The 57340-nt window shown below is 72.6% G+C and carries 49 protein-coding genes and 2 pseudogenes (1 of these 51 only partly in view); 31 read left to right on the forward strand and 20 right to left on the reverse strand.

All coding sequences use genetic code 11. The features are described 5' to 3' along the window. Both ACZ6TV_RS08455 and ACZ6TV_RS08460 read left to right on the forward strand, forming a co-directional pair. Positions 1-346: pseudogene (locus ACZ6TV_RS08455) on the forward strand (OmpL47-type beta-barrel domain-containing protein); the annotation flags it as partial. Between the two features lie 284 nt (positions 347-630). Beyond that, positions 631-1602 carry a hypothetical protein gene (locus ACZ6TV_RS08460; protein WP_465296514.1) on the forward strand — a complete coding sequence of 324 codons (972 nt, stop codon included), beginning with the start codon at positions 631-633 and terminating at the stop codon, positions 1600-1602. A gap of 46 nt (positions 1603-1648) precedes the next feature. Here ACZ6TV_RS08460 and ACZ6TV_RS08465 read toward each other — a convergent pair whose 3' ends face one another. Together ACZ6TV_RS08465 and ACZ6TV_RS08470 are read right to left on the reverse strand one after the other, a co-directional pair. Next, positions 1649-2182 carry an RICIN domain-containing protein gene (locus ACZ6TV_RS08465; RefSeq protein WP_465296515.1) on the reverse strand — a complete coding sequence of 178 codons (534 nt, stop codon included), beginning with the start codon at positions 2180-2182 and terminating at the stop codon, positions 1649-1651. A 77-nt stretch (positions 2183-2259) separates the two neighbouring features. After that, complete coding sequence (locus tag ACZ6TV_RS08470) at positions 2260-4536, reverse strand: glycoside hydrolase family 3 C-terminal domain-containing protein (RefSeq protein ID WP_465296516.1); 2277 nt, start codon at positions 4534-4536, stop codon at positions 2260-2262. 270 nt (positions 4537-4806) lie between these two features. Between ACZ6TV_RS08470 and ACZ6TV_RS08475 the strand changes: the two genes are divergently transcribed. From ACZ6TV_RS08475 to ACZ6TV_RS08500, 6 genes are all read left to right on the forward strand, one after another. Further along, positions 4807-6498, forward strand: a complete 1692-nt coding sequence (locus ACZ6TV_RS08475; protein WP_465296517.1) for a type 2 periplasmic-binding domain-containing protein — start codon at positions 4807-4809, stop codon at positions 6496-6498. After that, on the forward strand, positions 6495-7463 hold the full coding sequence (locus ACZ6TV_RS08480; protein WP_465296518.1) for an ABC transporter permease: 969 nt from the start codon (positions 6495-6497) through the stop codon (positions 7461-7463). The genes ACZ6TV_RS08475 and ACZ6TV_RS08480 overlap by 4 nt, the downstream gene beginning before the upstream one ends. Beyond that, the gene (locus tag ACZ6TV_RS08485) at positions 7460-8359 is read left to right on the forward strand and encodes a carbohydrate ABC transporter permease (protein ID WP_465296519.1); all 900 of its coding nucleotides are present in this window, start codon (positions 7460-7462) and stop codon (positions 8357-8359) included. Before ACZ6TV_RS08480 ends, ACZ6TV_RS08485 begins: the two co-directional genes overlap by 4 nt. Positions 8360-8381: 22 nt before the next feature. Further along, entirely contained in the window at positions 8382-10262 is a 1881-nt protein-coding gene (locus ACZ6TV_RS08490) for a beta-galactosidase (protein WP_465296520.1), read from the forward strand. Further along, positions 10259-12499, forward strand: coding sequence for a glycoside hydrolase family 95 protein (locus ACZ6TV_RS08495; protein ID WP_465296521.1), 2241 nt, complete (start codon positions 10259-10261; stop codon positions 12497-12499). Before ACZ6TV_RS08490 ends, ACZ6TV_RS08495 begins: the two co-directional genes overlap by 4 nt. A gap of 82 nt (positions 12500-12581) precedes the next feature. Continuing rightward, a complete protein-coding gene (locus ACZ6TV_RS08500) occupies positions 12582-13328 on the forward strand; it encodes an ArsR/SmtB family transcription factor (protein WP_465296522.1) in 747 nt (248 codons plus the stop codon). Here the strand turns inward: ACZ6TV_RS08500 and ACZ6TV_RS08505 are convergent. After that, positions 13267-13737, reverse strand: coding sequence for a MerR family transcriptional regulator (locus tag ACZ6TV_RS08505; protein WP_465296523.1), 471 nt, complete (start codon positions 13735-13737; stop codon positions 13267-13269). The two genes, ACZ6TV_RS08500 and ACZ6TV_RS08505, sit on opposite strands and share 62 nt — an antisense overlap. Before the next feature lie 248 nt (positions 13738-13985). Here ACZ6TV_RS08505 and ACZ6TV_RS08510 point away from each other — a divergent pair, with 248 nt between their 5' ends. The 9 genes and pseudogenes from ACZ6TV_RS08510 (at position 13986) to ACZ6TV_RS08550 (ending at position 23965) form a co-directional block, all read left to right on the forward strand. Beyond that, positions 13986-15047 (forward strand): hypothetical protein, encoded by a 1062-nt coding sequence (locus ACZ6TV_RS08510; RefSeq protein ID WP_465296524.1) that lies wholly within the window; start codon positions 13986-13988, stop codon positions 15045-15047. Between the two features lie 211 nt (positions 15048-15258). After that, positions 15259-16131 carry an alpha/beta fold hydrolase gene (locus ACZ6TV_RS08515; RefSeq protein ID WP_465296525.1) on the forward strand — a complete coding sequence of 291 codons (873 nt, stop codon included), beginning with the start codon at positions 15259-15261 and terminating at the stop codon, positions 16129-16131. 117 nt (positions 16132-16248) lie between these two features. Beyond that, positions 16249-16443: a hypothetical protein gene (locus tag ACZ6TV_RS08520; RefSeq protein WP_465296526.1), complete on the forward strand. Its 195-nt coding sequence runs from the start codon at positions 16249-16251 to the stop codon at positions 16441-16443. 17 nt (positions 16444-16460) lie between these two features. Continuing rightward, positions 16461-18785 (forward strand): FxsB family cyclophane-forming radical SAM/SPASM peptide maturase, encoded by a 2325-nt coding sequence (locus ACZ6TV_RS08525; RefSeq protein WP_465296527.1) that lies wholly within the window; start codon positions 16461-16463, stop codon positions 18783-18785. A 125-nt stretch (positions 18786-18910) separates the two neighbouring features. Beyond that, positions 18911-19657, forward strand: a complete 747-nt coding sequence (locus tag ACZ6TV_RS08530; protein WP_465296528.1) for a TIR-like protein FxsC — start codon at positions 18911-18913, stop codon at positions 19655-19657. 9 nt (positions 19658-19666) lie between these two features. Next, positions 19667-20863, forward strand: a complete 1197-nt coding sequence (locus tag ACZ6TV_RS08535; protein WP_465296529.1) for a TIR-like protein FxsC — start codon at positions 19667-19669, stop codon at positions 20861-20863. Between the two features lie 10 nt (positions 20864-20873). Beyond that, positions 20874-23600: an FxSxx-COOH system tetratricopeptide repeat protein gene (fxsT, locus tag ACZ6TV_RS08540; RefSeq protein WP_465296530.1), complete on the forward strand. Its 2727-nt coding sequence runs from the start codon at positions 20874-20876 to the stop codon at positions 23598-23600. Next, positions 23554-23679 (forward strand): annotated as a pseudogene (locus ACZ6TV_RS08545) (hypothetical protein); the annotation flags it as partial. The gene fxsT and the pseudogene ACZ6TV_RS08545, both read left to right, overlap by 47 nt. Before the next feature lie 34 nt (positions 23680-23713). After that, the gene (locus tag ACZ6TV_RS08550) at positions 23714-23965 is read left to right on the forward strand and encodes a hypothetical protein (protein WP_465296596.1); all 252 of its coding nucleotides are present in this window, start codon (positions 23714-23716) and stop codon (positions 23963-23965) included. 54 nt (positions 23966-24019) lie between these two features. Here ACZ6TV_RS08550 and ACZ6TV_RS08555 read toward each other — a convergent pair whose 3' ends face one another. The 3 genes from ACZ6TV_RS08555 to ACZ6TV_RS08565 form a co-directional block, all read right to left on the reverse strand. Then, positions 24020-25036 carry a GGDEF domain-containing protein gene (locus ACZ6TV_RS08555; protein WP_465296531.1) on the reverse strand — a complete coding sequence of 339 codons (1017 nt, stop codon included), beginning with the start codon at positions 25034-25036 and terminating at the stop codon, positions 24020-24022. A 4-nt stretch (positions 25037-25040) separates the two neighbouring features. Next, positions 25041-26156: a methyl-accepting chemotaxis protein gene (locus ACZ6TV_RS08560; RefSeq protein ID WP_465296532.1), complete on the reverse strand. Its 1116-nt coding sequence runs from the start codon at positions 26154-26156 to the stop codon at positions 25041-25043. Positions 26157-26218: 62 nt separating this feature from the next. Further along, a complete protein-coding gene (locus ACZ6TV_RS08565; RefSeq protein WP_465296533.1) occupies positions 26219-27505 on the reverse strand; it encodes a DUF1479 domain-containing protein in 1287 nt (428 codons plus the stop codon). A gap of 90 nt (positions 27506-27595) precedes the next feature. Between ACZ6TV_RS08565 and ACZ6TV_RS08570 the strand changes: the two genes are divergently transcribed. From ACZ6TV_RS08570 to ACZ6TV_RS08595, 6 genes are all read left to right on the forward strand, one after another. Beyond that, positions 27596-28702, forward strand: coding sequence for an ROK family transcriptional regulator (locus ACZ6TV_RS08570; protein WP_465296534.1), 1107 nt, complete (start codon positions 27596-27598; stop codon positions 28700-28702). Positions 28703-28747: 45 nt separating this feature from the next. Beyond that, positions 28748-29164, forward strand: a complete 417-nt coding sequence (locus ACZ6TV_RS08575; RefSeq protein WP_465296535.1) for a DNA-binding protein — start codon at positions 28748-28750, stop codon at positions 29162-29164. A 105-nt stretch (positions 29165-29269) separates the two neighbouring features. Further along, the gene (locus ACZ6TV_RS08580; RefSeq protein WP_465296536.1) at positions 29270-30211 is read left to right on the forward strand and encodes a hypothetical protein; all 942 of its coding nucleotides are present in this window, start codon (positions 29270-29272) and stop codon (positions 30209-30211) included. Beyond that, the gene (locus tag ACZ6TV_RS08585; protein WP_465296537.1) at positions 30148-30375 is read left to right on the forward strand and encodes a hypothetical protein; all 228 of its coding nucleotides are present in this window, start codon (positions 30148-30150) and stop codon (positions 30373-30375) included. Before ACZ6TV_RS08580 ends, ACZ6TV_RS08585 begins: the two co-directional genes overlap by 64 nt. A 69-nt stretch (positions 30376-30444) precedes the next feature. Continuing rightward, complete coding sequence (locus ACZ6TV_RS08590) at positions 30445-30954, forward strand: SigE family RNA polymerase sigma factor (RefSeq protein ID WP_465296538.1); 510 nt, start codon at positions 30445-30447, stop codon at positions 30952-30954. Further along, a complete protein-coding gene (locus ACZ6TV_RS08595; RefSeq protein ID WP_465296539.1) occupies positions 30951-32036 on the forward strand; it encodes a hypothetical protein in 1086 nt (361 codons plus the stop codon). Before ACZ6TV_RS08590 ends, ACZ6TV_RS08595 begins: the two co-directional genes overlap by 4 nt. Positions 32037-32062: 26 nt before the next feature. On the opposite strand, the gene ACZ6TV_RS08600 is transcribed toward ACZ6TV_RS08595, so the two are convergent. The 6 genes from ACZ6TV_RS08600 to ACZ6TV_RS08625 form a co-directional block, all read right to left on the reverse strand. After that, positions 32063-32707: a response regulator gene (locus ACZ6TV_RS08600; protein ID WP_465296540.1), complete on the reverse strand. Its 645-nt coding sequence runs from the start codon at positions 32705-32707 to the stop codon at positions 32063-32065. Beyond that, entirely contained in the window at positions 32704-33888 is a 1185-nt protein-coding gene (locus ACZ6TV_RS08605) for a sensor histidine kinase (protein WP_465296541.1), read from the reverse strand. Before ACZ6TV_RS08605 ends, ACZ6TV_RS08600 begins: the two co-directional genes overlap by 4 nt. A 9-nt stretch (positions 33889-33897) precedes the next feature. Next, a complete protein-coding gene (locus ACZ6TV_RS08610; protein WP_465296542.1) occupies positions 33898-34611 on the reverse strand; it encodes an ABC transporter permease in 714 nt (237 codons plus the stop codon). Then, positions 34605-35522 carry an ABC transporter ATP-binding protein gene (locus ACZ6TV_RS08615; protein ID WP_465296543.1) on the reverse strand — a complete coding sequence of 306 codons (918 nt, stop codon included), beginning with the start codon at positions 35520-35522 and terminating at the stop codon, positions 34605-34607. Before ACZ6TV_RS08615 ends, ACZ6TV_RS08610 begins: the two co-directional genes overlap by 7 nt. A 119-nt stretch (positions 35523-35641) precedes the next feature. Next, entirely contained in the window at positions 35642-35947 is a 306-nt protein-coding gene (locus ACZ6TV_RS08620) for a transcriptional regulator (RefSeq protein ID WP_465296544.1), read from the reverse strand. After that, positions 35944-36390, reverse strand: coding sequence for a hypothetical protein (locus tag ACZ6TV_RS08625; RefSeq protein WP_465296545.1), 447 nt, complete (start codon positions 36388-36390; stop codon positions 35944-35946). The genes ACZ6TV_RS08620 and ACZ6TV_RS08625 overlap by 4 nt, the downstream gene beginning before the upstream one ends. A 126-nt stretch (positions 36391-36516) precedes the next feature. On the opposite strand from ACZ6TV_RS08625, the gene ACZ6TV_RS08630 reads away from it, so the two are divergent. Beyond that, on the forward strand, positions 36517-37521 hold the full coding sequence (locus tag ACZ6TV_RS08630; protein ID WP_465296546.1) for a hypothetical protein: 1005 nt from the start codon (positions 36517-36519) through the stop codon (positions 37519-37521). A 110-nt stretch (positions 37522-37631) separates the two neighbouring features. Here ACZ6TV_RS08630 and ACZ6TV_RS08635 read toward each other — a convergent pair whose 3' ends face one another. Continuing rightward, positions 37632-38849 (reverse strand): hypothetical protein, encoded by a 1218-nt coding sequence (locus ACZ6TV_RS08635; RefSeq protein WP_465296547.1) that lies wholly within the window; start codon positions 38847-38849, stop codon positions 37632-37634. A 169-nt stretch (positions 38850-39018) separates the two neighbouring features. Here ACZ6TV_RS08635 and ACZ6TV_RS08640 point away from each other — a divergent pair, with 169 nt between their 5' ends. Both ACZ6TV_RS08640 and ACZ6TV_RS08645 read left to right on the forward strand, forming a co-directional pair. After that, entirely contained in the window at positions 39019-40023 is a 1005-nt protein-coding gene (locus ACZ6TV_RS08640; protein ID WP_465296548.1) for a LacI family DNA-binding transcriptional regulator, read from the forward strand. Positions 40024-40150: 127 nt separating this feature from the next. Further along, positions 40151-41371, forward strand: a complete 1221-nt coding sequence (locus ACZ6TV_RS08645) for an MFS transporter (RefSeq protein WP_465296549.1) — start codon at positions 40151-40153, stop codon at positions 41369-41371. A 161-nt stretch (positions 41372-41532) separates the two neighbouring features. Here ACZ6TV_RS08645 and ACZ6TV_RS08650 read toward each other — a convergent pair whose 3' ends face one another. Beyond that, on the reverse strand, positions 41533-44079 hold the full coding sequence (locus tag ACZ6TV_RS08650; protein ID WP_465296550.1) for a cellulase family glycosylhydrolase: 2547 nt from the start codon (positions 44077-44079) through the stop codon (positions 41533-41535). A 185-nt stretch (positions 44080-44264) separates the two neighbouring features. On the opposite strand from ACZ6TV_RS08650, the gene ACZ6TV_RS08655 reads away from it, so the two are divergent. Continuing rightward, entirely contained in the window at positions 44265-45683 is a 1419-nt protein-coding gene (locus ACZ6TV_RS08655) for an alpha-amylase (RefSeq protein WP_465296551.1), read from the forward strand. Between the two features lie 49 nt (positions 45684-45732). On the opposite strand, the gene ACZ6TV_RS08660 is transcribed toward ACZ6TV_RS08655, so the two are convergent. Continuing rightward, on the reverse strand, positions 45733-46689 hold the full coding sequence (locus ACZ6TV_RS08660) for a Bug family tripartite tricarboxylate transporter substrate binding protein (RefSeq protein WP_465296552.1): 957 nt from the start codon (positions 46687-46689) through the stop codon (positions 45733-45735). Positions 46690-46728: 39 nt separating this feature from the next. On the opposite strand from ACZ6TV_RS08660, the gene ACZ6TV_RS08665 reads away from it, so the two are divergent. Beyond that, the gene (locus ACZ6TV_RS08665; protein ID WP_465296553.1) at positions 46729-48291 is read left to right on the forward strand and encodes a sensor histidine kinase; all 1563 of its coding nucleotides are present in this window, start codon (positions 46729-46731) and stop codon (positions 48289-48291) included. Then, positions 48288-48983 carry a response regulator gene (locus ACZ6TV_RS08670; protein ID WP_465296554.1) on the forward strand — a complete coding sequence of 232 codons (696 nt, stop codon included), beginning with the start codon at positions 48288-48290 and terminating at the stop codon, positions 48981-48983. Before ACZ6TV_RS08665 ends, ACZ6TV_RS08670 begins: the two co-directional genes overlap by 4 nt. Here ACZ6TV_RS08670 and ACZ6TV_RS08675 read toward each other — a convergent pair. The 5 genes from ACZ6TV_RS08675 to ACZ6TV_RS08695 form a co-directional block, all read right to left on the reverse strand. Further along, the gene (locus tag ACZ6TV_RS08675) at positions 48953-50497 is read right to left on the reverse strand and encodes a tripartite tricarboxylate transporter permease (RefSeq protein ID WP_465296555.1); all 1545 of its coding nucleotides are present in this window, start codon (positions 50495-50497) and stop codon (positions 48953-48955) included. The two genes, ACZ6TV_RS08670 and ACZ6TV_RS08675, sit on opposite strands and share 31 nt — an antisense overlap. Next, positions 50494-51090, reverse strand: a complete 597-nt coding sequence (locus tag ACZ6TV_RS08680; RefSeq protein ID WP_465296556.1) for a tripartite tricarboxylate transporter TctB family protein — start codon at positions 51088-51090, stop codon at positions 50494-50496. The genes ACZ6TV_RS08675 and ACZ6TV_RS08680 overlap by 4 nt, the downstream gene beginning before the upstream one ends. Positions 51091-51096: 6 nt before the next feature. After that, positions 51097-52122: a Bug family tripartite tricarboxylate transporter substrate binding protein gene (locus ACZ6TV_RS08685; RefSeq protein WP_465296557.1), complete on the reverse strand. Its 1026-nt coding sequence runs from the start codon at positions 52120-52122 to the stop codon at positions 51097-51099. A 490-nt stretch (positions 52123-52612) separates the two neighbouring features. Further along, positions 52613-54094: a PepSY-associated TM helix domain-containing protein gene (locus tag ACZ6TV_RS08690; protein WP_465296558.1), complete on the reverse strand. Its 1482-nt coding sequence runs from the start codon at positions 54092-54094 to the stop codon at positions 52613-52615. A gap of 180 nt (positions 54095-54274) precedes the next feature. Next, entirely contained in the window at positions 54275-54520 is a 246-nt protein-coding gene (locus tag ACZ6TV_RS08695) for a hypothetical protein (RefSeq protein ID WP_465296559.1), read from the reverse strand. 155 nt (positions 54521-54675) lie between these two features. Between ACZ6TV_RS08695 and ACZ6TV_RS08700 the strand changes: the two genes are divergently transcribed. Both ACZ6TV_RS08700 and ACZ6TV_RS08705 read left to right on the forward strand, forming a co-directional pair. Next, entirely contained in the window at positions 54676-55497 is an 822-nt protein-coding gene (locus tag ACZ6TV_RS08700; protein ID WP_465296560.1) for a transposase family protein, read from the forward strand. A gap of 1602 nt (positions 55498-57099) precedes the next feature. Beyond that, positions 57100-57340, forward strand: the 5' portion of a protein-coding gene (locus tag ACZ6TV_RS08705; RefSeq protein WP_465296561.1) for a hypothetical protein. 326 nt of this gene lie beyond the right edge of the window; only the first 241 of its 567 coding nucleotides appear in the window; it begins with the start codon at positions 57100-57102; its stop codon lies off the right edge, out of view.

Consider the following 57340-nt stretch of genomic DNA (forward strand, 5'->3'; position numbering starts at 1 on the left):
CTACCGGGCCACCGACGTCGCCGGGAACACCTCCGCCGAGGGCATGGCCTCGTTCACCGTGGTCGCGCCGCCGGTGCAGGACACCACCCCGCCGACCGTCACCGCCGCCGTGACCGGGAACCAGGACGGTAGCGGCCGGTACGTCGGCGCGGCGACCGTGACGGTCACCGCGACCGACAGCCAGTCCGGGGTGCGGTCGATCGAGTACACAGTGGACGGTGGTGCCTGGACCGTCTACACCGCACCGGTCGTCGTCCGCGCGCCGGGCGTGCACGCGGTCAGCTACCGCGCCACCGACCGGGCGTCGAACGTCGCCGCCGCGCAGTCCGTGGCGTTCACCGTCGTCGCGGACGGGACCGACGCCTGCCCCGGCTCCGACGACCGCCCGCACGTCGTCATCGGCGGCGTCGACTCCGGCGTGGCGAACGTCGACACGGGCAACGGGTGCACCATCAACGACCTGATCGCCGAGCACGCCTCCTACCCCGACCACGCTGCCTTCGTCCGGCACGTCGACGCCGTCACCACGCCGCTGGTGACCAGCGGCGTGCTCACCCGCCGGGACCAGGGCGCGATCCTGCGCGCCGCGTCCCGCTCCGCCATCCCCTTCGCTCTCCGAGGAGTGTCCTGATGCGCCGTTCTCTAGTGACGGGTGCCGCACTTTCGCTGGCCGCCACCGCCGTGCTGGTCGGGTCGGCCGCCCAGCAGGCGAACGCCGGGCTGGTGACCTACTGCGTCGGCACCGGCGGCGCGGTGACCGTGCCGAACGACCTGTACGTCCCGGCGGGGGAGTCCTGCTCCCTGGACGGGACCACGATCACCGGTAACGTGCAGGTCGCCGCGGGCGCCGACCTGGTCGTGAACAACGGCACCATCAGCGGCGAGGTCCGCATCGCCGCCGACGGCTACCTGGACGCGACCGGCACCAGCATCGGCGGCCAGGTCGTCCTCGCCGCCGGGGGGTTCGGCGTGTACCTGCGCGACGGCAGCAGCGGCACGGTCACGCTGCGGCCGAAGGGCACCGCCACGATGGAGGGCTTCCTCTTCGTGGAGGGCACCACGGTCACCGGCAACGTCTCCGTCAGCGTCGGCGAGGCCCGCCTCGACCAGCTGACCCAGGTCACCGGCAACGTCAGCAGCAGCGGCGCCTACTACACCGACGTGCACGACTCGTTCATCGACGGCACCCTGTCGGTGCTCAACGCCGCGACCGGCAGCGTCGTGTGCGGCAGTGCCGTGAAGGGCAAGGCCACCTTCGCCGGCAACCTCGGCGGCGTCCAGCTCGGCCCGAACGGCACCCTCGACGGCTGCGCCTCCGGCGGCTACTTCGGCCGCGACGTCAGCATCACCAACACCACCGGCGACGTCTCCCTCGAGGACAACGTCATCAACGGCCAGCTCCAGCTCGGCGGCAACACCCCGGCCGCCCGGGTCGGCGCCGACAACCGCATCCGTGGCGGCGTCACCGGCGAGCAGTCGCTGGCCGCCGCCCGGGCCGCGGCGGCCGCCGCCGACCGGGACTCGGCCGGTGAGCAGCACGCGACCGACCGCCGCGCCGGCGCCGTCGGCGAAGCGGTCGCGGCGGGACCCGCCCGCCTGTAGAAGGTCGTGAGGGGCCGCGGACGCACCGTCCGCGGCCCCGCTCGGCTCACCAGATCTGGAACATCTGCCTGGTGAGGTTGGGAAGGGGGTTGGCCTGGACGAAGCCGGCGCCGCCCCCGGGGTTCCCGGCCTCGACGGCGAGGGCCAGGCCGGAGAAGGCGTTGTTGATGTGCCAGACCGGCAGCACCGCGTCCTGGGTCCGGGTCCACTGCTGGCTCGCCGTGCCGTCGCAGGGCCGCTGCACGACCGGCGTCCCGGCCGTGAGGGAGTTGCCGTTCTCCGTGTCGAGGCACTGCCGGCTGAACCGGTTCTCGACGGTGTACGTGCTGCCGTTGACCAGCTGCCACGTCCACTGCCCGTTCCAGGCCATCTGCGAGTAGGTGGCGGTCACCACCTGCAGGTCGTTGGACGTGTACGGCGACGGCACCGCGGCCACCAGCCCGTTGTAGTAGGCGCTGAGGCGCTCCGGGCTGCCGGGGATCGCGTGCGCCGGTGCCGCGGCCGCCAGCATGCCACCGGCGGCGACCGAGGTGGCGAGCGCCAGCCGCGCGAACCGGCTGACCAGTTTCGAGTGTCGCATTGCAGGACCTCCGTGTCCGTGACGAGTCATGCCGACCACTGTCGGCGGCCGACCTTCGACGAACCTTCGGAGAACCTTCAGCGCGGGCCGACGTGGAAGCTGTGCTCGCCGGGCGGGCTGACGAAGCCGTCCGACCAGTAGGCGAGCGCTTCCGGTGGGATCTCGAAGCGGACCTCGCGGGACTCGCCGGGCCGCAGCGGCACGCGTTCGAAGCCGATCAGGCGGCGCAGCGGCGCGGGGACGGACCAGCCGCGGGGCGTGACGTAGAGCTGCACGACCTCGTCGCCGGCCCGGTCGCCGGTGTTGGTGACCGTGACGGCCGCGGTGGAGCCGTCGACCGTGACCTCGCCGTATTCGAAGGTGGTGTACGACAGGCCGTGGCCGAACGGGTACAGGGGCGCGCCGCGGAAGTACTGGTACGTCCAGCCGGAGCCGATGATGTCGTGGTCGGTCGGGTCGGGCAGGACGGTGTCCGCGCGGTACCAGGTCTGCGGCAGCCGGCCGGCGGGGTTGGTCACGCCGAGCAGGGCGCCGGCGACGGCGGTGCCGAGCTCCTGGCCGGCGTGGGAGGTCCACAGGATCGCCGGGACGTGGTCCTGGGCCCAGTCGATCGCGTACGGGTAGCTGGACACCAGGACGAGGACCGTGTCGGGGCGCGCCGAGGCGACCGCGCGCAGCAGCGCCTCCTGCTCCGGCGGGAGCAGGAGGGTCGAGCGGTCGACGGTCTCGCGGCCGTTGATGTGCGGGTCGTTGCCGAGCACCACGACGACCCGGTCGGCGGCGCGGGCGGCGGCGACGGCCTCGTCGACGCCGGACGTCACCAGTTCCCGGACGAGCCGCACCGCGCCGTCCGCCGTGCCGGCGACCAGGCTCCCGCCGGGTCCTTCGCTGACGTACCGGCGCAGCGCGTTGGACCACAGCAGGAACTCGCCCGGCCCGGCCGGGTGCAGCTCCCACAGCTCCCGGACCACCCAGCCGTCCGGGGTGACGGCGCCGGCGGTGAGCAGCCCGTCGTCGTCGACGGTCACGTACCGCCCGGAGGCCGTGTCCCGCAGCGTGTGCACGGGCACCGGGCACTGCACGCTGACGCCCCAGTCCTGATGGGCGAAGACCGCGCCGGCCCCGTCGGCCAGCCGCAGCGGCCCGCCGGCGTGCACCGCCCGACCGTCCGGTGTGGACAGCCGGACGCGGTCCGCGCCGTCCACGGTGGACGCGGCGCCCAGCGCGTCCGCGACGGTGACCGCGTAGGGGAGGGTGCCGCTGTACCAGTCGGTGAGCACCCGGTCGCCGAGGTGCCCGATGACCGCCACCCGGCCCGGTGACGTCCACGGCAGCGTGCCGGGGGAGTTCTTGAGCAGCACGACCCCCTCGTGCGCGGCGCGGGCGGCGAGCCGGGCGTGCTCGTCGCAGGCGATCACGTCACCGCCGATGCTCCGGTACGGGTCGCGGGAGGGGTCGAACTCGCCGGTGGCGGCGCGCATCCGCAGCAGCCGGCCGACGGCGGCGTCGATGTCCGCCTCCGTGATCAGCCCCTGCTCCAGCGCCGAGGTGAACCGGGCGATCGTCGGCGCCGGGTCGGGCCCGTTGTCGGTGTAGCTGTCCACCCCGGCGCGCAGCGCGGCGGCGTGCGCCGCGGCGTGGTCCTCGAAATGGTGCTCGGTGTCCACGAGGTTCGACGGCGCCTGCGCGTCGGAGCACACCACCAGGTCGGGGGCGACGGCCCGCAGCACCGCGGCCAGCAGCGGGTGGACGTGGTTCGGGATGCCGTTGACCAGGTTGTAGGCGGGCATCACCCCGGCCGCCACGCCGGCGCGCAGCGGGGCGAGGAACCCCGGCAGCTCATACTCGTGCAGCACGCGGGGCGGCACCGCGATGTCGGCGACGTCCCGGTCGGTCTCCACGTTGTACGCGAGGAAGTGCTTGAGGACCGGGGCCGTGCGCCACACGTCGGGGTCGTCGCCGCGCAGCCCGGTGCAGAACGCGACGGCCAGCTCGGCGGTGGCGAACGGGTCCTCGCTGTAGCCCTCCTCGTTGCGGCCCCAGCGCGGGTCGCGCAGCGGGTTGACCACCGGCGCCCACACGTTGAGCGACGCGCGCCCGTCCCGGTGCAACGCGCGGACCTCCGTCGAGGCCGCCTCGCCGACGGCGCGCAGCAGCGCCCGGTCCCAGCTCGCGCCGAGCCCGACGGCCTGCGGGAAGACGGTGGCCCGGCCGAGCCAGGCGACGCCGTGCAGCACCTCGCAGCCGGTATGGAACTCGGCCAGCCCCAGTCGCGGGACGGCCGGCTGCCGCTGGTGCAGCAGCGCGATCTTCTCGGCGATCGTGAGCCGTCGCAGCAGGTCCGGCACGGTCATCTAGGCCCCCACTCCGCGGAAACACCGATGCTGTCGAAGCGCTTCGATGATCGGTGGCACCCGGGCCGCTGTCAAACCTCACGAAACTTTCACACCCGGCGGCACGGTTCACACGGCAATACGACGGTCGCCGTCGATGTCCTTGTCGGGTGTGCGTCGATGCCCTACGGTCTGGCAGTCGAGCGCTGTCGAAGCGCTTCGACAGTTCCCGACGCTTCCGAACACCCCGACACTCCGGAAAGCCTCGATCACCCGAAGGGTGGACCCACCATGCAAAGCGGAGCGACCCCGGGGATGAGCCGGCGCGGCCTGCTCACCTCCATCGCCGTCATCGCCGCCGTGCCGCTCCTGGACGGCTGCGGCAGCCCGAAGGAGAAGACCTCGGGCACCACCGGCGAGGGCGACCTGGCCAAGGCGCTGCCCGCCTACCAGGCCGGCGACCTGGTCAAACCCGACTTCCCGGTCGTCGCCGGTGCCAACGGCGCGTCCACCGACCCGGCGTTCCTGGCCTACCCGGCCAACCCGCCGAAGACCGTCACCGGCCAGGTCGGCAACGGCGGCACGTACGTGACGATGACCCCGCTCTGGGGCGCGATCCCACCCTCCAGCGGCAACGCCTACTACGACACGGTCAACGCCGCGCTCGGCGCGACCCTGAAGCTGCAGCCCGCCGACGGCAACACCTACGCCGACCTGCTGCCGCCGCTCTTCGCCGCCGACAAGCTCCCCGACTGGATCAACGTCCCGAGCTGGACCACCACCAAGCTCAACTTCGGCGAGGCGGTCCGCACGAAGTTCGCCGACCTCACCCCGTACCTCGCCGGGGACAAGATCAAGCAGTACCCGAACCTCGCCGCCCTGTCCACGAACGCGTGGGTCGCCGGGGTGTGGAACGGCAAGCTGTACGGCCTGCCGATCTACTCCTCCAACGCCGTCGTCGCCGGCGCGTACTACTACCGCAAGGACCTCTTCGACAAGGCCGGCGTCTCCGCCGACATCAAGAGCGTCGCCGACCTCGAGGCGGCCGGGAAGGCGCTGACCGACGCGAGCGCCGGGCACTGGGCGTTCGACGACCTGTTCGGCAACGACGCCGCCTACATCTGCCAGCTGTTCGGCTTCCCCGCCACCGGCTACCCGTGGACGGCCGACGCCGGCGGCAAGCTGCGGCACCGGTACGAGACCGAGGGCATCGTCGAGGCGCTCAACTGGCACGCCAAGATGGTAAAGGCCGGCTACCTGCACCCCGACGCCGTCGCCAACAACAGCCAGAACGCCAAGCAGCGCTTCTGGAGCGGGAAGGTCGCCGTCTGCGCCGACGGCACCGGCGCGTGGAACGGCGACGACGCCAAGTCCGGCGCGGCGGCGGACCCGAGCTACAACCGGCAGGCGTTCAAGCTGTTCAGCGCCAAGGGCGACAAGCCCACCATCCCGCTCGGCAACGGCGCGGGCATGTACAGCTACCTGAACAAGAAGCTCAACGACGGCCAGATCAAGGAACTGCTGTCGATCGCCAACTACCTCGCCGCGCCCTATGGCTCGGCGGAGTGGCTGACCGTCAACTTCGGCAGCCCGGCGAAGCACTACACGATGACGGCCGGCAACCCGCTGCTGACCGAGCAGGGCAGCAAGGAGATCGCCACCACCTTCCAGTTCCTGTCCTGCCCCGCGTCGGCGAGTACGGTGCAGTCCGGTGCGGTCCAGGTGACGAAGGACGCCGCCGCGTGGCAGGCCGACATGGTCAAGTACGCGGTGAAGCCGCTGTTCTACGGCATGAACGTCAGCGAACCGGCCCAGTTCGCCGCGCTCGGCCAGCCGATGATCGACACCATCACCGACGTGAAGCTCGGCCGCAAACCGATCTCGGCGTGGACCGACGCGGTCGAGACCTGGCGCAAGCAGGGCGGCGACGACCTGCGCAAGTTCTACGACGGCATCCGCGAGAAGTACGGCACCGGCAAGTGACGACGGGAACACGGCGGGCGGCCGGCGTGGCGGCGCCGCCCGAGCCGCAGGCCAGGCCCCGGCGGTGGCGGATCAAGCTGCGCCGGGACCGGTCCCTGCTGATCATGACGCTGCCCGCGGTCGTGCTGCTCGCCGTGTTCGCCTACGTGCCGATGTTCGGGCTCATCACCGCGTTCCAGAGCTACGACATCTACTCCGGGTTCTGGTACAGCCCGCTCGTCGGGTGGGACAACTTCGAGCGGCTCCTGCAGGACCCGATCTTCTGGCACGCCCTGTCCAACACGCTCGTCATCAGCGCCGTGCAGCTCGTCCTGTACTTCCCGGTGCCGATCGCCCTCGCGCTGGTGTTCAACGAGATCGTCAACGCTCGCGTCCGCTCGTTCGTGCAGTCCGTGGTCTACCTGCCGCACTTCTTCTCCTGGGTCCTCGTCGTCACCGTCTTCCAGGAGATGCTCGGCGGCGCCGGCGCGCTCAACACCATGCTGCGCCGGCACGGCTGGGACACCTGGACCGTCATGACCGACCCCGACGCCTTCAAGTACCTGGTCACCGCGCAGGCGGTGTGGAAGGAGGCCGGCTGGGGCGTCATCGTGTTCCTCGCCGCGCTCGCCGCCATCGACCAGAGCCTCTACGAGGCGGCCGCCGCCGACGGTGCCGGCCGGTGGCGCCGGCTGTGGCACATCACGCTGCCCGGCATGCGCGGCGTCATCGTCCTCATGCTGGTCCTGCGCCTCGGCAACGCGCTCACCGTCGGCTTCGAGCAGATGCTGATCCAGCGCCAGGCCGTCGGCCGCGACGCCTCCGAGGTCCTCGACACGTTCGCCTACTACTACGGCGTCGTCAACAACAACTTCAGCTACGGCGCCGCCGCCGGGCTCTTCAAGGGCGTCCTGTCCCTGATCCTGGTGCTCGCCGCCAACAAGCTCGCACACGCCTTCGGCGAGGACGGACTCTATCGGAAATGACAACCCCCGTCTGGGAAGAGCCGCTCGGTCCGGTGGGCAAGGCCGGCAAGGGGATCACACTGCTGGCCGTGGTGGCCGTGATCCTGGTGCCGCTGTACTCGATCGTGCTCACCAGCTTCTCCACGCAAGCGGCGATCAACCGGGCAGGCGGGCTGGTCACGGTGCCGGGGGAGCTGACCGTGGAGGCGTACCGGCAGATCTTCACCAACCAGCTCGTCACCCACGCGCTGTTCGTCAGCCTCGCGATCACGCTGATCGGCACGGTGCTGTCGATGGTGGTGACGACGCTGTGCGCCTACGGGCTGTCGCGCAGCGGGTCGCTCGGGCACCGCGGGATCCTGCTGTTCCTGGTCGTCACCATGTTCTTCAGCGGCGGGCTCATCCCGTCGTTCCTCGTCGTCACCGCGCTCGGCGGGTACGGCGAGTACTGGACGATGATCCTGCCCGCCGCCGTGTCGGTGTTCAACATCCTGGTGATGCGCGGGTTCTTCAGCAGCACCGCGCCGGAGCTCATCGACGCCGCCCGCATGGACGGCGCGGGGGAGTGGCGCATCCTGTGGTCGGTGGTCCTGCCGACGTCGCGCGCGGTGACCGCCGTCATCACCCTGTTCTACGCCGTCGGCTACTGGAACTCGTTCTTCAACGCGCTGCTCTACCTGCCCGACAACGGCAAGTGGCCGCTGCAGATGATCCTGTACACGTACACGCTGCAGGGCAGCTCGATGCCCGGCGGCGGGGTCACCGGCACCGGCCAGTACGCCGGCCACCAGCAGATCGCGCAGCTGTCGCTGCAGATGGCGGTCGTCACGCTCACCCTCATCCCGATCGTGGTGGCGTACCCGTTCGTGCAGCGGCACTTCACCAAGGGCATGCTCACCGGCGCGATCAAGGGCTGAGCCGGTGCCGGGACTGCGGGATGTGACACGCGGGCGGCTGCTGTACGGCGGCGACTACAACCCCGAGCAGTGGCCGCCGGACGTGTGGGAGCAGGACGTGCGGCTCATGCGGGAGGCGGGCGTCAACCTCGTCACCGTCGGCGTGTTCGCGTGGGCGGCGCTGCAGCCGGCGCCGGACCGCTACACGTTCGGCTGGCTCGACACGGTCCTCGGCCTGCTGCACGAGGCGGGCATCGGGGTCGCGCTCGCCACGCCGACCGCGTCGCCGCCGCCGTGGCTCGGCCACCGGCACCCCGACACGCTGCCACAGGGCCCCGACGGCGTCCGGCGCGTCTACGGCTCCCGCAACCAGTACTGCCCGTGCGCCCCCGAGTACCGCCGGGCCGCGCTGGCGGTGACCGAGGCGATCGCGGCCCGCTACGCGAACCATCCGGCGCTGCGCGTGTGGCACATCGGCAACGAGTACGGCACGACGTGCCACTGCGAGCACTGCGCCGGCCGGTTCCGCGGCTGGCTGCGGCGGCGGCACGGCGACCTCGACGGGCTCAACACGGCCTGGGGCACCGCCGTCTGGTCGCAGCGGTACGGCGACTGGGCCGAGGTGCTGCCGCCGCGGCGGGTCCAGTACGTCATCAACCCGGCGCAGGACCTCGACTACCAGCGCTTCTGCGACGACATGCTGCTCGAGTGCTTCACCGCCGAACGCGACGCCGTCCGCGCCCACAACCCGGCGGTCCCGGTCACGACGAACTTCATGGACTGCTACCGGCACACCGACGGCTGGCGGTGGGCGGCGCAGGAGGACCTCGTGTCCCTGGACACCTATCCGGACCCGAACGACCCGGCGGCGGCGATGCGCGGCGCCATGGCGAAGGACATCGTCCGGTCCCTCGCCGGCGGGCCGTGGCTGCTCGCCGAGCAGTCGCCGGGCGCGGCCAGCTGGCGGCCGGTCGCCACCCCGAAGCGGCCGGGGCTCAACCGGCTGTGGTCGATGCAGGCGGTCGCCCGGGGTGCCGACGGTGTCCTGCACTTCCAGTGGCGCGCCTCCCGGCAGGGCGCGGAGCGGTCGCACGGCGCGATGCTGCCGCACGCCGGACCCGACTCCCGCGTGTTCCGGGAGATCCGCGCGCTCGGCGAGGAGCTGCGTGGACTGTCCGAAGTGGTGGGTGCGCCGGTACCGGCGGACGTCGCGATCGTCCTGGACTGGGACGCGTGGCGGGCCGTCGAGCTGGACCACCGACCGCATGTCGCGTTCGGCTACGTCGACCGGCTCACCGACTACTACGCTCCACTGTGGAGCGACAACGTCACGTGCGACTTCGCGCCAGCCACCGGCGCCCTCGCCGGCTACCGGCTCGTCGTGGTGCCGAACCTGTATCAGGTGAGCGCCGCCGCGGCCGCGAACCTGACCGGTTACGTGCACGGCGGCGGCACGCTCGTCGTCGGCCCGTTCAGCGGCGTCACCGACCCCGACGAGCGGGTCTACACCGGCGGCTGGCCCGGGCCGTGGCAGGACCTGCTCGGCGTGCGCGTCGAGGAGCACTGGCCCCTCGTGGACCCGATCGACGTCGCGTCCGCCGAGCTGGGCGACTTCACCGCGACGATGTGGGCGGAGTGGACGACGGCCCGCGGCGCGGACACGGTCGCCGCCGTCCGCGGCGGGCCCCTCGACGGGCGGCCCGCGGTGCTGCGGCACCGCTTCGGCGCCGGCACCGCCTGGTACGTCGCCACCATCCCCGCGCCGGACGCGACGCGGCGGCTGCTGCGCCGGGTGTGCGCGGCCGCCGGCGTCGCACCGGTGCTGCCGGACCTGCCGCCGGGCGTGGAGGCGGTGCGCCGCGGCGACCTCGTGTTCCTGCTGCACCACGACACCTGCGAGGTCGAGATCCGGCGGTCGTCGTGACCCGGCACCGGATTTCCCTCGACGCGCCCGCCGCGGAGTTCCATGACGGGTTCCCGCTCGGCAACGGACGTCTCGGCGCGATGCTGCACGGACGGCCCGGCAGCGAACGGATCGACCTCAACCACGACACGTTCTGGTCCGGTGGACCGCTTCCGCCGCCGCCGTCGGCGCCTGGGGTGCTGCCGGCGTTGCGCGCGGCGATCGCCGCCGGGGACCACGCGACCGCCGAGGACCTCGCCCGGCGGCTGCAAGGATCGGCGTGGACCCAGTCGTACCAGCCGCTCGGCCGCATCGAGTGGGACTACGCCTCGCCGCTGGACGTCGGCGGCTACCGGCGCGGTCTCGACCTCGCGAACGCCGAGGCCGTCACCGCCTACGCCAGCGCCGGCGACCCGGTGCGGCTGGCGGCGTTCGTCTCGGCCCCCGACGGCGTGCTCGTCGTCTCCGCCGCCGGCCCCGGCACGCTCGCCGCCGCCGTCCTGCCGCGGCTGGACACCCCGCACCCCGTCGCCCGGGGCGTCGTCGACTGCGGTGCCGGGCCGTGCCTGGTGTGGACCGGGCAGGCGCCGTCGCACGTCCTGCCCAACTACGTGGCCGGGGAACCCGCCGTCACCTACGGCGGCGGGATGGGGTTCGCCGTGGTCGCCGCCGTCCGGTGCACCGCCGGCGAGACGCGGCTGATCGTCGCCGCCGCCACCGGGTTCCGCGGCCCGGACGAGTGTCCCGGCACGGACCTCGCCGAGATCGCCGGGGTCGCGCTGTCCACAGTGGCCCGTGCGCTGGCCGTGCCCACACCGGTGCTGCGGGAGCGGCACGTCGCCGACCACCGGTCGTTCTTCGACCGCGCCGACCTCGAGCTGCCCGGCGCCGAGACGTTCTTCCACCTCGGCCGGTACCTGCTGATCGCCGGATCCCGGCCCGGGACGCAGCCGCTGAACCTGCAGGGCATCTGGAACGCCGACGTGCGCCCCGGGTGGAGCAGCAACTGGACCACGAACATCAACGCGCAGATGAACTACTGGGCGGCGGAGCCGACCGGCCTCGCCGACCTGCACTCGCCGCTGCTCGACCTGACCCGCGACCTGGCCGTCGCGGGGACCGCCACCGCCGCCGCGGTCTACGGCGCCCGCGGAGCGGCGGTGCACCACAACACCGACCTGTGGCGCTTCACCGCACCGGTCCCCGGCGAGCCGCAGTGGGCGAACTGGCCGTCGGCGCTGCTGTGGCTGGCCGCACACGTCTGGGACCACGCCGAGTACGGCGGCGACGCGGACCCGCTGCCGGTGCTGCGGGCCGCCGCCCTGTTCACCCTCGACATGCTGGTCCCCGCGGACGGCGGCCTCGTGGTCAGCCCGTCCACGTCACCGGAGCACCAGTTCCTGCCCGCCGACGGCGGGCCCGCCGCCACGTCGTGGGGCTGCGCCCTCGACCAGGAGCTCGCGCGGGAGGTCCTGTCCCGGTACGTCGCGCTCACCGGCGACCCCGAGGCCCGGTCGGCGCTCGCCGCGCTGCGACCCGTCCAGGTCGGCACCGACGGGACGCTGCTGGAATGGTTCGACGACCGCCCGCCGCGCGAGCCCGGGCACCGGCACCTGTCGCACCTCTACGGGCTGTACCCCGGCACCCGCATCACCGAGACCGGGACGCCGGCACACTTCGCGGCCGCCCGGCGCGCGCTGCGCTCGCGGCTCGCGCACGGCACCGGGCACACCGGCTGGAGCCGCGCCTGGGTGCTCTGCCTCGCCGCCCGGCTGCGCGACCCGGCGCTCGCCGTACGGTCGCTCACCGCTCTCGAGCAGGAGCTGTGCTCGGCGTCGTTGCTGACCCTGCACCCCGACGCGGGCCGCCCCAGCGGGTGGATCTTCCAGATCGACGGCAATCTCGGCACCGCCGCCGGCATCGTCGAGCTCCTCGTGCAGAGCCACGCCGGCGCCGTCAGCCTCCTGCCGGCGCTGCCCACGCAGTGGCCCACCGGCCGGATCCGCGGCATCCGCTGCCGCGGCGGGCACCTCGCCGCCCTGTCCTGGTCCGGCGGGCGCGTCGAGACGGCGCGGATCGTCGCCGGCGGGACCGGTCCGCTCACCGTGGAGCTGCCGTCGCCGCTGCCGGTGTACGACGCCGCGAACGCCCCGGTCGCGGTGGAGGCGGTGGCGGGTGCTCCGGCCGGCCGGTGCCGCCTGCGCTGGCCCGCCGTCGCCGGCGCGACCTACCACCTGGCGGGACCGGCGGTGACCTGACGTTCCCGGCCGCCTGCCGCCGGCTTCGACGTGCTCGGCCGTCCCTTGACATTATGCAGGTGAAAACCTGCATAATGGGGTCGTGGACCTGGTCTTCAAGGCCCTGGCCGACCCGACCCGCCGGAGCATGCTCGACAGCCTGCGCCGGCAGGACGGGCAGACGCTCGGCATGCTGTGCGCCGGGCTGACGATGGCGCGCCAGTCGGCCACCCAGCACCTGCAGCTGCTGCAGGACGCCAACCTCGTCACCGTGGTGCGCCGGGGCAGGGAGAAGCTGCACTATCTCAACCCGGTGCCGATCCATGACCTGCAACGGCGGTGGATCGCGGCGTATGAGGTTCCCCGGCTCCGCACCCTGGACGCCGTCAAACACTTCGCGGAGGGACACTCCATGACGACCACCGAGATCCCGGCGTATGTCTACGTCACCTACATCAAGGCGACCGCCGAGCAGGTGTGGCACGCGCTGACCGACGCCGACCTGACCGCCGAGTACTGGGGACACGCCAACGTCTCCGACTGGCAGGAGGGCTCGACCTGGGAGCACGTCCGCACCGACGGTTCCGGCGTCGCCGACGTCACCGGCACCGTCCTGCAGGCCACCCCGCCGACGCGCCTGGTGATGACCTTCGGCGGCGAGTCGACGGTCACCTTCACCGTCGAGCCCAGCCAGGACATCGTCCGGCTCACCGTGACCCACGAGCGGCTCGCCACCCAGGACGACCTGACCGCGATCTCGCAGGGCTGGCCGGCGGTCCTGGCCAACCTCAAGTCGCTGCTGGAGACGGGCCGGCCGCTGCCGCAGGCCCCGTGGGAGATGCCTGCCTGACGCTGATCGTCAGGAACGGGATGGGACAGTCGGCACACGTGCAGTTGGTCAGGCTGTCGCACCGGGCGTCGACGACCTCCGTCAGCGTGGCCCGGATCGACGCGAGGTCGGCGATCCTCGCGTCGATCTCGGCGATCTTGTCGATCGCCCGCTGCCGGAGGTCCGCGCTCGGGTGCCGCCGCCGCCCCGTGTCGAGCAGCGCCGCCACCTCGTCGAGGGTGAAGCCGAGCCGTTGCGCGGCCTTGATGACGGTGAGCAGCGCGACGGTGTCCGGCGGATAGATCCGGTGCCCGCCGTTGCTGCGCACGGGATCGGCGAGCAGCCCGCGCCGCTCGTAGTAGCGCAACGTCTGCACGTTGACGCCCGCCTGCTCGGCGACCTCACCAGTGCGCAATCCGGCCGGCGTCATCGCTGCTCCTCCCCGCGGACCCTTCCCTGCGACGATAAACCTGTACCCAGGTACCGGATGCAAGCCTCAGCGCCGTCGGCGCCATGCGGGAATGTCCGTCCGGGTGAACGCGGTCAATACGACAATCAGGTGCGCGGTTGCAGCCGAATTGATGCAGAGTGCCGCCCGCCGTCCGGTGCATACTGTCGGCTGAGCACGCAAGATTCGTCGACTCGGGTTGGAACATGACCGGACCGGAACGTAGGCCATTGATCGCCGTGGTCGGCAGTGTCGATTCGGCACGGGTGTACGAGGTGCCGTTGCGCGGGGAGCCCGTTGCGATCGAGGCGGCCTGCGCCGAGATCGGCGGGGAGCTGCTGCGCCGGGGATTCGACCTGTTGGTGTTCTCCAGCCGCGAAGGGTATGCGGAGGCGCTGTTCGCGGACGGTTATGTCGCCGCGGCGACGCCCGCGACCCCGGGCCGGATCGTCGCCCGCCCGCCACGGCATCAGCAGTTCGTGCTGAACACGCCCGCGGACACCGCCGTCGAGCTGCAGGTCCTGCAGGACACGAGCAGCGAGTGGGAGGTGTCCTACTACCGTTCGCTGCTGGCCGCCGACGGGGTGATCCTGGTCGGCGGGGGTCGATCCACCAAGATCGCCGGCATCGTCGCCATCTCCCAGGGCGTCCCGGTGCTGCCGCTCGCCGCGTTCGGCGGTGCCGCCGAACAGGTGTGGGTGAACCTCGACCGGGACGGGCACGGGCTCAGCGACGACGACGTCGCGATGCTCGGTGCACCGTGGACCGGCGACTCGAGCGCCCGGATGGTGGCATACCTGCGGCGGGCGATCGAGCTGCGGGCATCGGAGCAGCGGCTCCAGCGGCGCGACGCCGCCCGCCGGGCCCGGGCCGCCGGGACCGGGCTGGCGGTGGCCGGGGTCGCGCTGGTCGCGGCGCTCGGTGCGGTCGCCGTCGTCGGCGGCCCCGGTCCGGCCGGGGCGCGGGCGCTCGGGCTGCTACTCGCCGCGCCGATGCTGGCCGCGGTCGCCGGAGCGGTCATCCGGGACTCTTTCGCGGCGGTGCCACGCTGGGGGCGGGCCGCGATTCTCGGGCTCGGCGCCGGGGTCGTCTCCGTGCTGCTCTACGTCGCCTCGCAGCTGCTCACCGTCCCGGCCCTGATGGACGATCTGGACGCCAGGCGGCTGTTGTTCTTCGTGATCCCGCTGGGTTTCGCCGCCGGATTCACCTTCGATCTCGTCTACCATCGCATCCGCACCGGGCAGGATCCGGCGGCGGGAATCGCGCCGTTTCCGGACCGGCCCGCGCCGTGAAGCGTTGTCCATCGGGCCGGTTCAGCGGCGTCGGACACTGGACAACGGACGCGTAATCCCTCGAACGGACTACAAACTTCGTATGGTGCTGGTCGTTCTCATTGAGTATGGTGCGCGCCGGCCGATTGGCGTTATCGTGAGAGGCTGCTAACGGTTTGACTGACGGGCAGCGGGATTCAGGGGGTGTCCGGTGCCGGATCCAGCGCCGCACATGATCGTGCGTCACGCTGGCCGTGACCTTGCCGTCGACACCACCGGCGACAGCGCCGGGCAACCGATCCTGCTGATGCACGGCACGCCCGGCAGCCGCACCGGCCCGAAGCCGCGTTCGATCGTGCTCTATCGCATGGGCATCCGGCTGATCACCTATGACAGACCCGGCTATGGCGGCTCGGACCGGAACAAGGGACGCACGGTCTTCGACGCCGCCGAGGACGTCGAGGCGATCGCCGACGCGTTGCGGCTGGACCGGTTCGCCGTCGTCGGCCGCTCCGGCGGGGGGCCGCACGCCCTGGCCTGTGCCGCCTCGGACTCCCTCGCCCACCGGATCACCCGGGTCGGCGTGCAGGTCACCCTGGCCCCGCCCAACTCGGCCGGCCTGGACTGGTATCAGGGCATGGCCGCGTCCAACCTGGAGGAGCACTCCTTCGACCCGGAGGCCCTGACCGCCACGCTCGTCGAGCGGGCCGACAACACCCGAAACAACCCGCAGAGCCTGCTCGACCATCTGGCCGACGACCTCACCCCGGCGGACCGGAAGGTCGTCGACGACGTCGCCATCGGCAACCAGCTCCGGGCGAGCTACGCCGAAGGGGTCCGGCCCGGCGCCTTCGGCTGGATCGACGACGACCTGGCATTCCGCGTGCCGTGGGGCTTCGACCCGTCGTCCATCAAACGGCCGGTCCGGCTGTGGCACGGTGCCGACGACGTGTTCTCCCCGGCGTCGCACGCGAGCTGGCTGGCGAAGCAGATGCCGGATGCGGAGGCATTGGTGCAGGCCGATGCGGGGCATTTCAGCGCGGTGGAGACCCTGCCGGCGATGCTGCGCTGGCTCGCCTCACCGGAGACAATCGACGTCGGCTGAAATCAGCGGTTTTGTCAGGTGACATTACGGCACGTGGTGCTTATGCTACACAGAACGACCGGCGTGGATAGAAGTAATGCGTATCGATGCCTAGCGCCGGCGCCCTGGGGGGACCACATGCAGCTTGCCGAAACCGAGCCGACCACGCGGGCCGGCGACGCGCCGGAGGACGTCGAGGCCCTCGCCGGCCTCCGGAACACGCCACTGTCGCGGGTCGATCCCGACCACGTCAAAGTCGTCGCGAGCCGGGTCAAGGAGCTCCACCGGCGGCGGGCGGCGGTCGCCGTCGCGAAGTTCAACTCCGGCGCATAGGGACTGTGTCGAAGTGGATGCCTCGGTCTGACGCGATCACCGAGTATGTGCTCAAGGTGCACAGCCGGTGCGATCTTCGATGCGACCACTGCTACGTCTACGTCCACCGCGACCAGACCTGGATCGGCCGGCCGAAGGCCATTGAGGCGCGGGTCGCACACCTGGCCGCGGAACGCATTGCCGAGCACGCGCGCGCCCACCGGCTGCACCGGGTGCGGATCGTGCTGCACGGCGGCGAGCCGCTGCTGCTCGGGCCGCGCCGGCTGGACCAGCTGCTGACCGATCTGCGCGACACGGTCCGCCCGGCGGCGGAGCTCGACCTCGTGATGCAGTCCAACGGGGTGCTGCTGACCGAGGCGCTGTGCCGGATCTTCGTCCGCCACGGAGTGCGGGTCGGCATCTCGCTCGACGGCGACGTGGAGGCGAACGACCGTCACCGCCGCTTCGGCTCCGGTGCGAGCAGCCACGCCGCGGTGCTGCGTGCGCTGGAACTGTTGCGCCGCAGTGAGTTCCGCGCGGCGTACGGCGGGATCCTGTGCACCGTGGATGTGGCCAACGACCCCATCCGGGTGTACGAGGCGCTGCTCGCCGAACGGCCACCCCGCATCGACTTCCTGCTTCCGCACGGCACGTGGGACGACCCGCCGGCCGAGATCGCGTCCACAATGGATGGCCGGGCGACCCCCTACGCGGACTGGCTGCTGACCGTCTACCGCCGGTGGCTGGCCGACGGCCGGCCGGTCCCGGTCCGGCTGTTCGACTCGCTGCGCTCCGCGGCGGTCGGCGGACCGAGCCAGACCGAGTCCGTCGGCCTGGACCCCGTCAGCCTCGTCGTCATCGAGACCGACGGCGCGTGGGAGCAGGTCGACTCGATGAAGACCGCGTTCCACGGCGCGGCGGGCACCGGCATGACCGTGTGGACGCACTCACTGGACGAGGTCGCGGCGCACCCCGACATCGCCGCGCGTCGCGACGGCGCCGAGGAGCTGTGCGCGGCCTGCCGGGCCTGCCCGGTCGTCGGCGAGTGCGGCGGCGGGTTGCGCGCCCACCGCTATCGCACGGGCAGCGGGTTCGACAACCCGTCCGTGTACTGCGCCGACCTGAAGGAGCTGATCCTGTCCATGCGACGGCAGCCGGACGTCAGCGCGGGAACCGCCGTCATGGGACCGGGGGCGCAGCTCGACGCCCTGCTGGACGACCTGGCCGGCGGGCCCGGCTCGGCGTGGGCCGTCCGGCAGCTGATGAACGCGCGGCTGGCGTTCGCGCGGGCGGTCCTGATCGACGTGCTGGGCGGCCTGCCGCTACCGGCGCCGCTCGCCGAGGCGTGGAGACTGCTCAACGACCTGGACGAGACGGCGCCGGACGCGGTCGCGGAGGTGCTGCGGCATCCGTGGCTGCGGCGCTGGGCGCTGTCGTGCCTGCCGGACGCCGTCCCGGCCGCCACCCCGGACCACCTGGCGGCGCTGGCGGGTGCCGCCGCGGTCCGCGCCGGGGCGACCGCACAGCTGTGGCTGCCGGTGCGTGACGGCCTGGTGCACCTGCCCGGCCTGGGCAGCGCCGTGACCGGGCCGGCGCCGGCCGGCGCCACGGTTACGGTCACCCCGGCCGGCTTCACCGTGGCGGCGACCGGCTTGCCGCCGGTCGTGGTGGCCCGGCACGCGGGACAGAGCGACGCGGTGCCCGGCTGGTTGCCGGTCCGGCGCGCCGGACCCGATGACTGGCCGGTGCTGCTGGACGACCTGGATCCTCACCGGGACTGCCAGGGCTGGCCGGTCACGGACCGGCTCGACGCCGCGGCGGCGGCCGCGTGGGACACCCGGCTCCGTGCCGCCTGGGCCACGCTCGGCAGCGAGGCGCCCGAATACCTGCCGGCGGTGCGTGGGGCCGTGCAGACCGTGGTGCCGTTGCGGGACGCCCCGCACGGCGATCAGCGCAGCGCGACCCACCGGGATGCGTTCGCCGCCGTCGGGCTCGGCGCGGCCGGCGCCGAGCAGACCGCGGAGCTGCTGGTGCACGAGATGCAGCACGTGAAGCTCGGTGCGCTGCTGGACCTCTGCGACCTGTTCGAGCCCGACAACCTCACTGAGGTCCGCGTGCCGTGGCGGCCGGACCCCCGGCCGTTGGAGGGCGCGTTGCACGGGCTGTACGCCCATCTCGCCGTCGCGGACCTGTGGCGCCGCCGACCTGGCGCCGACGCGGCGGGCCACTACCGCCGGTATCGTGACTGGGTCGCGGCGGGCGCCGACACCCTGACCGCCACCAAGGCGTTGACCCGGGAGGGCGAGCGATTCGTCGCCGGGATGCGCGCGACGATGGACGGATGGCGGTCCCCGACGCCGTGAGGGTTCGCCTGGACGGGCCGCCGGTCATCGACCGAAGCGGGATGGCAGGGCGTGGATCGCTGTGCTTCTCTGGACGCAGGAGCGAGTGACAGGTGTCGGAGCCACAGACTGACAGGAGCGACTTTGTGCCCGAGGTCGAGCCGGACCCGGATGCGAGCGGACCCCCACCGCCGCTGCATACGGGCGCACTCCCGCCGGACCCGGATCCGGGCGCGCCTCCGGCGGACCCGTTCGAGCCGGACCTGGATGCGAGCGCCCCGCTGTTCTTCCTTTCGTACGCCAGGGCGACCCGGCTCAACGAAGGCCCGATCAAGCAGCACGACCCGAACCTGCGGGTGAAGCGGCTGTTCACCGACCTGTCCTACGAGGTCAACAACCTGGTCTACCGCGGACCCGGCGCTGACCCGGGATTCATGGACCAGGCCATGGGCGGTGGCGAGCAGTGGCAGCCCGAGCTGCTGAGGGCCGTCGGCACCTGCCAGGTGTTCGTCGCGCTGCTGTCTCCGGCGTACATGCGCAGCGCGTACTGCGCGGTGGAGTGGAACGCGTTCATCGAACGACCGGTCCGCCGGCGGAACCCCGCGCTGCACGAGACGTCCATCATCCCGGTCGTGTGGACCCCGTCGCGGTCGGGCACGATCCCGTCGGCGGTGAACAAGATCCAGCGGTTCGCGCCCAGGCGGTTGCCGAACGACGACCTCGCGCACCAGTACACCGAGGACGGCCTCCACGGGCTGCTCGCCCTCGGTGTCGAGGGCACCGACGGCATCATCCTTCGCCTTGCCCAGCACATCGTGGACGTCGCCTGGAACAACCGGGTCGAGCGGCGGGTCCTGCAGGACAGCAAGCGCATCTCCCGGAGCTTCAGGTAAGGAGGGGCTGTGCATCCCACGTATCAGTCCGGGCAGACGTACTTCTTCCTCAGTTACGCCCACCTGTCCCCGCTGGAGGGCCCGACCGCCGAGCCGGACCTGGAGGTGCAGAAGTTCTTCGGCGACCTCTCCGGGGAGCTGCGCCCGCTGGTCGGCATCGACGACGAGCGGCCGGTCGGCTTCCTGGACACCGAGCTGCCCCCGGGCACGGACTGGAACGAGGCCCGCACGCTGGCACTCAGCGCGACGCACGTGTTCGTCCCGCTGTACTCCGCCACGTACTTCCGTAACGCCTGGACGCTGAGCGAGCTGGAGTCGTTCCGGGCAAGGCTCAAGGCGTCGCCGTCGACCGGCAAGCCGCGGCACATCCAGCCGGTGCTGTGGGATCCGCTGCCGCCGTGGGAGCAGCGGCGGGAGATCGCGAAGGCGATCGCGGTCGCCCCGGACGTGGAGGCGTACCAGAAGGACGGGCTGCGGGCTCTGTCGCGGTTCTCGATGTACCGCAACGAGTACCGCGGGGTCCTGCGACGCATCGCCGCGGAGATCGCCGACATCGCCACCCACCACCCGTTGAGTCCGTCGCCGGCGCCGTCGCCGACCCCTGAGCCGATCGACCGGGACGAGGCGCAGTTCGTCGTCGTGGTCGCCGCCCCCGTGCGGGACGAGCTCGCGGCCGGTGGCGACCCGGGGGACTACACCGACGACGCGACCCAGTGGCGACCCTTCCACGACGCCGACGCGCTCACCGCCGCGGAGTACGTCGCGTCGTCCGCCGAACGGCTGAATCTCGCCACGTACGTCACCGACATCCCGCGGGTCGGCAACCTGCTGGAGACCCGCCCGGCGGTCCTGCTCATCGACCCGTGGTTCGTCGACGGCGGCGGGCACGACCGGGACCTGGCCGGTGTGCTGCAAGGGCTGCCGTCGTGGGCGATCCCGGTGATCGCCTTCGACGCCTCGGACCACCGCACCGCGCCGCGGGGCCGGGAGCTCGCCGCACGGGTGGAAGATATGATCGCGGGGCTGGGCCGTCCCGCGGCCAAGCAGCTCCCGGGACTGACCGAGTTCGTGTCCAGCCTGCCGAGGCTCATCAGCGAGGCGCGGCGGCAGTATCTGAAGAACGCACCGATCTCCTCCCCCCAGCCTGTCCGGTCACCGCGCCTGCGCCTGACCGCGGGTGACCCGTCGTCCGACCCCACCTTCTGAGAGCGTGTCGATGAGCATGGATCGCAACGGCCAGGTGATCACCTTCTACTCGTTCAAGGGCGGCACCGGCCGGACCATGGCGCTCGCCAACGTCGCTTGGATCCTCGCCGAGCGGGGCATGCGGGTGCTGGTCGCCGACTGGGACCTCGAGTCGCCGGGCCTGCACCGCTTCTTCAACCCGTTCGTGGACGCCGCCGCCGTGCGCCAGAACGCCGGGGTCATCGACATGATCCGCGAGTTCGAGAACCAGCCGATCAACGCACCGCAGCCGCGGCAGCTGCCGGCCGGATGGGAGGAGCACTTCGCCAACACGCAGCGCTTCGCGTTTCCGATCCAGTACGACTTCGCCGAGGGCGGCAGCATCGACTTCCTGTCCGCGGGCCGGCAGAACCGGGACTACAAGTCGACCGTCGGCGCGCTGGACTGGGACGTCTTCTACGACAACCTCGACGGCACGAAACTCTTCGACGCCCTGCGGGCCGACATGAAGCGCAACTACGACTACACGCTGATCGACAGCCGGACCGGGCTCAGCGACGTCGCCGACATCTGCACGATCCACCTGCCCGACGTGCTGGTCGACTGCTTCACCTACAGCGAGCAGGGCATCGACGGCGCCGCGACGGTCGGGCAGCAGGTCAGCAAGCAGTACGAGAACCGCCGGATCCGGGTCCTGCCGGTGCCGATGCGGGTCGACATCGCCGAGAAGGACAAGGCGGAGGCCGGACGGTCCCACGCGATGCTGCGCTTCGCCGGGCTGCCCAGCGGGCTCACCGAGGCGGAGCGGGACCGGTACTGGTTCGACGTGGAAGTGCCGTACCACGCCTGGTACGCCTACGAGGAGACGCTCGCGACCTTCGGCGACCAGAGCGGGGCGAAGTCGTCGCTGCTGACCGCGTACGAGCACATCGCGGCCGCGGTCACCGCCGGCAAGGTCACCTCCATGCCGAAGCTCGACGACGCGCTCCGGGTCCAGTGGCGCGACCGGTTCCAGCGCAAGCGGGTGGTGCGCACCGCGGAGATCATGCTGTGCTTCACCCCGCGGGACGAGGTGTGGCACGAGTGGATGGAACGGCTGCTCGCCGCGACCGGTGTCTCCGTGCTGGACCAGGCGGAGCGGCCGGGCCGCAAGTCGCGCTCCCTGGTGATCGTCTCGGCGTCCTTTGTGGACTCGGGCACCACGGTGCCGGAGGGCTCCCTGGCCGTCTACATCGACGAAACCACGCCGCTGCCCGCGTTCGCCGCCGACGCGTCGGTGTTCCTCGCCGGGCTGCCGGCCAAGGACGCCATCGAGAAGGTCGCGGGCCTGCTCGGCCGCCCGGCCCCGGACGTCGGCTCCAACCCGGACAGCATCGCCGGCCGCTACCCCGGCCGCGGGCCCGACGTGACCAACGCGCCGGTGGCCAACGTCCAGTTCACCGGCCGTGCCATCACCCTGAGCGCGTTGCGTGCCGCGCTGCGCCAGGCCCGCCCGGGTGCGCCGTCGATCGCGGTGCTGCAGGGCCTCGGCGGGGTCGGCAAGACGCAGGTCGCGCTGGAGTACGTGCACCGCTTCGGTGCCGCCTACGACCTCGTCTACTGGGTCAACGCCGACCCCAAGGTGCTCATCGACAGCGCCTTCGCGGACCTCGGCGAGCGGATGGGCCTGCCCCGCCAGCAGAACGTGCCGCTGAGCTACCGGGCCGTGAAGGACGCGTTGAGCCGCACCGTCGACTACGGCCGGTGGCTGATCGTCTTCGACAACGTCGAGGAGTTCGCCGACATCGAGGAGTTCCTGCCTTCCGGCGGGCACGGGCACGTCATCGTCACCACCCGCAACCAGACGTGGGGCAGCGAGAGCGCCGTGACGATCCCCGTGGACGTGTTCACCCGCGCGGAGAGCATCGCCCATCTGCGCCGCCGGGTGCAGGGGATCTCCGACGAGGACGCGAACCAGATCGCGACCCTGCTCGGTGACCTGCCCATCGCCCTCGCCGTCGGTGGTGCGCAGCTCGCCACCAGCGGCACCACCCCCGCGGAGTACCGCGCCCAGATCGCGGCCGGGGAGACCGAGGACGCGATCAACGCGGTGTGGGAGGTGTCGCTCAACCAGCTGCAGGAGGAGTCGCCCGGCGCCTACCGGCTGCTGGAGATCTGCTCCGTGCTCGCCCCCGACATCGCCCTCGACCTGCTCAACAACAGCGCGATGGTCGAGCTGCTGCGCCGCACCGACCCGACCCTGCTGCGCCGCTCGAGCGCGGCGAAGCTCATCCAGCAGCTCAACCGGCTGGCCCTGTTGAAGCTGGACAACAGCTCCCGCCGCATCCAGGTGCACCGCATCCTGCAGAACGTGGTGCGGGCCCGGATGCCGATCGAGCGGATCGAGTCGACGCAGCAGGACGTGCTGCGGGTGTTCGTCGCCTCGCCGCCCCAGGAAGACGTGGACAACGCGTCCACCTGGGACTGGTACAGGATGCTGTTGGCCGCACCTGGAGGTCGAGGGCGGACCCGAGCCACGGTCCCGGTCGCTGTTCGAAATGGCGCTCGCCTCCGACGACGCGGCAGTGCTGGAGCTGATGGTCGACCGCATCCGCTACATCTGGGTCCGTGGCTCCAGCGGGCAGGCGGACGGGCTGGCGCGACGGATCACCACGGCGTGGCGGGACCGGCTGGCCGCCACGGACGACCCGGCCGAGCAGGAGCTCATTCTCGTGCCGCTGCTGCGGGCGCAGTTCAACCACGCCAACGCGCTGCGTGAGCTCGGCCGGGTCCAGGAGGCGCTCGCGCTGGACACCGAGACGCTGGAGCAGCAGACCGAGGTGCTCGGCGAGTCCGCGCCCGACACGCTGATGACGGCCGGCGGCCTCGCCGGTGACCTGCGCGCACTGGGCAGCTACGGGCAGCATCGCGGACCTGACCGAGCAGGTGCTCGGCGACGGGCATCCCGACGCGCTGCGGGCCCGGGCCAACGTCTCGCTGATGGAGTCCGCCGAGGTCCCGCGCGTCGCCGACCCGCAGGTGCTCGCCGACCTCGCCGGCGCTCTGGGTGAAGCGCACCCGGCGGTGAGAGCGTTGCAGGAGGGCCGGTTCCTGCACCGCGTCCTGGACCCGCACCCGATCTAGGAGAGGGGTGCGGGACGATGTTCCGGCCCGCCGGGCCGGGGCGGTCGCGTCCGGTCACTCGCCCGGGTGTGACGCCGGCGGGCGGCGGTCGCGTTTGGCGGCGTAGAGGGCGGCGTCGGCGCTGGTGTACAGGTCCCGGGCGGTGTGCGCCTGGCTCGGGGCGTGCGCGGCGCCGGCGCTGATCGACAGCGGCACGGTGCGCCGGTCCGGCAGGGTCAGCGGGCTGGCGCGGACGGCGCCGACGAAGTCCTTCGCGCGGGCGACGGCGGTGTCGTAGGAGCAGCCCGGCATCAGCACGGCCAGCTCGTCGCCGCCGAGGCGGGCCACGACGTCCGCGCCGCGGCACCGTTCGTGGAGGATGGCGGCGATGTGGGTGAGGGCGTCGTCGCCGACGGCGTGGCCGTAGGTGTCGTTGATCTCCTTGAACCAGTCGACGTCGATGAGGACCAGGGCGGTCTCGGCGTCCTTATCGCCGGCCTGCCGGACGGCGTGTTCGAGGGCCTGTTCAAGGGCCTGGTCGAGGATGCGGCGGGTCGCCAGGCCGGTGAGCGGGTCGACGTCGGCGAGGTGCCGCAGCCGGCCGACGAGCCGGTCCTGGGCGAGGCCGGCGCGGGCGAGCGCGGCGGCCATCAGCAGCAGGGTCAGCGTGACGACGGCCTCGCCGGTGAGGGCGGCGCCGGTGACGGCGACGACACCCGGGACCCGCAGGTGGACGGCGGCGAAGAGGACCGGCATGTAGAAGTACAGCAGTCCGGTGACGCCGGCGTTGCCGGTGCCGATGTCCAGCAGGACGATCGAGCCGCAGCCGATCACGGCGGCGGGTGTCTGCAGCATCCCGACCGCCCGGCTGGCACCGGCGAAGACGAGCACGGCGCACAGGGCCGCGAGCGTGGCCCCGGCGGCGGTCGGCACCGGGTCGACCGGGCGCGGGCCGAGGACGGCCTCGCCGAGGTAGATGGCCGACGGCACGGCGGCGAGCAGGCCGGTCGCGAGGTTGCGTTCCGGTCCGCCGCGCCGTGGGCCGGCGGCCCTGAGCGCGCGGGCGAGGCGGCCCTGCCGGGACGTGCTCACGCGGTCAGATGCGGAACGTGGCCACGACGGTCCGGAGCTCCGCGGACATGCGCTCCAGTTCACCGTTGAGCCGCAGCGCGTCGTCGACCCCGGCCTGGGTGGTGCGAGCGGCGTCGGCGGCACCGGTGATGCTGCGGGCGATGTCGGACGAGCCGGTCGCCGCGGCGTTGACGCTGCGGTCCATCTCGGCGGTGGTCGCGGCCTGCTCCTCGACCGCCGCCGCGATCGTCTGCTGGTACTCGTTGATCTTCGAGATGATCCCGGTGATCTGCCCGATCGCGTCGACGGCGTTCTGGGTGTCCTGCTGGATGGCCTCGACGCGGCGGGAGATGTCCTCGGTCGCCTTCGCCGTCTCCTGCGCCAGGTCCTTCACCTCACCGGCGACGACCGCGAAGCCCTTGCCGGCGTCGCCGGCGCGGGCCGCCTCGATGGTGGCGTTGAGGGCCAGGAGGTTCGTCTGCTCGGCGATCGACGTGATCACCTTGACCACGTTGCCGATCTCGGTCGACGACGCGCCGAGCCTGGCCACGGTCGCGTTCGTCGAGGTCGCCGCCTGGACCGCGTCGTCGCCGACCTGCACCGCCTGGGCGGCGTTCTGGGCGATCTCGCGGATCGAGGCGCTCATCTCGTTGGAGGCGGTGGCGACGGTGTCGACGTTGCGGGACACCTGCTCCGCGGCGGTCACGATGCTCTGCGCCTGGCTGCTGGACTGGTTGGCGTTGCGGGCGAAGCCCTGGCTCACGTCGCGCAGCTCGCCGGACGCGCCGGACAGCGCGGTCGCCGACGCGTCGAGGGTGCTGACGACGCCGTGGATCGAGCTGGTGGCCTGGTCCAGCGCGCCCGCGATGAGCCCGAACTCGTCCTTGCGGTGCAGGTTGAGCCGGCGGGTCAGGTCCCCGGTGACCATGGCGTCCAGGTGCCTGAGGACCTGCTGAGCCGCCTGCAGCAGCGGTCTGATGCCGAGGTACGCCGAGAACGCGTTCGCCACCGTGAGCACGCAGATGAACGCGACCGCGGTGCCGAGGCCGATGTCGACGGCGTCGGTGGCGTCCAGGAGCCAGAAGCCGAGCGCGCCGACGCCGACCGTCGAGACGGCCTGCCCGGCGACCCCGACGAACATGATGGACCGGGCGGGTCTACGGGTCTGCTGCGAGTCCGGCACAGTCCCCCGATCGGCACCGTTCAGCCCGCGTTGAGGGTTTCCAGCCCGAGGCCGCGGCGGCCGATGTCGTTGAGGTCGGCGGGCTGGAAGCGGTTGGGCCATTCGCGTTCGTAGTGCTCGGCGGGGAAGTCCGACGGGCTCTCCCCGCTGAGGAACGCCGCGCGGACGGACGCCGCGTACTGCTCGTTGCGCGGGCACCAGGGGGCCGCCGGGATGTACATGACGTTGCCCCAGCCGCGTTGCGCCTCGACCGGCGCGACACTGTGGATCATGTCGCAGTGCCACCAGACGGAGTCGCCGGCCTTGACGTCCGGGATGCCGGCGAGTGCCTCCATGAGCGGGGCGTGCCACTTGTGGCCGGCCGGGAAGACCTGGTTGACGGTGACGCCGCACATGTCGTCGTCGGGCACGTCGCTCAGCAGCGGGCGCAGCATCAGGTAGGCCATCGCCTCGGGGATCGGCACCGTGTGCAGGACGCCCTGGTCGTGGTCCATGTCCGACAGTGCGGTCCAGCCCTGGAAGGTGCGGAACGCCGAGCACATGGTGGAGCCCGGGTACTGCGGGCCGGCGGTGCGATGGGCGGCGTCCCACGGGTCGTACCGCTCGACGCTGCCGTCGAACAGGTGCCGGAACGCCTGCTGGTAGGCCCGGGTCATCCACAGGTCGAGGGTGCCGGGGTCCAGGTGCGTGCCGAGGCCGGCGGAGTCCGAGCCCTCGGGGCGGCGGCGGATCCGGTCGGGGTAGAGCGAGTCCCGGTCGGGGTCGAACCATTGCGTGCCGCCGGACTCGTGCTTCCACCGGCTGTTGAGGAACGCCTGCACGGTGGCCATGCGCTCGCTCTGCCGGGCCTGCATCTGCGCCGGCGACCAGTAGATCGGGTAGATCTCGGGCTTGGAGCCGACGCTGCCGAAGAAGTCGTCGCCGGGGCCGCGGTAGTGCTCGAAGAACCGGTTGCTCTCCACGTAGTCGACGATGTCGCGGTCCCAGCCGAGGGCCTGCTCGCGCTCGAAGTGCCCGCGCACCACGAGGCAGCCGCGGCGCTGCAGCTTGGCGACGTCCGCGGCGGAGACGGTGCCGGCGGCGATGTCCGCATAGTCGATCACCGGCCAGATGGTCTCGCCGGTGCGGCGGGCGGCCGCGATCTCGTCGACGGCTGCCTGCACCCGCCGCTCGACGACGGCGAAGACCTCCTCGACGGTGCGTCCGGACGCGGCGATGCGCCCGCGCAGGGCGGCCTTGATCTCCCGGGTCGCCGCCCGCAGGTCGGCGGGGGTCTCCTCCCAGTGCGGCAGCGCGGTGTCGATCACGGCCCCTCCATTCTAGGTAGGTGTCTTTACTTGTATCGAACGTACGGCCCGCGGCGATACAAGGCAAGGGTCCTGACTAGAATTCGCACGGTGGACCCCACGATGCCGTCGCTGGACCTCGTCCGGTCGGTCACCGACGAGCACGTCCTGCGCGCGCTGATGCGGCACCGGCAGCTGACCAGGGCCGAGCTCGCCACCGAGATCGGCATCTCGAAGCCGACCGCGGGCGAGAGTGTCCGCCGGCTCGCGGAGCGCGGCCTGGTCGCCGACACCGGCGAGCGCACCCCGGGCGGCCGCGGGCGGGGCCGGGTCGGGTCCTACTACGCCCTGGACCCGTCGGTGGGGGTCGCCCTCGCCGTCACCATCGCGCCGGAAGGGGTGCTCGCCGAATACGTGGACGCCTACGGCGACACCGTGGCCCGCGGCGCCGCGCCGATCGGCCGGCCCGCCCACCCGACCGAGGTCGCCGCCGCCCTGCTCGCCGCGCTGTCCACCGGCGGGCCACGGCCGCGGCTGGCGGTCGTCGGGGCGGCCGACCCCGTCGACCGGGCCACCGGCCGGCTCGTGCAGCTGCCCGACGCGCCCTTCCTCGTCGGGTCGCTGGACGCGGTCGCCGTCCTCGCCCCGTTCGTGGACGGCCCGGTGACCGTCGACAACGACGTCAACTGGGCGGCCCTCGCCGAGCGTGACGCCGCCGGGCGGCCGGCCGACTTCGCCTACCTGTACCTCGGCGAAGGCCTCGGCTGCGCGATCGTCAACGACGGCACGGTCCGCCGCGGCCATCACGGCCTCACGGGCGAGATCGCGCACCTGCTCACCATCGGGCCGGCCGGCCGCGCGACCTATCTCATCGACGTGTTCGGCGCGCTCGGCCTGCGCCGTGCCGGCTCCACCGCCATCGACGTCGAGGTCGTCCTGGAGCGCTGCGCCACCGACGCCTCGCTGCGCACGGCGATCGGCGCGGCCGTCGCCGGCGTGGTCGCCGCCGTGGTCGCCCTCGCCGACCCGCAGGAGATCGTCCTCGGCGGCACCTGGGGGCCCGCCCTCGCCGACCCGATCCGCGCCGCGACCGCCCTCGCCCCGCGCCAGGTCCCGGTCCGCCCCGCCACGGTCACCACCGACCCCGTCCTGACCGGCGTGCGCACCGAGGCCCTGCACCGCCTGCGCGCGACCATCACCGGCGCCGCGACGATTTGAACAATCTGTTGAAAACAGATCGTTGAAGTGGCATGCTCCGACGGTATGACGGAGATGCTGACCTTCCCCGACCCCGAGGCACGGCGCGCGGAGCGGGTGTACGCCGCGCTGGCCCACCTCACCGAGCGCCACGCCGCCTCGCCCGAGCTGCGCTCACGGCACACCCACGCGGACGTCGCCGCCCCGCACGAGGTGGTCCGCGTCGCCGCGGCGATGGCCGCCGGGTCGATCCCGCCGGCCCCGGGCGAGCCCCCGCTGGACACGTCCGACCTGGTCGCGGCGCTGACCCTGCTCCCCGAGGTGCGGGCCGAAATGGACGCCACGGAGCTCTACCTGATCAGAACCGCCCGCGCCCGCGCGATGACCTGGCAGGACATCGCGCTGAGCCTCGGCCTGGGCACCCCGCAAGCGGCCCGGCAGCGCTACGAACGGCTGGAGGCCCGCAGCGACCCGGCGACATGACCGGGCCGGCCGTGGTGCGCGTGCCGGCGGACAGTGAGGTCGATGTCGACGTCACGGCCGAGGCGCTGATAGCGGGCGGCCGGGAAGATCCAGTACCGTGCGCGCGTGCAGGCAGAGGACGACGAGCCGCGGGCCGTCGAGTTCGTCGGTGTGGGTGGCTACGGGGTGCCCATGCCGTTCACGGCGTCCTCCGCCGGGCCGCCCCTGCCGCCGGAAGCACCGCCGGCCGGGCGGAAGCGGCGGTGGCCGTGGGCCGTGCTGACCATGGCGGTCGTCGCCGGGCTCGTCGTGGCGCTGTACCTCGCCGCCGGGACGACCGCGCGGCCGCGGGCCGCGAAGGTGCACTGGATGCCGCTGGACGCCGACGACCGGTGGAACGTCACGGTGAAGATCGGCTACTGCCTCGGTGACCCCGACTGCGCACCGGTCGATCTGGAACTGCCGAGCACGTGGACGGTCCGCGACGGGCGGGCGGTGGCGACCACGTTCCAGCGCACGGTGCTGCCGTGGGACATGACGGCGTTGCAGGCGGTCACGGGCCGCCGGGTCATCGTGGCCGGGGCGGCGTCCCTGGCGGGGCAGTTCGGCCGGACCGTCGCGGACGCCGACAAGGCCGCCGACATCGCCGACCGGTTCGCCCGGTGGGGAGCGCCGCCGAAGCGGTACGTGGTCTACGTCGCCGGGCCGGAGCAGTGGCGTACCTGGTGGAACGGGCAGGGCGACAGCGCCGACGGTTACGCGGTCGGGTCCTACGGTGTCGCGGTCCAGGCCGGCCAGGACACGTCGGTCAACCTGCTGGCGCACGAGTTCGCGCACGTCGTCACCCTCGTCGACGAGTACGGCCCGAAGCGGCTGTGGTGGCTGACGGAGGGGCTCGCGGAGTACGTCGCCGACCGGGACGGTGCCTGGACCAGGGACCGGCTGCCGGCGGTGCGCCGGTCGTGCGCGCCAAGCGCTGGGACGGCGCGATCACGCTCGGCGGGATGCCGGGCGGCCTGTCCGACGACGACCAGCGCGCCCGGTACGGGCTGGCCCTGCTCGCCGTGACCTGTCTGGCGCAGCGGTTCGGCGAGGACAGGATGCTGGCGTTCTTCGGCGCCGTCGCCCGCGAGGGGACGGACCTGGAGCAGGCCGCCGCGGACGTGTTCGGCACCGGATGGGCGCCGGTCGCGGACGGCTGCGCCGCGCAGATCCGCGCCCGCGTGAAGTAGCGCGAGAAACCGCTGCAGCACCGGCAAGGTTCCGCCGGCGTCCGGCGTATGTAGCGGTGGAGGTAATACGTGGATGCCGTAATCAAGCACGAGTTCACGCAGTTCGTGGCGCACCGCAGTCATGCGCTGTTCCGGTTCGCGTACGCGCTGACCGGTGCGCAGCACGCCGCCGAGGATCTCCTGCAGGGCGCGCTCGCCAAGGCGCTGCTGAAGTGGCCGGGTATCACCGCGGACCCGGAGCCGTACGTCAAGCGCATCATGTACCGGGACTGGATCTCCGTGTGGCGGTACCGCCACCGGCGCCCGGAAACGCTGACGGCCGCGCCGCCGGAGGAGGTCGTCGCCGACCCCAACGAGCGGACCGACCTGCGGCTCGTGCTCCGCGACGCGCTGCGCGTGCTGACCCCGCGGCAACGGGCGGTCATCGTGCTGCGCTATCTCGACGACATGACCGAGCAGCAGGTGGCGGACCTGCTCGGCTGCTCCACCGGCACCGTCGCCAGCCTGACCTCGCGGGCGCTGGCCAAGCTGCGCCGCGCCGCCGCCAACTCTCCGGCCCTGGATGGAGTATCGCTGTGAACCAGCCTTTCGACACCGCGCTGCGCGACGCTCTCGAGGACCTGGTCGGGCAGGCCCGCCCGGTCGACCTCGCCGAGCCGGCGGTGCGCCGGTACCGCCGGCTGCTGTGGCGCCGCCGCGCCCTGACCGGGCTCGCCGCGGTGGCCGCAGTGGGCGCGCTCGCCGTCCCCTACGCCGTGCTGTCCGGCGGCCAGGGGGTGCCGGTCACGCCCGCCGCGCCGGGCAGCACGGCGCCGGTGCCGTCGGCGCAGCCGGCGAGCCCGTCGGCACCGGCCCAGCGGCCGCCGGCCACCCCGGGCCCGACCCCGAAGTTCGGCGCCGGCCCGGTCGACGTCGGCGGCGGTCTCGTCATCGTCGCCGCCCCGGCCCAGAACGGCACCCTGGTCCTCGTCCGGAGCAAGGGCACCTACCGCACGGTGCAGTACAACACCGTCCGCCCGGCGCCGGCCGGCGACCTCGCGGCGGTGATCGACGGGCAGCGGGTCGGCATCCTGAACGTCGCCACCGCCAAGGTGCAGTGGATCACCGGACCGAAGATCGTCAGCGGTGCGCCGGACTGGTCGCCGGACGGCACGAAGGTGGTGTACGCGACCGACGGCACCGAACCGGACAGCATCCAGATGGCGGTCGCCGACGCCGGTACGGCCACCGCGAAGAAGGTGGGCCCCAACATCGTGTGCCTCGAGGCGTGCGCGCCCGGCTGGCGGCCCAACGGCACCGAACTGACCCAGAAGGACTTCGACGCCGGCACGATCGTGTACTCGGCCGCGACCGGCACCCGCACCGGCGACACCGTGCCGGGCGCCGTCCCCGGCCGGCACTCCTGGTCGCCGGACGGCCGGTTCGTCGTCGTCGCCCAGAGCGGCCAGGCCACCGTGATCGACCTCTCGACCGGCCAGCCGGCGGGCACCCTGCAGGGCGACGCCAGGGTGGTGTACTGGACCGGCCCGGACGAGCTGGCGATGGTGCGCTCCGACGACGTGGCGCTGGTCGGACTGGACGGCACGGTCCGCCGGATCACGCCGCTGCCCGCCGACGTGGTGCCGGACGAGGTGACCGCCCTGGTGCTGGGCCGCCCCTGACCGGGGCGGTGCCGCTGCCGAGGCGGTCAGGGTGAGCGGGGCAGCAGGATGCCGCGGTTGAAGGCCTCGGCGACCGCGGCGGCGCGGTCGCTGACGCCGAGCTTGGTGTAGACGTTGAGCAGGTGGCTCTTGACGGTGGCCTCGGTGATGAACAGGCGGGCGGCGGCCTCGCGGTTGGTGTTGCCGGCGGCGACGAGCTCCAGCACCTCCAGCTCGCGCTGGCTGAGCAGCTGCGGCGGCGGGGTCCGGACCCGGTTGACCAGCCGGGCCGCGACGGCGGGGGAGAGCACCGTCTCGCCCCTCGCGGCGGCCCGGGCGGCGCGCAGCAGCTCCTCGCGCGGGGCGTCCTTGAGCAGGTACCCGGTGGCGCCGGCCTCGATCGCCGGCAGGACGTGGCTGTCGTTGTCGTAGGTGGTCAGGACCAGTACCCGGGCGGCGACACCGAGGCGGGACAGCTCCGTGATCGCGGTCAGCCCGTCCATGCCCGGCATCCGCAGGTCCATCAGGATCAGGTCGGGGTGCAGCGCCTGCGCCATCCGGACGGCCTCCGCGCCGTCGGCGGCCTCGCCCAGCACCTCGAAGCCGGGCGCGGCGGCGAACATGCTGCTCAACCCGTTGCGGACGACGGGGTGGTCGTCGGCGACGAGCAGCCGGACCGGGTCGTCGCTCATGAGGCGCTCCAGGGAACGGGGATGCACGCCGAGATGCCGGTCCCGGCGCCGGGTTCGGACTCGATGCGCAGCGTGCCGGAGGCCGCTTCGACCCGCTGCCGCATGATCATAAGGCCGAAGCCGGTGCCGGCCGGATCGAAGCCCTTGCCGTCGTCGAGGATGTCGAGGGCGACTTCGTGCTCCAGGTACGACAACGTCAGCGCGACCCGGCCGGCGTTCGCGTGCCGGGCGACGTTGGCGAGGGCCTCCTGCGCGGTGCGGAACAGCGCGAACTCCGCCTCCGGCGGCAGCGGCCGGGGCTCGCCGGTCGTGGTGGCCCGCACCGGCAGCCCGTGCAGCGCCGACCAGCGCTCGGCGACCTCGGTGAGCGCGTCGCCGAGGTGCCCGGTCTCCAGCGGCTCGGGGCGCAGCGCGTCGACGGACCGCCGGGCCTCGGCAAGGCTCTGCCGGGCCATCCCCTTCGCCGTCTCCAGGTGCCGCCGCCACGGCTCGGGGACCGGGCCCGCCTGCTCGGCCGCCTGCAGCTGGGTGACGATGCCGATGAGCCCCTGCGCGACCGTGTCGTGGATCTCGCCGGCCATCCGGCGGCGCTCCTCGAGGATGCCCGCCTCCCTCGCCTGGGCGAGCAGCCGGGCGTGCAGGCCGGCGTTCTCGGCGACGGTCGCCTCCAGCAGATGGTTGGCCCGGCTGAGCTCGGCCTTCTGATGTTCGTCGGCCCGCAGGATCCAGGCCATGCCGAGCATGATGGCGATGTTGAAGCCGATGATCCCCGCGGTGATCGCGACACCGCCGGCGTCGGTCTTCGGCACGTCGGTGGCCTGCGCGGTCCCGGCGATGACCGCGGTGAGGGCGATCGCCGGCAGCCGCCACGGCCATCCCAGCACGGCGTAGGCGTGGATGTAGGCGGCCGGGGTCAGGAACGCGAACATCGGCTCCCGCAGGACCAGCACGGCGATGAGGATCAGCAGGCCGGCGGAGTACACCAGCATCGGCCCGGTCCGGTCCCAGGTGTCCCGCCGGAAGGTGAACATCCCCAGCATCCACGCCGCGACCAGCGCGCACAGGCCGAGGTCGACGAGCCCGCCGCCGATGACGACCGTGTACGCGGTGAGCGCGGCGAGCAGCACGTAGGGCACCACGACCACCAGCACCCACGCTCCGCGTGGCGTCTCGTCGGCCATTGAACGACCCTATTCCCAGCGGAACCAGCGGATCGCGGCGAGGGTGCCCGCCGCGGCGTACGCGAGCAGCACCAGCAGCGGCTGCGGCGACGGGAACCCGTCCTGGAACGCCTGTACCCCGGCGCCGAGCGGGGTGGCGTGGCTGATGTCGCGCAGCAGCGGCGGCATCTGCGTGACCGGCACCCACAACCCGGCGAAGAACATCAGCGGGAAGTACAGCACGGTGCCGATCGCGGTGGCGGCGCCGCGGCCCGGGGCGAGCGCGGTGACCAGCAGCCCGATCGCGAACAGCGCGGCCGCCACGAGCACCCACCCGGCGGCGAACCCGAGGGGATTCGGCGGCAGCGGCACGCCGAACCCGATCCGCGCCACCGCGAGCAGGACGGCGACCGCGACGAGCGCGATGAGCAGGTTGGCGACGAGCTGTGCGGCGAGGACCCTGGCCGGCCCGACCGGGGTGGTGCGCATCCGCCGCAGGACGCCGGTCTCGCGGTACCCGGCGAGCGTGTTCGGCAACGCGATCAGCGCCAGCATCGCCAGGTTGAACAGGACGAGGACCGGCACGTACAGCTCGAACGTCGACAGCCCGCCGTTGGCCGCCTCGGGCCGCCGCATCGACGGGACGTTGCCGAGGATGACCAGCAGGAGCAGCGGGAAGGCGACGCCCCAGATCGGCGCGACCTTCTCCCGGAGGGCGAGTTTCGTCTCCACGGCGATCAGCACGGCGCGTTCCTTTCGACGGTGGTGAGTGCGACGAACGCGTCCTCGAGGCTCGCCTGCTCGACGCGCAGCTGCCCGGCGGTGACGCCGTGCCGGGCCAGGGTGGCGGTGACGGCGGAGAGGACGTCGCCGGTGCCGTCCACGACGACCAGGTCGCCGCGGCGGGTGACCCCGGTGACGTCGGGCAGCACGGTCAGCAGCGCGTCGTCGAACGGCGCCGACGGCCGGAACCGGATCCGCTGCCCGGCGCCGGCCCGCTCGGCCAGCCCGGCGGGCGTGTCCACCGTGACGACCCGCCCGGCGTCGATGAGCGCGATCCGGTCGCAGAGCCGCTCGGCCTCCTCCATGAAGTGGGTGACCAGCACGATCGTCACGCCCCGGCCGCGGACGTCCTCGATCAGCTCCCACGTGTCGCGGCGGGCCTGTGGGTCCAGGCCGGTGGTGAGCTCGTCGAGGATCGCCACCCGCGGGTTCCCGATGAGCGCCAGGGCGATCGACAGCCGCTGCTGCTGCCCACCGGACAGCTTCGCGTAGCGGGTCCTCGCCTTCCCGGCCAGGCCGAGCCCGTCCATCAGCTGCCGCCAGTCGGCAGGATCGGGATAGAAGGAGCTGTACAGCCGGAGGGCCTCGGCGACCCGCAGCCGGCCGGGCAGTTTCCCGTCCTGCAGCTGCACGCCGACCTGCCGGGTGACCGCCGCGCGGTCCCGCCACGGGTCGAGCCCGAGGACCGTCACCGCACCCCCGTCGGGTGCCCGGATACCGGCGACGCACTCCACGGTCGTGGTCTTGCCGGCCCCGTTCGGGCCCAGGATGCCGAAGATCTCGCCGGGCTCGACGCTGAGCGAGACGTCCTCGACGGCGACGGTACCGCCGTACCGCTTGTGCAGATTCCGAATCTCGATGACCGGTGCCATGCGCCCATCGTTTCGCCGTCCGTGCAATGCCGGCAGTCACCGGCGGACGGGCCCGCCCCAGTCAGGCGGTTGGCCGCCGAACCCACCGATCGGTGGGTACCGGTCCCGGACGAGGGTGCTCAGCCGCTTTCCGGTGCCGGCGCGTCGTCGAACAGGGCTCGCAACGCCGCGACGTGGCGGCGGTACGCCTGCCGGCCGGACGGGGTGAGACTGACCCAGGTCTTCACCCGTCCCCGGCCGGTGGGCTTGGCCACCTCGATGTAGCCGGCGTCCTGCAGCACCTTGAGATGCTTGCTCATGACCGAGTCGGCGACGCCGAGCAGATCGCGCAGGACGCTGAACTCGGTGCTGGTGGTCGCGTCGAGGAACGCGCAGATCCGCAACCGGTTCGGCGCGTGGATCACCTCGTCGAACGACTCGGTCACCGCCCGTCCCGCAGCTGGGCCCGCAACGCGCAGTCGAACCGCCGCCCGATGAACACGGTGCCGGTGGACGCTGTCACGGCGAGCGCCCAGATCGGCCAGCGCAGGTCGGTGTAGGCGCCGACGGCCCAGGCGGTGATCGCCACCGCGGCGATCAGCACGCCCAGGCCGATCGCCCAGCGGCTGGCCCGGCCCCCGTCCAGGCCCGACACCCAGACCCCGGTCAGCCGCCGGTACACGCCGGCCAGCCCGAGGCAGCCCAGCGTGAACAGCACGCCCGCGGCGAGCCTGACGCCCGTGTTGCCCAGGGCGAGCGCGACCACGTAGGCGCCGAGCATGAGACCCAGCGCCGGGTGATACCACCACGGCGTCACCAGCCGGTCGGCCAGCGCGCCCCGGGCCTCGGCGATGGCCGTCAACTGCTCCGCCGCACCCGCACCGCCCATGTTTTCCATGTTGGAAAGTCAATCACATTCCAAGACGGAAAGTCAATCGGGGCGGCCGCCAGGGAGGCGTTGCGGAAGAATCGGCCGCGATGTTCGGGTGCAAGGGATGCGGGGGCCGAGCTCACCGTGCCGCTGGCGGAGGTGACGCTGCCGCCGCACGCCCATGGCCGGTACGGGCACGGGCTGCTCGGCGTGCTGATGGAGCCCGGCACGTATGCCGTCGACCCGTATCCGTTCGGGCCGCCGTGGCGGCGCTGGGCCGAGGGCGGCGCGGAGGCGGCGGAGGACGCCGGCTGGTTCGCGCCCCGGGAGGTCGTGCCGGGCGGGCCGCGGGGAGCGATCGTGATCGCGCCGGGCGACGCGCGCGGCACCGTGTTCCGCGAGGACCTCGCCGGCAGGTGGGCCTGCTGCGGCATGGGCGGCAGCGACGGCCCGAACCTCGCCTGCGCCCGCTGCGGCCGGTTGGTCGCGACCCGCATCGACGACTGCGGCTACTGGCAAGCGGTCTGGCTGGACCCCGGGGCGGTCGTGCACCTCGGTGCCGCCGCCGTGCCCCTGCTCGGCTGGGCGGACCTCTGGGACCAGCGGGGCGGCCTCGACCCGCTGGAGCCCGACGGCGACTGGAGTCCACTGTGGTCGATGGCGCTCGGGGCGTCCTTCGCCCACCTGCTGGCCGCGTCGGGCGGCGTCGCGGTCACCGTCGCCGACGGGTTCGTCGCCGAGCTGCTGGGGGCGCCGCTGGCCGCGCTGCTGCCGCCCGCCCCGCCGGTGCGCCGGCTGACCGTGGCCGGCCCGCTGCTACCGGCCGGGGACGTGGACATCGCGCTCGTCCCGCGGCACCCGCAGACCGGCGCCGTCTGGCCCCTGCCGGACGGCGGCGACGCGGTGCCGGTGGACTGGGACGTTTGGGTGCGCCTGGCGTACCGGCCGGTCCGCGCCCCGGTTCCGCTGCCCGCCGACGAACGCCGCGACGATCCGCCGCCGCTGCTGCGGCCGCTGTACCGCTTCCATCTCGACCGCGACGTGTTCCTCATGACGCTGGCCCGGCTGCCCGAGGTCCGCCGGCCGTGGCTGCGCGCCGTCCACGACCGGGTGGTGGACGAGGGATACCGCGGCTGGTATCTGCCGTGAGCCGACCTGGTGGAGGCGACCACCGGTGAGGACCGGGACTCCGGCGGCGGCCGGGGGTGCCGCCGCCGGAGCGGGCCGGCTCAGAGCTGGCCGGCTCAGAGCTGGCCGGCTCAGAGCTGGCCGTGGGAACACCCGGTGAGGTAGCCCGCCAGGTGCGCGGCCGGGATCTTCGCGACGAACGACTCGCCCCACGTCCACGTCGGCACGTGGTAGTGGTCCTTGACCTTGTCGATCGGGCCGGTGATCGCGACGATGTGCTCGCCGACCGGGGTGCGGTGCCCGAACAGCGTCCGGGGTGGCGCAGGCGGGCCGTCGAACGCCGCGGTGTCGCCGCTCGTCCGGCCTAGCCAGCCGTCGACGCCGTTGACGAAGCCGATGACGTACGGCCGGTGCTGCGTGAACTCGTTGTTGATCGCGGCGACCGCGGTGTCGACCCGTCCGGCCAGCGGCGACCAGGTGTAGCTCGGCGCGCCGAGCACCTTCGTCATGATCGCCTCGATGCCGTCGGGGTCGAGTGCCAGGTCGCCGTCCTTCTGGTAGATGACCGAGTCGTTGACCGCGGCCTGGTACACCAGCGGCTGGCTCTGCGCCGCCTCGGCGTAGGCGTCGTAGGCGACGTCGAGGCGCCCGATGCCGCTGGTGACCAGCAGCCGGCGGTCGGCGTCGACGAGCTTGATCCGCCATTTCCGGCCGCGCTCGAGGACCTCGACGGTCGCGCCGGTGGGGTTGATGGAGAACCCGCACAGGTACGCGGAGCGCCAGTCCTTCATCCGCAGCCAGTACGCGAGGTCGTCGCCGACCGTCGCCGCGTCCAGGTCGGCACGGTACCGGATCGGCAGGTCGAACAGCCGCACCGGCGCGGTGCCCGGCCTCGTGCGGAACGACGCGGAGATGTCCTCGGAGGTCATGAGCTGCAGCTCGTAGATGTGCGGCGAACGCTCCTTGAGCAGCTTGCCGAGCGCCCGGGACAGCATGAAGTCCAGCTCGTACAGCGGCTGCGGCGGCGTCAGTCCCAGCTCGGCCTCGTGCTCGGTCTTGCGCGTCCACTGCTTGAGCCGCCCGGCCAGCAGTTTGCCGGGTGCCACGGTGATCCCGTTGAACGCCCGGTCCCGGAACACCGCGTCCAGCAGGTCGGCGAAGCGCTGCAGGTCGTCGTCGGCGAGCATGGCCCGCACGACCGCCGCCATCCCGCACACGCCGAAGCTGCTCTGCTGCATCTCGTCCGGGTCGTTGATCAGCTCCACCGCCCGGTCGGCGAACCGGGCGAACTCCGCGTCCTTCTCCTTCGCCAGCAGCCGCACGTGGGCCTGTGCCTCGTACCGGTTCATCAGCCGTCCCCTCCACCGTTGTCCGGACCTACCTGCATGCCGACCCCGCGCAGGCGCCGGCAGATACCGGCTGTCACGTTGGCGACACGTTCCGAACGGGTGAACGCGGTCGCCGCGCGCCGGTCCGGGCCGCTGCCGGGATGCCGGACCGGCCGACGATGATGGACCGGTGAGTGGCGTCCCGAACAGGTCCAAGCTGACGATCGAGGATGTGGCCCGCGCGGCCGGCGTGTCACGGTCGACGGTGTCCCGGGTGATCAACAACCTGCCCGGTGCGTCCGGGCCCGTGCGTGAACGGGTCCGCGGCGTCGTGGCCGAGCTCGGGTTCGTGCCCGACCAGACCGCGCGGGGACTGGCGTCGGGGCGGCCGCGGGCCGTGGACGTCGTCGCGGTGCACCACGGCCCGGCGGACGGCTGGATGGGCACGCACCCGTACTTCAGCCGGGTGCTGGTGGGGGTGACGTCCGTGCTGGACCCGCTCGACGTCCAGGTCCACGTCCATCCGGTCGCGTGGGACGACGCGGAGCGGACGCTGGACGCGCTGGCGGCGAAGGCGACCGTCGGCGCCGTGCTCGCCGACGTCACCCCGGACCTGGCGATGCGGTTCCACCGGCGGTGCCGGCGGGTGGTGTCCCTGGTCGCGACGGCGGCGCCGGTACCGGCGATCGAGGTCGACAACGTCGGCGGTGCCGCCGCGGCCGTCGAGCACCTGCACCGGCTGGGGCGCCGGCGGATCGCCGCCGTGCACGGCCCGGAGGACAACGCGTGCGCGATCGACCGCCGCGCCGGATACGTGCGGGCGGTCGAGGCGCTCGGACTGCCGCGGATCGGCGCCGTCGGCGACTTCCGCCGGGAGGACGCCTACCGGGCCGCGCACCGGATCCTGGAGCAGGACCCGGCGGTCGACGCGATGTTCGTCGCGTGCGACCTGATGGCCGCCGGTGTCGTACAGGCCGTCACCGCGACCGGCCGCCGCGTGCCGCAGGACGTCAGCGTGGTCGGGTTCGACGACAGCATCGCCGCGGTGTGCGCCAACCCGCCGCTGACCACCATGCGGGTCCCGGTGGAGCAGATGGCCGCCGCCGCGACCCGCCTGCTGCTGCAGGACGCGGTCCCGCCCGGGTACCGGCAGCGCTTCCCGGTCGAACTGGTGCGTCGCCAGAGCGCCGGCTGAGACCACTGAGCCCTGGTACCGGGCCCTGGTACTGGGAGCGCTCTCGCCGCTAGCGTCCGGTCCCTGCCGGCCGGCGACCCCGCCCGTCGGCGACGGATCGAGACGTGGCGACGGGAGCGGCGAGTCGATGAGCGACACCGAACAGGCGGCGACCACCCGGCCGGAGCACGCGCCGGTGCGGCTCGTGCTGGCCTCGCCGCTGTTCCGCGGGGCGACGATCGCCCTGTTCCTGTCCGGTGCCGGGATGTCGGCGGCGGCCCCGCAGATCGCCAGGTTCCTGGTCGACGTCCTGGGAAGTTCGCTGCCCACCGCCGGCCTGTTCTACCTGACCAACCTGACCGCACCGGTCGCCGGCTACCTGGTCGGTGCCCGCTCGGACCGCACCGGCGGGCGGCTGGGCCTGTTCCGGGTCTGCGCCGCCGCCGGTTTCCTCGGCTGGCTGGGCATCGCGTACTCCACCCAGCTGTGGATGCCGTTCGCGATCAGCGCGCTCGTGCTCGGCTTCGCCGGCGCCGCGACCTCACAGCTCTTCGCCGCCATCCACGACGAGGCGGCCCTGCACCCGGACCGCGGCAACGACGGCGTGGTCGCCATCGTCCGGATGGCCCTCACCGCGGGCTGGGTCGTCGGACCGGTCGCCGGATCGTTCCTGGCCGCCGCGGTGGACCTGCGCACCGTGCTCGTCGTGACCGGGGCCTGCACCCTCGCCCAGGTCGTCCCGCTCGGCACGGTGCGCACCCCGCCCGCCCGTCACCCGTCCGCCGACGGCCCGCGCCGGCCACCGCTCGCGGCGATGCTGCCGCTGCTCGCGTTCACCGGCCTGTTCGTCCTGGTCTACGCCGGTGAGCCGATCAAGTACGCCTACCTGCCCATCTACATGAACGACATTCTGCACCTCGACCCCGCGGTCAGCGGCGCGGTCATCGGCATCCAGCCGCTCGTCGAGCTGGCGCTCATGCCGGTCGCCGTCATCGCCGCCCGCAGGGTCGGCACGATGCGCCTCATGGTGGTCGCCGCCGGGCTCGGCGTGGCCGCGAACGTCTGCTTCGCCACGACCGGCACCGCCGCCGGGCTGTTCCTCGGTCAGGCGCTCATGGGCGGCGTCTGGGCCGTGTTCATGACCCTCGGCATCATCGTCGCGCAACGCCTGCTCCCCACCGCGGTCGCGACCGCGTCGGCCGTCTTCCTCAGCTCCAGCGCCCTCAGCTCCGCCATCGGGGGGCTGGGCGGCGGCCTCGGCGTCGCCACCGTCGGCCTGCCCCACGTGTTCCTCATCCCCGCGGCGCTCACGCTCACCGCCGCCGCCGGTCTGGCGGTGATGCACCGCACCACCGGCCGGCGGGACTGACCGCCCGGGCGGCACCCGAGCCCGCCGCCGCCGGTCTGGCGGTCATGCACCGCACCACCGGCCGGCGGGACTGACCGCCCGGGCGGCACCCGAGCCCGCCGCCGCCGGCCTGGCGGTCATGCACCGCACCACCGGCCGGCGGGATGACCGCCCCGGGACGCTCAGGTGGCCGTGACGGAGTAGGCGCCGCTCGCGCAGCCGGTGATCCGCCAGCCGCCCGGCACCTGCTCCGCCGACGCGTCGAGCACGTTCGCGGTGCGCAGGCGCGGCTCGGCCGTACCGGGGAACCAGATGTCGAGCCGGCAGTCCACCGGGTCGGGCGGGGCGGTCGCGGTGATCCGCAGCTCGGCGCCGCGCGGGCCCGCCGTCAGCGACTCCAGCCGGCCCGGGAGGGCGCGGGGATAGGCCCGCGACAGCGGCTCGGCGAAGGCTGCCGGCGGCGGGATCGACGCACCCGTGCGGCAGTCGACCGCGACCAGGTTGCCGGACGTGGCCGCGTCGGCGCCGGTCTCCGGCGAGCCGCAGCCCTGCCGCCACACCCAGAACGCGCCGCCGATGCCGAGCCGGTCCTGGGCCGCGGCGAAGCGCCGCACCTTCACGCCGTCCGTCTCGGGTTCGCCGAACCAGCCCCATTCGCCGGGCCACAGCGCGGCGCCGTAGCCGGCGGCCGCGCGGGTGGAGACGGTGAGGTTCCGTTCGATCGACGCGATCGTCAGGCCCAGGCTCTGGTCCATGCTGATGGACTCGCTGTACGGGTGCGGGGCGAACACCAGCTGCCGGTCCGCGGTGAACCCGGGCGGTGGGGTCACGTCGAACCCGAGACCGGACCACAGCACGCTCGGCTGGAAGAAGGCGACGTGGGCGAACCCGCCGGCGGCGTTCTCGGCCGCGCGGATCGCGGTGATGGCGGCGTCGTAGAACCGGCCCAGCAGCAGCCCCGAGCTGATCGGCGGGCCGGTCCCGATGCCCGGCTCGTTGAGCAGGTCGTACCCGGCGACGGCGGGTTCACCGGCGAAGGCGCGGGCGACGAACGCCCAGGTGCGGACGAGCTCGGTCTGGATGCCGTCCCGGTCGGCGTACAGGTTGCCGAACGCCGTCGCCACCGCGGGCGCGAGGTCCCGGGCCAGGAACTGGCAGTGCGCCGTGCCGTCGGTGATCGTCGCCCAGGCCGGCGCGCCGTCCCAGCCGGTGGTCGGCGTGGTGCCGCCGCCGCACCGCTCGGACGGCCTGGCGAGGGCATTGCCCCACGCGTCCTGGTGCATGTCCAGCACGGTGTAGATCCCGTGTGCCTTGGCGCCGGCGACCGCCGCCCGGATCTGCTGGAGGTACGACTCGTCGAACCTGCCGCGTTCGGGCTCCAGCCGGGACCACGACATGCCGAGCCGGATCACGTTGAAGCCCAGCGCCGCCATCTGGGCGAAGTCGTCATCGGTCAGCGGCCGCGTCGCCGGTACGGCCGGATCGCGCAGGTAGTAGTCGATCAGCTGGTTCACGTTGACGCCGCGCAGGATCACCTGCCGGCCGGTGCTGTCGCCGATCGTGGGCGTCCCGTCGCGGCCGGCCGCCGGGTGCACCTGCAGCCGTTGCATGCCGCTGCCACCCGCGACCGCGGCGAAGGCCGGCGGTCCGGGCTGCCCGGGCGCGCCGGCGAGGGGCGCCAGGGCGAGGAGCAGCACCCCGGCCACCGCGAGGGCCGCCAGCCGCCGCCGGGTGTGGGGAGGCGGCAGCAGGACGGACGGCCACCGCGCGCCGAGCCGGACCAGGAGCGCCACGAGGACCGCCGCCGGCAGGCCGACGGCCGCGCCGTAGCTGAGCCCGGTCGCGACGCCGAGCAACGCGGTGCTGATCCACCAGCTGTCCGGCCCGGCGCCGGAGAGCCGCCCGGTCAACGGCGCGATCGCCGCGCCGGCGACCCCGAGGCCGAAGCCGGCGACCACCGAGGCCAGCCACACGGTCACGCCGGCGGCGAGCGGCCCGGCGCCGGGCAGCCGGCGGCCCAGAGACCGGACGACCGCCGCGACGGCGGCGAGGAACACGGCCGTGCCGAGGAGGAACCCGGGCACACCGGCGGCGGCGGTCGGGGCGGCGAGGAAGCCCGCGAACGCGTACCCGACCGGGCCGCCGCGCCACCACTGCGCCGCCGGTCCCGCGGCGGCGAGCGCGGCCACGGCGAACACGACCAGCACCGGTGCGAGGACCGGCCGGGCCGGTGAAGGGCCGGTCTCGGGCTCGACCGGGGAAGGTTCGGCCGGTCCGGCGCGGAAGGCGAGCGCGGCGCAGGCCGCGACCACGGCGCCGACGACGGCGTACTTCAACGCCGCGAAGCCGCTCGTGCTCACCGCGAACCGAAGCGCCGGACCGGCCGGAAGGTGCCGCCCCAGCACCGGAACCGCCGACACGAAGCCACTCGCGGCGCTCGCCCAGGCGCCGGCGCCGGCGACCGCTACCCAGGCGGTGACGAACACCCATCGTGCCGTCAACCGCCGGCCGACGAGCAGCACGGGAGCCGCCGCGCCGGCCAGGAGGAGCGGCAGCCCGACCGCGAGGGGTGCCCAGCGGAAGGGGCTGCCGCCGCCCGCGAGGGGCAGCCCCCGGCCGCCGACCGGTGCGAGCAGCCCCGACGGATCCGTCGCGGCACCGGCCGCGACCACGGCGAGGAGCACGGCGACGACGGCCGTGGCGGCACGGCCCTGCGGCGCTGCCCACATCCGTCGGAGGGCCAGGAGAGGCGAAGTGGCACGCATAGTAGACGCGAGTGTGGCTCGCATTCGACGTTTTGTCAGCCCCGTCCAGGCACGTGTTGCCCAGGGCAGTGACGTGTGCCGATACTTGATGACCGCCGCCTTTGTGTTTGGAGCTACCCATGACGCGCCGCAGGCCGCTGGCTGCCCTCATGTCCACCGTTGTGCTCGCGACGCTGACCACCACCGTGGCGACCGTCGCGCCGTCCGTTGCCGGCACCGCCGGGCCCAAGACCGTGATCGCGAACCTGTTCGAGTGGAACTGGACCTCGGTCGCGTCCGAGTGCACCACGTTCCTCGGGCCGCGCGGCTACGGGTACGTGCAGGTCTCCCCGCCGCAGGAGCACGTGCGCGGTCAGGAGTGGTGGGTCGCGTACCAGCCGGTCAGCTACCGCATCGAGTCACGCAAGGGGACTCGGTCGCAGTTCCAGTCGATGGTCAGCACCTGCCACACGGCGGGGGTCAAGGTGATCGTCGACGCGGTGGTGAACCACATGGCCAACACCGACAAGAGCGGCCCGGGCTGGGCCGGATCCGCCTGGACGCACTACGACTACCCCGGCACGTACCAGACCCAGGACTTCCACCACTGCGGGCGCAACGGCAACGACGACATCGTCAACTACAACGACCGGTACGAGGTGCAGAACTGCGAGCTGGCGAACCTCGCCGACCTCGACACCGGTGCGACCTACGTGCGGGACAAGCTCGCCGGCTACCTCAACGACCTGCTGTCCCTCGGCGTCGACGGCTTCCGCATGGACGCCAGCAAGCACATGCCCGCCGCCGACATCGCGGCGTTGAAGGCCAGGCTGTCCCGGTCCGTGTACATGGTGCAGGAGGTCATCTACGGCGCCGGCGAGCCGATCACGCCGCAGGAGTACACCGGCAACGGCGACGTGCACGAGTTCCGGTACGGCAAGGACCTCGCCCGGGTGTTCCGCAACGAGCGGCTCGCGTACCTGACCAACTTCGGCGAGGGCTGGGGCTACATTCCCAGCAACGTCGCCAACGTGTTCGTCGACAACCACGACACCCAGCGCGACGTCCCCGGCACGCTGACCTACCGGGACAACGGCATCTACGCCCTGGCGAACGCGTTCATGCTGGCGTGGCCGTACGGCTCGCCCACGGTGATGTCCAGCTACGAGTTCACCGACCGTAACCAGGGCCCGCCGTCGGACGCGTCCGGGCGGACCAGCAACAGCACCTGCTACACCGGCGGCTGGCGGTGCGAGCACCGGTGGCCGGTCATCGCGAACATGGTGGCGTTCCGCAACGCGGTCGCCGGCAGCGGCGTCGTCAACTGGTACGACAACGGCTGGCAGCACATCGCGTTCGGCCGTGGCAGCGCCGGCTACATCACCATCAACGACGAGGACTTCGCCGTCACCGGCCGGTCGTACCGCACCAACATGCCCGCCGGCCGCTACTGCGACGTGATCCACGGCGAGAAGAGCGGCACCACCTGCACGGGCCCGGTCGTCACCATCGACGGCGGCGGCTGGTTCACCGCGAACGTCGCGGCCCACGACGCCCTGGCCATCCACGCCGGCGCCCGCATCTCCTGACCCCGGCCGCCTGAGCCCCGGCCGCCGGTCCGGGGCTCAGGTCCGGCGCTCAGGTGCGCAGGCCGAGCTCGGCGAGGATCTGGGTGACCCGGACGTCCTGGTCCTGGATGAACGCGCCGAAGTCGTCGCCGCCGAGGAAGCTGCCGGTCCACCGGTGCCCGGCGACCGCCTCGAGCCAGGTCGGCGACGTCCGCAGCGCCTCCAGCTCGGCGCCGCGGCCCGCCCGCTGGGCCGCGGTGAGCCCCGGTGGTGCGACGAGCCCGCGCCAGTTGGCGAACACCACGTCGAGACCCGCCTCGCGCAGGGTCGGGGCGTCGATCCGGTCGGCCCGGTCGTGGCCGGTCGCCGCCAGGACGCGGAGCTGACCGGAGTCGACCTGGCCGGCCAGCTCACCGAGGCTCGACACGGCGAACGCCACCCCGTGCGACAGCACCGCGCCCAGGAGCATGCCGCCACCGTCGTACTGGCTGTATCGCACGGTGCGTGGTGCGATGCCGGCCGCCTTGGCCATCAGCATCGCCGCGAGATGGTCGGGTCCGCCGGGCGAGGAACCGCCACCGACGGCGAGGCCCGCGGGGTCGGCCCGCCACACCCGCACCAGATCGTCGAGGGTACGCAGCGGCGAGTCCCGCGTGACGACGACGACCTCCGGCTCCTCGATCAGGCGGGCGACCGGCGTCACGTCGGCGAGCGTGACGGAGATCGGGGCGGTGTGCTGCGCGCCGACGAGGCCGAGACCCATGAGCATCAGCAGCGAGGCGTTGCCCCGCTCGTAGGCGAGCCGGCGCAGGCCGACCATGCCACCGGCGCCGGGCAGGTTGAACACCTCGACACCGGACCTGACCGCGGCGGCGTCCATGGTGGTGGCGACGGTCCGTGCGGTGATGTCGTAGCCGCTCCCGGGCGCGTTCGGCACCATCAGCCGCAGGCCCGGCTCGTCGTCCGCCCGGCAGGCGCTCAGCACGAGCCCGGCCAGGGGAGCGGCGAGTATGGTACGGCGAAGCACCAGGTCAGCCTATCGGTGCCGGACGGCGAGGAGGTGCGGGTGCGCTGGCAGTTGTCGCTCGCCAGGCAGTTCCTCCTGCTCCAGCTCGGCATCGTCCTGCTCGTCGTGACGGCCGTCGCCGCGGTGTCGGTCGCCGAGTCCGACGCCGCCTTCCGCCGGGAGCAGGGCACCAAGCTGCGCTCCACCGCGGAGAACCTCGCCGCCACCGACCTCATCCGCCAGGGCATGCGGGGCACCGTCTGGTACGACGCGCTGGGCGCCGAGGGGGAGACGGCACGCAGCGTGTCCGGCTCGTCGTTCGTGGAGCTGACCGACGCCCACGGCGTCCTGCTGACCGGCCCGCACCGCGGTAGCCCGGCGGCGCTCGGGGGCAGCGACGCGCTGTCCGGCCGCGCGTGGCTCGGCGTCGTGGAGCACGACGGCGAGGCGCTCGTGGCGCACGCCCCGGTCCTCGACCCCGCCGACGGGCGGGTGCTCGGCCTGGTCATCGCGGGCAAGACCTATCCGTCGTGGCTGGAGCTGCTCGCGACGGCGACCCCGGACCTGCTCACCTACCTGCTGCTCGGCTCGGTGCTCGGCGTCGCCGGCTCGACCCTGCTCGCCCGGCGCGTCAAGCGGCAGACCCTCGGCCTCGAGCCGGCGGAGATCGCCGGCCTCGTCGAGCACCGCGAGGCGATGCTGCACGGCATCAAGGAAGGACTGATCGGGCTGGACTCGGCCGGCCGGGTGACCCTGGCCAACGACGAGGCACGCCGGCTGCTCGGGCTGCCCGCCGACGTCACCGGCGCGCCGCTGCGGTCGCTGGGGATGCCGGACGCGGTGCTCGCCCTCCTGACCGCCGGATCCGACGAGCCCGACCACGTGGTGGTCCACGACTCCCGGGTGCTGGTGCTCAACCGGATGCCGGTCCTGGTCCGCGGCCGCGCGGCGGGGTCGGTGACGACGCTGCGGGACCGCACGGAGCTGACGTCGCTGGAGCGCGAGCTGGACATGAGCCGGCACACGACGGACACCCTCCGGGCGCAGGCGCACGAGTTCACCAACCGGCTGCACACCATCTCCGGTCTGCTGCAGCTCGGCCAGTACGACGACGCCGTCACCTTCATCATCCAGGCGGGCCAGGCGCAGGACGAGCTCAGCCACGAGGTGCAGTCGCGCATCTCCGACCCGGCGCTGGCCGCGCTCCTCATCGCCAAGGGCAGCGTCGCGTCGGAACAGCATGTCGAGCTGCGGATCGCGTCCGACACGTCGATGCCGAGGCCGGCCGACGACCGGCTCGCCGCCGACCTCGTGACGGTGACCGGCAATCTCGTCGACAACGCCATCGACGCGGTGACCGCCGGCGGATGGGTGCGCGTGTCGGTGCGGGAGGACGGGGACGCGGTCGTCGTGACCGTCGACGACTCGGGCACCGGCGTCGCGCGGGAGCACGCGGAGCAGGTGTTCGGCAGCGGTTTCACCACCAAGGGCGGCGACGGTCACCGAGGTCTCGGGCTGGCGCTGATCAGGCGGGTGTGCACGGCCCGCGGCGGTGCCATCACCGTCGACGGCTCCGCCTTCACCGCGCGCCTGCCCGCGACGCCGCGCGGCGGGTCCGGATGATCAGCGTCCTGGTCGTCGACGACGACTTCATGGTCGCCCGCATTCACCACGGGTTCGTGACACGGGTCCCGGGCTTCACGGTGGTGGGCATGGCGCACACCGGCGCGGAGGCGATCGGCGCGGTCGAGCGGCTGCGCCCCGACCTCGTCCTGCTCGACATCTACCTCCCGGACCTCTCCGGGCTGGAGGTGCTCAGGCAGCTGCGCCAGGACGGGCACCGGACCGACGTGCTGGCCGTCACCGCGGCGCAGGACGTCGACACGATCCGGTCCGCGCTGCGCAGCGGCGTCGTGCACTACGTCATCAAGCCGTTCACGTTCGACACGCTGCGCGAGCGGCTCGAGCGGTACGCGGAGGCGGTGCAGCGCCTGGGGGACCGGCGCAGCGTCGCCCAGGCGGACGTCGACCGGCTCTTCGGCACCCTGCACCAGAGCGACACCGCGCTGCCCAAGGGGCTCGCGGCCGCGACGGCGGACCTGGTGATCAACGTGCTCCGCGAGAGCGGCACGGACCTGTCCGCGGGCGAGTGCGCCGCGCTGGCCGGCCTGTCCCGGGTCAGCACCCGCCGCTACCTGGAACACCTCGTCCAGGCGGGGAGGGCCCAGGTGCGGCTGCGGTACGGGGCGGCCGGCCGGCCGGAGCATCGCTACATCTGGCTGCGTCAGTCCTCGTCGCCGAAGGACAACCGCTGAGCGTCACCCCTTCCGCGCAGCCGGGCGACGAGCCTCGGCAGGTGCGGCAGCCCGAGCGCCGCGACGGCGAGCAGGAGCAGGATCAGCGTCAGCGGGCGCCTGACGAAGATCGACAGGTCGTTGTCGGAGAGCAGCAACGCCCTGCGGAACTGGATCTCCATCATGGGCCCGAGGATGACGCCGAGGATGACCGGCGCGATCGGGAAGTCGAAGTGCCGCATGAACATCGCGACCACACCGATCGCGAAGGCGATGAAGACGTCGACGATGTTGCCCGACACCGCGTAGACCCCGAGCGTCGCGAACACCAGAATCCCGGTGTACAGCAGCGGCCGCGGGATCTGCAGCACCTTCACCCAGATCCGGATCAGCGGCAGGTTGAGGGCGAGCAGCATGACGTTGCCGATGAACAGCGACGCGATCAGTCCCCACACCAGATCCGGTGACTTCTCGAACAGCTGCGGCCCGGGGGACAGGTCGAAGTAGCCGAACGCGGCGAGCATGACCGCGGCGGTCGCCGACGTCGGGATGCCCAGCGTCAGCAGCGGGACCAGGACACCGGAGAACGACGCGTTGTTGGCGGCCTCCGGCCCGGCGACGCCCTCGATCGCGCCGTTGCCCCACTCCTGCGGATGTTTCGACCGGCGCTTCTCCAGCGTGTACGAGACGAAGGTGGGGATCTCGGCCCCGCCGGACGGCAGCGCGCCGAACGGGAAGCCGAGCGCCGTCCCGCGCAACCAGGGCCGCCACGACCGGGACCAGTCCGACCGGCTCAGCCAGGCGAACCCGCCGGCGGCCGGCTCCAGCGGCTCGACCTTCGCCGGCAGGTCCTTGAGCCGGGAGACGATGTAGAGCGTCTCGCCGATGGCGAACAGTCCCACGATGATCGTGACGATGTCGACGCCGTCGAGCAGCGAAGGGACCCCGAAGGTGAAGCGGGCCTGCCCGGTCAGGGAGTCGATGCCGATCAGGCCGAGAAACAGCCCGAACGTCAGCGACATCAGCCCCCGTACGAGCGACGCGCCCACCATGGCGGTCACCGTCACCATGGCCAGGACGGCGAGCGCGAAATAGTCGGAGGCCCGGAACGTGATCGCCAGGCTCGCCATCGGCGCGGCGGCGAACGTCAGCAACGCGGTGGAGATGGTGCCCGCGACGAACGAGCCGATCGCCGCCGTCGCCAGCGCCGCGCGTGCCCTGCCGCGCCGGGCCATCTGGTACCCCTCGATGGAGGTGGCCACCGACGCCGACTCGCCCGGGGTGTTGAGCAGGATCGAGGTCGTCGACCCGCCGTACATGGCGCCGGCGTAGATCCCGGCGAACATGATGAGCGTCCCGGTCGGGTCGTCGAGCCGCAGCGCCACCGGGAGCAGCAGCGCGATCGTCAGCGCCGGGCCGATGCCGGGCAGGACGCCGACGAGCGTGCCGATGGTGACGCCGATCGCCGCGTAGAGCAGGTTCTGCGGACTCAGCACGGTGCCGAACCCCGACAGCAGGTCCATGATCGAGCTCATAGCGGCAGTACCCCCGCGGGCAGGACGATCCCGAGCAGCCTGGTGAAGACGAGATAGATGCCCAGCGACAACCCGACCGCCGTCAGCAGATCTCGCACGATCACCGCGCGCAGCGGCCTGGTGCTCATCAGCCGGGCGGCGACGAGCACGAACAGCATGGTGGACAGCACGTAGCCGACGACCGTGTACTTGAGCATCACTGAGTAGCCGACGAGAGCGACCAGCAGGAGCGCCGGCGTCCGCCACCCCATCGGCACGACGCGGCCGGTGCCGCGTTCACGGATCCGGCCGGCCAGATAGGCCAGCGCCACCGCGACCCACAACCCGGTCACGATGATCGGGGCGAGCGTCGGTCCGCCCAGGGTGACCCCGCTCCGCACGGCCGAGGCGATCGACATCGCCAGCAGGGCCGCGCCGGCCAGGAGCAGGACCGCGCCGGCCACCAGCGGGCCGGGGCCGGCAATCGCCGTCCCCGGCACCGCGGTGCCGCCGCTCGCCGCCTCCGAGTCTTCCGAGTCCTCCGGGTCCTGTGGGGCGGGGACCTGCGGCCCGGCGGCCGACGGCTCCCGCTCTGAAGGCGTCACAGCAGCCATCGGGACCTAACCCAGCCCGATCTCGGTCAGGACCGTCTTGATCCGCGCGCTCTCCGACTCGTAGAACGCGGCGGCGCTGTCACCGGACTTGTAGAAGTCCTGCCACTTCTTCGCCGTCAGTTCCTGCTGCCACTGCTGCGACGCGTGCAGGTCGTCGATCATCTTGATGACCGCCGCCTTGTCCGCGGCGCTCAGCCCGGGCGGTGCGACGACGCCGCGCCAGTTGAGCAGGTCCAGCTCGTACCCGGACTCCTTGATGCTCGGCGCCGGCGTACCGGCACCGGCGTCCTCACCCTTCGGGCTGGACACCGCGAGCGCCCGGACCGTGCCGGCCTTCACCAGGTCGGCGAACTCGCTCGTGCTCGACACCGCGACACTCACGTCGCCCGACAGCAGGGCGGCCTTGGTCTCGCCGCCGCCGGAGTAGGCGACGTACTGCTTCGCGACCGTCTTGGCGTCCGCGCCGCCGGCCTTCGCCAGCAGCCCCACCAGGATCTGGTCGGTGCCGCCGGCGGACCCGCCGCCCCACTTCACCGCCGTGGGGTTGGCCTTCACGTCGTCGACGAGCTGCTTCAGCGACGTGTACTTCGAGTCGTTGCGCACCACGATGACCTCGGACTCGGCGGTCAGCGTCGCGATCGGCGTGGTCTTGCCCAGGTCCACCGGCGACTTGTTGGTCACCACCCCGCCCACCATCACGAGCCCGGTCACCATGAGCTGGTGCGGGTCCTTCGCGTGGCTGGTCACCAGCTCGGCCAGGCCGATCGTGCCCGCGGCGCCGGTGACGTTGCGGACCTCCGCCGACTGTCCATTGAGGAGCTTGGCGTCCTGGAGGATCTTCTGCAGCGACCGCGCGGTCGTGTCCCAGCCGCCGCCGGCCCCGGCCGGGGCCATGATCTGCAAGGTCTTCGTCGGAAAGGCCACCGCCGCGGTGCCGGACGCGGCCGGTGACTCGCCGACGGACTGGTTGGCGCAGCCGGTGGCCAGCAGCAGCACCGCCGGCAGCGCGACCGCAAAACTCCGCTTCAACATTGACGTAGTGCTCCTGTCACGGGGATGTGGCGAACGTGTTACGCACCATGCCGCACCGAGTGACCCAGGTCACGATTGTGAACGCTACGCACATATTGGTCTTTGTGGTCGCGGCGGCGGCCGGATCGACCACGACGTGACCACGCCGATGAAGCCGGAGTTCGGCGAGGTCGAGGAGCAGGGTCGCGCACGGGATCGTCGCCGGAGCGGCCGGGACCGTCCGGCGCTTCGACGAGGTGCTCGCCGCCGATCCGCGCGTCGCCGGGCACCTCGACGCCGGCACGGTCGCGCGCTGGTCGATCGTGACCGGTGCACCGGTCTGTCCGCCGACATGGCCCTGTCGACGGCGGCCGGTCGCAGCCGCGCCGCCGCTTTGGTTTCCGGCGGCGCGGCTGCGGTTCCTGGCGGTGCCGCTTCAGTTTCGGGCGGTGCCGCTTTCCGTTTCTGGCGGGTCCGTGGCGTGGTTCCGGACCGCTGCCGGGACGCGGTGTTACGCGCCGGCGGGTGCGGGTGAGGTCGGGATCGGAGTGTCGCGGCGGCGGCGCCGGATCAGGCCGGTGACGAGGTCGAGGACGAGGAACGCGACGAGGGTGACGCCGAAGGCGGGCAGCGCCCAGCCGATCGCCGCGGTGACGAGGACGCCGATGACGAGCAGCGGCAGGCGCAGCCGGCGCCACGCGCCGCGGGCGGGTGGCGCGCCGACGGGGGCCCGGCGCTGCGCGCCGCGGGTGGGGCGGCGCTGCCACCACATGCGGTAGCCCCAGAAGATGACGCAGAGCAGGCCGATCGCGAGCGCGGCGAGCAGCAGCTGGTTGGCGAGGCCGAAGAGGTAGCCCATGTGGGCCTGGATGCCGAGCGCGGACAGCTTGGCGAGCACCGGCCAGTCGGCGTAGTCGACGCGGTCGGTGACCGTGCCGGCGACCGGGTCGACGGCGATCTTGTCGAAGTGGACGGGCCAGACGTTGTCGTTCTGCACGACGGTCCAGGCGGCGCCCTCCTCGGCGGGCGCGCCGATCTCCATCTGGCCGGTGATGCCGTTGGCCCGGGCGATGTGCAGGACCTTGTCGACCTGTGCCGGGTCGCCCGCGGCGGCGCCGCCGCCCTCGCCGTGGTGGGCGCCGCTCGAGCCGCCGGCGGTCGCGCCGTTGGTGACGAGCTCGGGGCGGCCGGCGTTGAGGGAGTCCAGGGCGAGGCTGAAGTTGGCGCCGGCGTAGTCGGACCAGGTCAGGCCGGTCGCGGACAGGAAGAGCAGACCGACGATCAGCCAGACGCCGGTGGCGGCGTGCATGCCGCGGGTACGGCGCACGCCCTTGGCCGCGGCGGTGTCGTAGAGCAGGGTCGCCTCGACGCGGCTGCGACGCTTCTCGCCGCGGATGCGCCACTGCCGGTTGCACCACAGGATGAGCCCGCCGAGCGCGACGACCCAGAGCCAGCTGGCGGCGGTCTCGGAGTAGAGCACGCCGAGGTCGTTGAGGTGCAGGTGGCGGTGGAAGTCGTCGAGCCAGGTGGTGAGCGGGGTGGAGCCCCACCAGGTGACCAGCTGGCCGCGGATCTCGCCGGTGTACGGGTCGACGTAGACGGTGTGCTGCTTCTCGCCGAGCTCGGGCACCATGAACACGACCTTCGTCGTCGCGTCCGGGGCGGCGGCCGGGACGACGGAGGAGAAGGTGCCGGTCGGGTGGGCGGCGATCGCGGCGGCGACCTGCTCCGACAACGGCTTCGGCAGGCCCGGGCCGACGTTGGCGACGTGCAGTTCCTTGTCGTAGACGATGCTGTCGAGCTGGGGGGTGAACACGAACAGCAGGCCGGTGACGGCGGCGACGACGAGGAGCGGGGCGACGAGGATGCCGGCGTAGAAGTGCAGCCGGGTCAGCAGCGGCACCACCGACCACGACCGGATCGGCCGGGGGGACGGGGCGGCAGCCGGTGCGGGCTCCTCCGTCGGGGGCGACACATCGGTGGCGATGGACATCGGGAACCTCCGGGGCGGACGACGGTTCGGGGCGGAACGGACGAGTGGCACCCGCAGACGTCCTTGGCTGACGCGCCCACGAGGGTGTAGTCGTCCGGCGGCGCCCGGAAGTTCCCGGCGAGTTCTCACGGCCGCCGCGTGGGTGCCGCGGGGGCGTAGGACCGGTCCGCACCAGCGGCGTCAGCCTGCGGTGGCCGCGACCCGCCGGACGTCGTCGGCCCACCAGTCGCCGGAGATGCCGGCGGCGAGCGCGACGTCACGGGCCACGGTGTAGGCGGCCAGCGCGCCGTCGCGGTCGCCGAGTGCCTCGAAGGCCCGGCCGACCGAGCCGAACAGCGCGTTGGCGCGGAAGAACCGCTCCCGGTCCTTGCCGTCCCGCGCCGTGGTGGGAGTGGTGTCCGCCGCGTCCGGGCCGGCCGCCCGCAATGAGCCTTTCCGGGTAACGGCGGGCGACGCTGAGTAGTCGCTCGCGTTCCCAGGGTGGTGACACGCCGAACCCGTTGCGATGCAACGAAAGACGCAGCACCCCGGTATGAAGGTGGTCCTCTCACAGATCAACTTCATAGGGTGCTGCGTCGACGATGAGTGTCACATACACCTCGGTCCTGCCGGTACGCGAGGAGACGGTGGACTTCCTGACCGGTCTGCTGACCACGGAAAGAGCGCGGCGCGGGACCCGTGCCGGCACGCGGGCGTTGCCCTGCCACGAACAGGCAGTTCTGGTCCTGCGCTGGTTGCTGGACGGCACCCGGATGAGCCAATTGGCCCGGGACAACGCGATCGGCCGTTCCACCGGCTACGCCTATCTGCACGAAGGCATCGATGTCCTCGCTGCCCGGTCACCCAGCCTGCACGGGGCGCTGCTGGCGGCCAAGGCAGCCGGGTACAGCCACGTCAACATCGACGGAACGCTCATCGAAACGGACCGCTGCCGTACCCCTGGACCCACGCCCGGCGTGGATCTGTGGTGGTCGGGCAAGCACGCCAACCATGGCGGCAACGTCCAGGTCATCACCGTGCCGGACGGCTGGCCGATCTGGACCTCGCAGGTACGGCCCGGCCGCGAGCACGACACCACCGCGGTGCGCACCCACACCGAGATCCTGCCCGCCCTCACCGCCGCCGGCAGTGACCTCCGCGCCCTCGGCGACCTGGGCTACGAAGGCGAAGCCGACACCATCACCGTGGCGTTCAAGACACCGAAGAACGGCCGGCTCACCCCGGTGCAACAGCAGCTCAACCAGGCCCACAACGGCGTCCGGGCCATCGCCGAACGCGGCAACGCCCTCCTCAAGATGACCTTCAAAGCACTGCGCAACGTCAGCCTGTGCCCTTGGCGGATCGGGAAGATCGTCGCCGCAGCCCTCGTCCTACTCCACATCGACCACGCCCGCACAACATGAAACCGCCAGTCATCAAGCAGTTGCTCGGAATGGCTCAATGCCCGGTCGCAGAGGTCCCGCGCGCGGGCGCGCAGCGCGGCGGCCTCGTCGTCGGCGGGCGCGTATGCCCGCTGCTTGAGCAGCCGCTCGATCCCCCTGCGCGCGGTGTCGCGGCCGTACCGGCGGACCTTCTCGACGAGCCACAGATCCTCACCGGCGGCGCGCAGCGCGGTGGCCTCCGCGGCACGGGCACAGGCCGCCGCACGCCTGGCGTCCAGGCCGCCCGCGAACCGGACGTCGCTCCAGTACGGCGCACCGGCGAACGCCGCCTCGCGCTCGCGCTTGGCGTCCGGTGCGTGGACGGTCCGCTCGACCAGGGCCCAGTCGTCCTCGGCGCCGGGGTCGCCGGTCGCCAACCGGCACTCGTACCGGGCGGCGGCCAGCTCGGCCACCCGGACGTCGCCGTCGACGCACGCGGTCAGCCACGGGATCGCCTCGGCGTACGCCCGCTGACGGGCGAGCGCCAGCCCCATGTCCTCGGCGCCGCCGAGCGCGACCATGCCGGCGACGTCCGGGTCGGTCGTCAGGGCCAGCAGGAAGCGCAGCGCGTCGTTGTGCTTGAGCCCTTCCGACCACATCCATTCGCTGATCGCGTGCGCGGACACATGGGCCAGGGCCAGCCGGTCGTAGGGGTCTGTCACCCCGGCGTCGGCCTGCAGCGCCTTGACCGTGATGCCTGCGTTCCAGGACCTGCGGCCGGCGAGGCGCTCCACCACCGGGCTGCGGCGCCGGACCTCCGCCAGCAGGGATTCCGGTACCTCGAAGTGGCCGGTGTACTCCTCGTCGCTCGTCCACGGCGGGACACCCCGGTCGCCGTCGGTCCCCGCCAGGAGCCGATGGATCAGTGCCGCCTCGGTCCGTTCGCCCGCCTCCTCCAGGCAGGCCGCCACGACCCGCAGGGCCGGTGCGGCGTGCTCCTCGTCGAATCCGTTCCATGCGTGGCCCTCGTTGCCTTCGCGGATCAGCGAGGGGATGACGACCGGGGGAGGCAGCACCGCGGCCCAGAACCGGTGCGCCAGCACCGCATAGGCGGACGCGCGGCCCACCACCCGAGGTTCGCTGCCGTCCCCCTCGACCGTGAGCGCCAGGTCCGGCCCGTCCAGCTCGACCCGGAACGCGGGCACCGGCCGCACCACCCCGAGCCAGTACTCCGCATACGCGGCGAACACCGCGGACAGGCTCGTGGCCAGTTTCGACATATGCCGCACGATACCCAGCGCCGGCGGACCGGCATTGCGCCCGGTGGCCGGGAACAGCGCCGATCGCCTGTCCGGATGCGTTCGAATTGTGGATCACTTTTTGCCGGCAGGGCACGACAGGGTCTTGCGTGAATGAAGGATTCATGTGTTTGACTCTGTTGGTGAAGTCGTGTTACAAAATGTCGGGCTTCTATCAATGTGCAGGTCTCAAAAGATTGACGTCCGACGGTTTCTAAGTGACGATTCCACGGCTAGTGTGACGCAGAGCAGCGGGATGGTTGCGGACAGCATGCCGTCGCCGGCGGTGACGCGGACCGGCCGTACCGCCGGTGGTGAGCAACGTCGGAGCACTGGAGGAGTCCGAATGGCGCAACTCGGGTTGGCGCAACCGAAGCAGGGCGGCCTGAACGGCCGGTTCCACCGCATCGCGCTGAACGTGTTCATGGTGATCGTCCTGGCGCACTGGGCGGAGCACCTTGCGCAGGCATACCAGATCTGGGTGCTGCACTGGCCGTTGCCGAAGGCGCGGGGCGTGCTGGGCCTGGCCTACCCGTGGCTGATCAAGAGCGAGTGGCTGCACTACGGCTACGCCCTGGTCATGCTCG

This window comes from Dactylosporangium sp. NPDC051087, from assembly GCF_055586325.1.

What these genes read in the sequence shown, in the direction of transcription:
- ACZ6TV_RS08460 (WP_465296514.1), top strand. Translation starts at nt 631, where the DNA reads ATGCGCCGTTCTCTAGTGACGGGTGCCGCACTTTCGCTGGCCGCCACC.
- ACZ6TV_RS08465 (WP_465296515.1), bottom strand. Translation starts at nt 2,182, where the DNA reads ATGCGACACTCGAAACTGGTCAGCCGGTTCGCGCGGCTGGCGCTCGCC.
- ACZ6TV_RS08470 (WP_465296516.1), bottom strand. Translation starts at nt 4,536, where the DNA reads ATGACCGTGCCGGACCTGCTGCGACGGCTCACGATCGCCGAGAAGATC.
- ACZ6TV_RS08475 (WP_465296517.1), top strand. Translation starts at nt 4,807, where the DNA reads ATGCAAAGCGGAGCGACCCCGGGGATGAGCCGGCGCGGCCTGCTCACC.
- ACZ6TV_RS08485 (WP_465296519.1), top strand. Translation starts at nt 7,460, where the DNA reads ATGACAACCCCCGTCTGGGAAGAGCCGCTCGGTCCGGTGGGCAAGGCC.
- ACZ6TV_RS08505 (WP_465296523.1), bottom strand. Translation starts at nt 13,737, where the DNA reads ATGACGCCGGCCGGATTGCGCACTGGTGAGGTCGCCGAGCAGGCGGGC.
- ACZ6TV_RS08515 (WP_465296525.1), top strand. Translation starts at nt 15,259, where the DNA reads ATGATCGTGCGTCACGCTGGCCGTGACCTTGCCGTCGACACCACCGGC.
- ACZ6TV_RS08520 (WP_465296526.1), top strand. Translation starts at nt 16,249, where the DNA reads ATGCAGCTTGCCGAAACCGAGCCGACCACGCGGGCCGGCGACGCGCCG.
- ACZ6TV_RS08525 (WP_465296527.1), top strand. Translation starts at nt 16,461, where the DNA reads ATGCCTCGGTCTGACGCGATCACCGAGTATGTGCTCAAGGTGCACAGC.
- fxsT (WP_465296530.1), top strand. Translation starts at nt 20,874, where the DNA reads ATGAGCATGGATCGCAACGGCCAGGTGATCACCTTCTACTCGTTCAAG.
- ACZ6TV_RS08560 (WP_465296532.1), bottom strand. Translation starts at nt 26,156, where the DNA reads ATGTTCGTCGGGGTCGCCGGGCAGGCCGTCTCGACGGTCGGCGTCGGC.
- ACZ6TV_RS08575 (WP_465296535.1), top strand. Translation starts at nt 28,748, where the DNA reads ATGACGGAGATGCTGACCTTCCCCGACCCCGAGGCACGGCGCGCGGAG.
- ACZ6TV_RS08585 (WP_465296537.1), top strand. Translation starts at nt 30,148, where the DNA reads ATGCCGGGCGGCCTGTCCGACGACGACCAGCGCGCCCGGTACGGGCTG.
- ACZ6TV_RS08600 (WP_465296540.1), bottom strand. Translation starts at nt 32,707, where the DNA reads ATGAGCGACGACCCGGTCCGGCTGCTCGTCGCCGACGACCACCCCGTC.
- ACZ6TV_RS08605 (WP_465296541.1), bottom strand. Translation starts at nt 33,888, where the DNA reads ATGGCCGACGAGACGCCACGCGGAGCGTGGGTGCTGGTGGTCGTGGTG.
- ACZ6TV_RS08615 (WP_465296543.1), bottom strand. Translation starts at nt 35,522, where the DNA reads ATGGCACCGGTCATCGAGATTCGGAATCTGCACAAGCGGTACGGCGGT.
- ACZ6TV_RS08625 (WP_465296545.1), bottom strand. Translation starts at nt 36,390, where the DNA reads ATGGGCGGTGCGGGTGCGGCGGAGCAGTTGACGGCCATCGCCGAGGCC.
- ACZ6TV_RS08635 (WP_465296547.1), bottom strand. Translation starts at nt 38,849, where the DNA reads ATGAACCGGTACGAGGCACAGGCCCACGTGCGGCTGCTGGCGAAGGAG.
- ACZ6TV_RS08645 (WP_465296549.1), top strand. Translation starts at nt 40,151, where the DNA reads ATGAGCGACACCGAACAGGCGGCGACCACCCGGCCGGAGCACGCGCCG.
- ACZ6TV_RS08650 (WP_465296550.1), bottom strand. Translation starts at nt 44,079, where the DNA reads ATGTGGGCAGCGCCGCAGGGCCGTGCCGCCACGGCCGTCGTCGCCGTG.
- ACZ6TV_RS08655 (WP_465296551.1), top strand. Translation starts at nt 44,265, where the DNA reads ATGTCCACCGTTGTGCTCGCGACGCTGACCACCACCGTGGCGACCGTC.
- ACZ6TV_RS08670 (WP_465296554.1), top strand. Translation starts at nt 48,288, where the DNA reads ATGATCAGCGTCCTGGTCGTCGACGACGACTTCATGGTCGCCCGCATT.
- ACZ6TV_RS08675 (WP_465296555.1), bottom strand. Translation starts at nt 50,497, where the DNA reads ATGAGCTCGATCATGGACCTGCTGTCGGGGTTCGGCACCGTGCTGAGT.
- ACZ6TV_RS08680 (WP_465296556.1), bottom strand. Translation starts at nt 51,090, where the DNA reads ATGGCTGCTGTGACGCCTTCAGAGCGGGAGCCGTCGGCCGCCGGGCCG.
- ACZ6TV_RS08685 (WP_465296557.1), bottom strand. Translation starts at nt 52,122, where the DNA reads ATGTTGAAGCGGAGTTTTGCGGTCGCGCTGCCGGCGGTGCTGCTGCTG.
- ACZ6TV_RS08690 (WP_465296558.1), bottom strand. Translation starts at nt 54,094, where the DNA reads ATGTCCATCGCCACCGATGTGTCGCCCCCGACGGAGGAGCCCGCACCG.
- ACZ6TV_RS08700 (WP_465296560.1), top strand. Translation starts at nt 54,676, where the DNA reads ATGAGTGTCACATACACCTCGGTCCTGCCGGTACGCGAGGAGACGGTG.